This window comes from Parazoarcus communis (assembly GCF_003111645.1).
Classification (GTDB): domain Bacteria; phylum Pseudomonadota; class Gammaproteobacteria; order Burkholderiales; family Rhodocyclaceae; genus Parazoarcus; species Parazoarcus communis_A.
Window position 1 is genome coordinate 4,291,307 of the sequence record NZ_CP022187.1, and the last position, 53,974, is coordinate 4,345,280.

The 53,974-nt window shown below is 64.6% G+C and carries 65 protein-coding genes, 1 tRNA gene, 1 pseudogene and 1 riboswitch (2 of these 68 cut by a window edge); of the genes and pseudogenes, 13 read left to right on the top strand and 54 right to left on the bottom strand.

Annotation, left to right across the window (positions count from 1 at the left end; translation table 11 throughout):
• The 24 genes from CEW83_RS19550 to CEW83_RS19665 all read right to left on the bottom strand — a co-directional run.
• Positions 1-12 carry the beginning of a nitrogen fixation protein NifZ gene (locus CEW83_RS19550; protein ID WP_108950848.1) on the bottom strand. 483 nt of this gene lie to the left of the window's left edge, so only the first 12 of its 495 coding nucleotides appear in the window; it begins with the start codon at positions 10-12; its stop codon lies off the left edge, out of view.
• A 27-nt stretch (positions 13-39) separates the two neighbouring features.
• Positions 40-354: a nitrogenase-stabilizing/protective protein NifW gene (nifW, locus tag CEW83_RS19555; RefSeq protein WP_108950849.1), complete on the bottom strand. Its 315-nt coding sequence runs from the start codon at positions 352-354 to the stop codon at positions 40-42.
• 15 nt (positions 355-369) lie between these two features.
• Positions 370-888, bottom strand: coding sequence for a hypothetical protein (locus tag CEW83_RS19560; RefSeq protein ID WP_108950850.1), 519 nt, complete (start codon positions 886-888; stop codon positions 370-372).
• Complete coding sequence (gene cysE, locus CEW83_RS19565) at positions 888-1,733, bottom strand: serine O-acetyltransferase (protein ID WP_108950851.1); 846 nt, start codon at positions 1,731-1,733, stop codon at positions 888-890. The genes CEW83_RS19560 and cysE overlap by 1 nt, the downstream gene beginning before the upstream one ends.
• 5 nt (positions 1,734-1,738) lie before the next feature.
• Positions 1,739-2,932, bottom strand: coding sequence for a homocitrate synthase (nifV, locus tag CEW83_RS19570; RefSeq protein WP_108950852.1), 1,194 nt, complete (start codon positions 2,930-2,932; stop codon positions 1,739-1,741).
• Positions 2,933-2,960: 28 nt separating this feature from the next.
• On the bottom strand, positions 2,961-4,184 hold the full coding sequence (gene nifS, locus CEW83_RS19575; protein ID WP_108950853.1) for a cysteine desulfurase NifS: 1,224 nt from the start codon (positions 4,182-4,184) through the stop codon (positions 2,961-2,963).
• A gap of 59 nt (positions 4,185-4,243) precedes the next feature.
• A complete protein-coding gene (nifU, locus tag CEW83_RS19580) occupies positions 4,244-5,134 on the bottom strand; it encodes a Fe-S cluster assembly protein NifU (protein WP_108950854.1) in 891 nt (296 codons plus the stop codon).
• Between the two features lie 15 nt (positions 5,135-5,149).
• Complete coding sequence (locus tag CEW83_RS19585; protein ID WP_108950855.1) at positions 5,150-5,473, bottom strand: HesB/IscA family protein; 324 nt, start codon at positions 5,471-5,473, stop codon at positions 5,150-5,152.
• Between the two features lie 221 nt (positions 5,474-5,694).
• Positions 5,695-6,084, bottom strand: coding sequence for a hypothetical protein (locus CEW83_RS19590; protein ID WP_108950856.1), 390 nt, complete (start codon positions 6,082-6,084; stop codon positions 5,695-5,697).
• Positions 6,085-6,104: 20 nt separating this feature from the next.
• On the bottom strand, positions 6,105-6,392 hold the full coding sequence (fdxB, locus tag CEW83_RS19595; protein WP_108950857.1) for a ferredoxin III, nif-specific: 288 nt from the start codon (positions 6,390-6,392) through the stop codon (positions 6,105-6,107).
• A gap of 66 nt (positions 6,393-6,458) precedes the next feature.
• The gene (locus CEW83_RS19600) at positions 6,459-6,674 is read right to left on the bottom strand and encodes a CCE_0567 family metalloprotein (RefSeq protein ID WP_108950858.1); all 216 of its coding nucleotides are present in this window, start codon (positions 6,672-6,674) and stop codon (positions 6,459-6,461) included.
• Between the two features lie 60 nt (positions 6,675-6,734).
• Entirely contained in the window at positions 6,735-7,220 is a 486-nt protein-coding gene (locus CEW83_RS19605; protein ID WP_108950859.1) for a NifX-associated nitrogen fixation protein, read from the bottom strand.
• Complete coding sequence (locus tag CEW83_RS19610) at positions 7,217-7,660, bottom strand: SoxR reducing system RseC family protein (RefSeq protein ID WP_108950860.1); 444 nt, start codon at positions 7,658-7,660, stop codon at positions 7,217-7,219. Before CEW83_RS19610 ends, CEW83_RS19605 begins: the two co-directional genes overlap by 4 nt.
• Positions 7,657-8,085: a NifB/NifX family molybdenum-iron cluster-binding protein gene (locus tag CEW83_RS19615; RefSeq protein ID WP_234418917.1), complete on the bottom strand. Its 429-nt coding sequence runs from the start codon at positions 8,083-8,085 to the stop codon at positions 7,657-7,659. Before CEW83_RS19615 ends, CEW83_RS19610 begins: the two co-directional genes overlap by 4 nt.
• Positions 8,086-8,101: 16 nt before the next feature.
• Entirely contained in the window at positions 8,102-9,493 is a 1,392-nt protein-coding gene (nifN, locus tag CEW83_RS19620; RefSeq protein ID WP_108950862.1) for a nitrogenase iron-molybdenum cofactor biosynthesis protein NifN, read from the bottom strand.
• A gap of 11 nt (positions 9,494-9,504) precedes the next feature.
• Positions 9,505-10,992 (bottom strand): nitrogenase iron-molybdenum cofactor biosynthesis protein NifE, encoded by a 1,488-nt coding sequence (nifE, locus tag CEW83_RS19625; RefSeq protein WP_108951538.1) that lies wholly within the window; start codon positions 10,990-10,992, stop codon positions 9,505-9,507.
• 165 nt (positions 10,993-11,157) lie between these two features.
• On the bottom strand, positions 11,158-12,132 hold the full coding sequence (locus tag CEW83_RS19630; protein ID WP_108950863.1) for a hypothetical protein: 975 nt from the start codon (positions 12,130-12,132) through the stop codon (positions 11,158-11,160).
• A 45-nt stretch (positions 12,133-12,177) separates the two neighbouring features.
• Positions 12,178-12,960 carry a 4Fe4S-binding leucine-rich repeat protein gene (locus tag CEW83_RS19635; RefSeq protein WP_108951539.1) on the bottom strand — a complete coding sequence of 261 codons (783 nt, stop codon included), beginning with the start codon at positions 12,958-12,960 and terminating at the stop codon, positions 12,178-12,180.
• Positions 12,961-13,250: 290 nt separating this feature from the next.
• Positions 13,251-13,514: a nitrogen fixation protein NifZ gene (locus CEW83_RS19640; protein WP_108951540.1), complete on the bottom strand. Its 264-nt coding sequence runs from the start codon at positions 13,512-13,514 to the stop codon at positions 13,251-13,253.
• A 5-nt stretch (positions 13,515-13,519) separates the two neighbouring features.
• Positions 13,520-13,843 carry a (2Fe-2S) ferredoxin domain-containing protein gene (locus CEW83_RS19645; RefSeq protein WP_108950864.1) on the bottom strand — a complete coding sequence of 108 codons (324 nt, stop codon included), beginning with the start codon at positions 13,841-13,843 and terminating at the stop codon, positions 13,520-13,522.
• Positions 13,844-13,911: 68 nt separating this feature from the next.
• Positions 13,912-14,454, bottom strand: coding sequence for a flavodoxin (locus tag CEW83_RS19650; RefSeq protein WP_108950865.1), 543 nt, complete (start codon positions 14,452-14,454; stop codon positions 13,912-13,914).
• A gap of 63 nt (positions 14,455-14,517) precedes the next feature.
• Entirely contained in the window at positions 14,518-14,841 is a 324-nt protein-coding gene (locus tag CEW83_RS19655) for a hypothetical protein (RefSeq protein ID WP_159099510.1), read from the bottom strand.
• A gap of 8 nt (positions 14,842-14,849) precedes the next feature.
• A complete protein-coding gene (locus CEW83_RS19660) occupies positions 14,850-15,695 on the bottom strand; it encodes an ankyrin repeat domain-containing protein (protein WP_234418918.1) in 846 nt (281 codons plus the stop codon).
• Complete coding sequence (locus CEW83_RS19665; RefSeq protein ID WP_199915162.1) at positions 15,692-17,395, bottom strand: nitroreductase family protein; 1,704 nt, start codon at positions 17,393-17,395, stop codon at positions 15,692-15,694. Before CEW83_RS19665 ends, CEW83_RS19660 begins: the two co-directional genes overlap by 4 nt.
• 224 nt (positions 17,396-17,619) lie before the next feature.
• On the opposite strand from CEW83_RS19665, the gene CEW83_RS19670 reads away from it, so the two are divergent.
• Positions 17,620-17,958, top strand: coding sequence for a hypothetical protein (locus tag CEW83_RS19670; protein ID WP_108950867.1), 339 nt, complete (start codon positions 17,620-17,622; stop codon positions 17,956-17,958).
• Positions 17,959-17,983: 25 nt separating this feature from the next.
• Here CEW83_RS19670 and CEW83_RS19675 read toward each other — a convergent pair whose 3' ends face one another.
• From CEW83_RS19675 to CEW83_RS19700, 6 genes are all read right to left on the bottom strand, one after another.
• Entirely contained in the window at positions 17,984-19,777 is a 1,794-nt protein-coding gene (locus tag CEW83_RS19675; RefSeq protein WP_108950868.1) for a monovalent cation:proton antiporter-2 (CPA2) family protein, read from the bottom strand.
• A gap of 410 nt (positions 19,778-20,187) precedes the next feature.
• Positions 20,188-20,263 (bottom strand) — tRNA-Lys (locus tag CEW83_RS19680).
• A 100-nt stretch (positions 20,264-20,363) separates the two neighbouring features.
• Positions 20,364-20,933, bottom strand: a complete 570-nt coding sequence (ruvC, locus tag CEW83_RS19685; protein ID WP_108950869.1) for a crossover junction endodeoxyribonuclease RuvC — start codon at positions 20,931-20,933, stop codon at positions 20,364-20,366.
• A complete protein-coding gene (locus CEW83_RS19690) occupies positions 20,930-21,247 on the bottom strand; it encodes a heavy metal-binding domain-containing protein (RefSeq protein ID WP_108950870.1) in 318 nt (105 codons plus the stop codon). Before CEW83_RS19690 ends, ruvC begins: the two co-directional genes overlap by 4 nt.
• Positions 21,248-21,283: 36 nt before the next feature.
• Complete coding sequence (locus tag CEW83_RS19695) at positions 21,284-22,165, bottom strand: DMT family transporter (protein WP_108950871.1); 882 nt, start codon at positions 22,163-22,165, stop codon at positions 21,284-21,286.
• 130 nt (positions 22,166-22,295) lie between these two features.
• Positions 22,296-23,021: a YebC/PmpR family DNA-binding transcriptional regulator gene (locus CEW83_RS19700; RefSeq protein ID WP_108950872.1), complete on the bottom strand. Its 726-nt coding sequence runs from the start codon at positions 23,019-23,021 to the stop codon at positions 22,296-22,298.
• Between the two features lie 139 nt (positions 23,022-23,160).
• Here CEW83_RS19700 and CEW83_RS19705 point away from each other — a divergent pair, with 139 nt between their 5' ends.
• The 4 genes and pseudogenes from CEW83_RS19705 to CEW83_RS21800 all read left to right on the top strand — a co-directional run bounded on the left by CEW83_RS19705 (position 23,161) and on the right by CEW83_RS21800 (position 26,867).
• Entirely contained in the window at positions 23,161-24,651 is a 1,491-nt protein-coding gene (locus CEW83_RS19705) for a helicase HerA-like C-terminal domain-containing protein (RefSeq protein WP_108950873.1), read from the top strand.
• A 126-nt stretch (positions 24,652-24,777) separates the two neighbouring features.
• Entirely contained in the window at positions 24,778-25,677 is a 900-nt protein-coding gene (locus tag CEW83_RS19710) for a DMT family transporter (RefSeq protein ID WP_108950874.1), read from the top strand.
• 497 nt (positions 25,678-26,174) lie between these two features.
• Positions 26,175-26,453: pseudogene (locus tag CEW83_RS21795) on the top strand (methyl-accepting chemotaxis protein); the annotation flags it as partial.
• 39 nt (positions 26,454-26,492) lie between these two features.
• Positions 26,493-26,867 carry a CZB domain-containing protein gene (locus CEW83_RS21800; RefSeq protein WP_234419104.1) on the top strand — a complete coding sequence of 125 codons (375 nt, stop codon included), beginning with the start codon at positions 26,493-26,495 and terminating at the stop codon, positions 26,865-26,867.
• Positions 26,868-26,911: 44 nt separating this feature from the next.
• Here CEW83_RS21800 and metF read toward each other — a convergent pair whose 3' ends face one another.
• The 7 genes from metF to metK form a co-directional block, all read right to left on the bottom strand.
• The gene (gene metF, locus CEW83_RS19720) at positions 26,912-27,745 is read right to left on the bottom strand and encodes a methylenetetrahydrofolate reductase [NAD(P)H] (protein WP_108950875.1); all 834 of its coding nucleotides are present in this window, start codon (positions 27,743-27,745) and stop codon (positions 26,912-26,914) included.
• Positions 27,732-28,568 (bottom strand): TlyA family RNA methyltransferase, encoded by an 837-nt coding sequence (locus CEW83_RS19725; RefSeq protein ID WP_234418919.1) that lies wholly within the window; start codon positions 28,566-28,568, stop codon positions 27,732-27,734. The genes metF and CEW83_RS19725 overlap by 14 nt, the downstream gene beginning before the upstream one ends.
• An 18-nt stretch (positions 28,569-28,586) precedes the next feature.
• Positions 28,587-29,462 (bottom strand): carbon-nitrogen hydrolase family protein, encoded by an 876-nt coding sequence (locus CEW83_RS19730; protein WP_108950876.1) that lies wholly within the window; start codon positions 29,460-29,462, stop codon positions 28,587-28,589.
• The gene (locus tag CEW83_RS19735) at positions 29,459-30,115 is read right to left on the bottom strand and encodes a GNAT family N-acetyltransferase (RefSeq protein WP_108950877.1); all 657 of its coding nucleotides are present in this window, start codon (positions 30,113-30,115) and stop codon (positions 29,459-29,461) included. The genes CEW83_RS19730 and CEW83_RS19735 overlap by 4 nt, the downstream gene beginning before the upstream one ends.
• A 78-nt stretch (positions 30,116-30,193) precedes the next feature.
• Positions 30,194-31,603 (bottom strand): adenosylhomocysteinase, encoded by a 1,410-nt coding sequence (gene ahcY, locus CEW83_RS19740; RefSeq protein WP_108951545.1) that lies wholly within the window; start codon positions 31,601-31,603, stop codon positions 30,194-30,196.
• A gap of 88 nt (positions 31,604-31,691) precedes the next feature.
• A riboswitch (S-adenosyl-L-homocysteine riboswitch) is annotated at positions 31,692-31,794 on the bottom strand.
• A 41-nt stretch (positions 31,795-31,835) separates the two neighbouring features.
• Complete coding sequence (locus CEW83_RS19745) at positions 31,836-32,918, bottom strand: calcium/sodium antiporter (RefSeq protein ID WP_108950878.1); 1,083 nt, start codon at positions 32,916-32,918, stop codon at positions 31,836-31,838.
• Between the two features lie 120 nt (positions 32,919-33,038).
• A complete protein-coding gene (gene metK / locus CEW83_RS19750; RefSeq protein WP_108950879.1) occupies positions 33,039-34,205 on the bottom strand; it encodes a methionine adenosyltransferase in 1,167 nt (388 codons plus the stop codon).
• A gap of 220 nt (positions 34,206-34,425) precedes the next feature.
• Here metK and CEW83_RS19755 point away from each other — a divergent pair, with 220 nt between their 5' ends.
• A complete protein-coding gene (locus tag CEW83_RS19755; RefSeq protein WP_108950880.1) occupies positions 34,426-35,292 on the top strand; it encodes a lysophospholipid acyltransferase family protein in 867 nt (288 codons plus the stop codon).
• Positions 35,292-36,167: a lysophospholipid acyltransferase family protein gene (locus CEW83_RS19760; protein WP_108950881.1), complete on the top strand. Its 876-nt coding sequence runs from the start codon at positions 35,292-35,294 to the stop codon at positions 36,165-36,167. Before CEW83_RS19755 ends, CEW83_RS19760 begins: the two co-directional genes overlap by 1 nt.
• Here the strand turns inward: CEW83_RS19760 and CEW83_RS19765 are convergent.
• A complete protein-coding gene (locus tag CEW83_RS19765; protein ID WP_108950882.1) occupies positions 36,161-36,415 on the bottom strand; it encodes a hypothetical protein in 255 nt (84 codons plus the stop codon). The two genes, CEW83_RS19760 and CEW83_RS19765, sit on opposite strands and share 7 nt — an antisense overlap.
• A 91-nt stretch (positions 36,416-36,506) precedes the next feature.
• Here CEW83_RS19765 and dapF point away from each other — a divergent pair, with 91 nt between their 5' ends.
• The 5 genes from dapF (at position 36,507) to CEW83_RS19790 (ending at position 40,860) form a co-directional block, all read left to right on the top strand.
• Positions 36,507-37,340 carry a diaminopimelate epimerase gene (dapF, locus tag CEW83_RS19770; RefSeq protein WP_108950883.1) on the top strand — a complete coding sequence of 278 codons (834 nt, stop codon included), beginning with the start codon at positions 36,507-36,509 and terminating at the stop codon, positions 37,338-37,340.
• A 49-nt stretch (positions 37,341-37,389) separates the two neighbouring features.
• Positions 37,390-38,043, top strand: a complete 654-nt coding sequence (locus tag CEW83_RS19775; RefSeq protein ID WP_108950884.1) for a DUF484 family protein — start codon at positions 37,390-37,392, stop codon at positions 38,041-38,043.
• A 4-nt stretch (positions 38,044-38,047) separates the two neighbouring features.
• Positions 38,048-38,959, top strand: a complete 912-nt coding sequence (locus CEW83_RS19780) for a tyrosine recombinase XerC (RefSeq protein WP_108950885.1) — start codon at positions 38,048-38,050, stop codon at positions 38,957-38,959.
• A gap of 173 nt (positions 38,960-39,132) precedes the next feature.
• Positions 39,133-39,591 (top strand): helix-turn-helix domain-containing protein, encoded by a 459-nt coding sequence (locus CEW83_RS19785; RefSeq protein WP_108950886.1) that lies wholly within the window; start codon positions 39,133-39,135, stop codon positions 39,589-39,591.
• 78 nt (positions 39,592-39,669) lie between these two features.
• Positions 39,670-40,860 (top strand): class I SAM-dependent rRNA methyltransferase, encoded by a 1,191-nt coding sequence (locus CEW83_RS19790; protein WP_108950887.1) that lies wholly within the window; start codon positions 39,670-39,672, stop codon positions 40,858-40,860.
• Between the two features lie 39 nt (positions 40,861-40,899).
• Here CEW83_RS19790 and CEW83_RS19795 read toward each other — a convergent pair whose 3' ends face one another.
• From CEW83_RS19795 to CEW83_RS19870, 16 genes are all read right to left on the bottom strand, one after another.
• Positions 40,900-41,253: a hypothetical protein gene (locus CEW83_RS19795; protein WP_108950888.1), complete on the bottom strand. Its 354-nt coding sequence runs from the start codon at positions 41,251-41,253 to the stop codon at positions 40,900-40,902.
• Positions 41,254-41,461: 208 nt separating this feature from the next.
• Complete coding sequence (ruvB, locus tag CEW83_RS19800) at positions 41,462-42,520, bottom strand: Holliday junction branch migration DNA helicase RuvB (protein WP_108950889.1); 1,059 nt, start codon at positions 42,518-42,520, stop codon at positions 41,462-41,464.
• Between the two features lie 44 nt (positions 42,521-42,564).
• On the bottom strand, positions 42,565-43,164 hold the full coding sequence (gene ruvA, locus CEW83_RS19805) for a Holliday junction branch migration protein RuvA (protein WP_108950890.1): 600 nt from the start codon (positions 43,162-43,164) through the stop codon (positions 42,565-42,567).
• A gap of 60 nt (positions 43,165-43,224) precedes the next feature.
• Positions 43,225-43,893: an HAD family hydrolase gene (locus CEW83_RS19810; protein WP_108950891.1), complete on the bottom strand. Its 669-nt coding sequence runs from the start codon at positions 43,891-43,893 to the stop codon at positions 43,225-43,227.
• The gene (locus CEW83_RS19815) at positions 43,890-44,846 is read right to left on the bottom strand and encodes a prenyltransferase (protein ID WP_199915164.1); all 957 of its coding nucleotides are present in this window, start codon (positions 44,844-44,846) and stop codon (positions 43,890-43,892) included. The genes CEW83_RS19810 and CEW83_RS19815 overlap by 4 nt, the downstream gene beginning before the upstream one ends.
• Positions 44,843-46,297, bottom strand: coding sequence for a ribonuclease G (gene rng, locus CEW83_RS19820; protein WP_108950893.1), 1,455 nt, complete (start codon positions 46,295-46,297; stop codon positions 44,843-44,845). The genes CEW83_RS19815 and rng overlap by 4 nt, the downstream gene beginning before the upstream one ends.
• Before the next feature lie 136 nt (positions 46,298-46,433).
• Entirely contained in the window at positions 46,434-47,054 is a 621-nt protein-coding gene (locus CEW83_RS19825; RefSeq protein WP_108950894.1) for a Maf family protein, read from the bottom strand.
• A gap of 22 nt (positions 47,055-47,076) precedes the next feature.
• A complete protein-coding gene (gene rlmH / locus CEW83_RS19830; protein ID WP_108950895.1) occupies positions 47,077-47,547 on the bottom strand; it encodes a 23S rRNA (pseudouridine(1915)-N(3))-methyltransferase RlmH in 471 nt (156 codons plus the stop codon).
• Complete coding sequence (rsfS, locus tag CEW83_RS19835) at positions 47,548-47,916, bottom strand: ribosome silencing factor (protein ID WP_108950896.1); 369 nt, start codon at positions 47,914-47,916, stop codon at positions 47,548-47,550. It lies immediately after the preceding gene.
• Positions 47,913-48,599, bottom strand: coding sequence for a nicotinate-nucleotide adenylyltransferase (gene nadD / locus CEW83_RS19840; RefSeq protein WP_234418920.1), 687 nt, complete (start codon positions 48,597-48,599; stop codon positions 47,913-47,915). Before nadD ends, rsfS begins: the two co-directional genes overlap by 4 nt.
• The gene (locus tag CEW83_RS19845) at positions 48,589-49,359 is read right to left on the bottom strand and encodes a BPSS1780 family membrane protein (RefSeq protein WP_199915165.1); all 771 of its coding nucleotides are present in this window, start codon (positions 49,357-49,359) and stop codon (positions 48,589-48,591) included. The genes nadD and CEW83_RS19845 overlap by 11 nt, the downstream gene beginning before the upstream one ends.
• A gap of 5 nt (positions 49,360-49,364) precedes the next feature.
• The gene (locus CEW83_RS19850; protein WP_108950899.1) at positions 49,365-50,138 is read right to left on the bottom strand and encodes a BPSS1780 family membrane protein; all 774 of its coding nucleotides are present in this window, start codon (positions 50,136-50,138) and stop codon (positions 49,365-49,367) included.
• A gap of 68 nt (positions 50,139-50,206) precedes the next feature.
• The gene (locus CEW83_RS19855; RefSeq protein ID WP_108950900.1) at positions 50,207-51,151 is read right to left on the bottom strand and encodes a homoserine kinase; all 945 of its coding nucleotides are present in this window, start codon (positions 51,149-51,151) and stop codon (positions 50,207-50,209) included.
• 26 nt (positions 51,152-51,177) lie between these two features.
• Complete coding sequence (locus CEW83_RS19860) at positions 51,178-51,717, bottom strand: DNA-deoxyinosine glycosylase (RefSeq protein WP_108950901.1); 540 nt, start codon at positions 51,715-51,717, stop codon at positions 51,178-51,180.
• The gene (locus tag CEW83_RS19865; RefSeq protein ID WP_108951546.1) at positions 51,714-52,034 is read right to left on the bottom strand and encodes a DUF2782 domain-containing protein; all 321 of its coding nucleotides are present in this window, start codon (positions 52,032-52,034) and stop codon (positions 51,714-51,716) included. Before CEW83_RS19865 ends, CEW83_RS19860 begins: the two co-directional genes overlap by 4 nt.
• 84 nt (positions 52,035-52,118) lie before the next feature.
• Positions 52,119-52,844 carry a TIGR00730 family Rossman fold protein gene (locus CEW83_RS19870; RefSeq protein WP_108950902.1) on the bottom strand — a complete coding sequence of 242 codons (726 nt, stop codon included), beginning with the start codon at positions 52,842-52,844 and terminating at the stop codon, positions 52,119-52,121.
• Positions 52,845-52,936: 92 nt separating this feature from the next.
• On the opposite strand from CEW83_RS19870, the gene polA reads away from it, so the two are divergent.
• Positions 52,937-53,974, top strand: partial view of a DNA polymerase I gene (polA, locus tag CEW83_RS19875; RefSeq protein WP_108950903.1) — the 5' portion only. The gene runs 1,713 nt beyond the window's last position; only the first 1,038 of its 2,751 coding nucleotides appear in the window; it begins with the start codon at positions 52,937-52,939; its stop codon lies off the right edge, out of view.

The window sequence follows — 53,974 nt, forward strand, 5'->3', positions numbered from 1 at the left end:
TTCAGGGCGCATGAGTTTGGCCTCGCTGGTTTGGACGGGTCAGCGCTGGACGGCGCCGAGGGGAACAAAGGCCGTGCCACTGGCCTTCTTGAATACCGAGAACACCTTTTCGGTGACCGCGTCGGAAAGCGTGAAGTCGCGGTAAGCCATCTCGAGAAAGTTGCGATGGTGGGTGTAGCGAACCTGATCGTCGCCTTCGACCGGATTGTTGGAGAGGTAGTCGTGGAAGCGCTGCAGGATGTGCAGACGGTTCACGTGCACGACCTGAGGCTCGTAACTGACGCCGAAGTACTCCAGAAAGTCCTCCGCGGCGGACAGTTCTTCCATTGCTTCGTCAAGAGTGAGTTCGTCCATGATCAGGCTCCGTATTCAGATGGCGATTGGGGTTTGGGAGGCTTCTTCTGCTGCGCGTGCAACGTCAAGCAGAACCTTGCTGCCGAGGCGGTCGGCATCGTCGATCTGCACCAGGGGCTGAAGGATCTGGATGGCACCACTGATGTCGCCCTCGCGCAGCCGGATGTAGGCTGCGGCCTTCAGCGCAGAGAGATAGAAGCGGGTCAGCGTCATTGACCGGTGTGCTGCGGTGGCGACCTCGTCAGCGTCGATACCGCCGCCGTCCGCGGGTAGTCCAACCCGTGCGCCACTGACGTCGATCGCATGCCACACGACCCGCTGTGCTTCCGCCATCTGGTGACGGTAGAAGTGATAGCGGTAACGCGCGACGAGGACCAGCAGGTGATCCGGCGCCTTGAGGCCCGCTTCGGCAAGCGCCTGTTCGGCTTCGGGCGCGCCGTAGTGTTCGCCCGCGCGTTCGATCAGTTCGAGCACACCGTCCGGGAGCGGATCTTCGAAGTACAGGGGTTCGGGATCAAAGTGCAGCAGGTCCATCAACGTGTCTCCGACGTGAGTTGGTTTTCAGGCTGGCAGGCACATTCGGGACAGGCCTGGTCGGTATTGGCCTCGCAGTCGATGTTGCTGACCGCGACCACTGGAATTGTCGTGCGGGGCTTCTTCGGTGGAGGCGCTTCCGCGTTGGCCTGCAGGCCCGAAATCTGCGACTCGAGTGACTTGATGCGGTCGAGCAGGCAGTTGAGCGTATGGCCCACCGGGTCGGGCATCAGGTGGTGATCGAGGTTGAGTTCGTCCGTGGGGCTCAGGATCGGACCTTCCCTGCGCACGACCTTTGCAGGAATGCCAACCACAGTGCGGTCCGAAGGTACGTTCTTGACCACCACGGAGTTGGCGCCTACCCGGACCCGGCTGCCGATGGTGATGGCACCAAGAATCTTCGCGCCGGCGCCGACCACGACGTGGTCGCCGAGTGTGGGGTGACGTTTTCCCGGATTCCAGGTGGTGCCACCCAGGGTGACCCCGTGGTAAAGCGTGACGTCATTGCCGATCTCGGCGGTCTCGCCGACGACGACGCCTGCGCCGTGATCGATGAAGAAACGGCGGCCGATGCGGGCGCCCGGGTGAATATCGACATTGGTCAGAACCCGGCCGATGAAGCTCGCCAGGCGTGCGAGGTAGCGCCAGTTGCGCAGCCACAAGGCGTGGGCAATGCGATACGTGATCAGGGCGTGAACGCCGGGGTAGGTGGTGAGCACTTCCCAGGTCGTGCGGGCAGCAGGGTCGCGGCCGAACACGCAGCGAATGTCCTCCCGCAGAAGACTTGGCAGGCTTGGGGTGGGCACGAGGTTTTCTGCGGTCATGGTTGCGCTTTCTGTGGCCATGGTGATCAGGCTCCGGCAGGGATGGCGGGGGCGGTCATGAACGGTTGCGGAAACCAGTCTGCCTGGCTGGCCTGCAGCGAATCCCAGAACGCGACCAGGTCGGCACGTTCGGGCGTGCGCTTGGTCCGGCCGGTAAATTCACGTACGCGCGCGAGCAACCACAGCAACTGGTTTTCATCCGGCATGATGCCGAGGCCTGCATAGGCTGCTGCCACGCCACGGCTGCCGGAGTGCTTGCCCAGCAGCAGTCGGTGGCTGCGTCCGAGCAATGCCGGGTCGATGTTCTGGTAGTTTGCGGGGTCCTTCAGCAGGCCATCGACGTGAATGCCCGCCTCGTGAGTAAAGACGCCTTCACCGACCACACTCTTGCTCCATCCCACGGGCCGGCCCGAGGCCTGTGCGACCGCGGTTGATGCGTCGAGGAGGCGGCGGAAGTCGATCAGCTCACCCAGGCCGTGGAACTGACGCAGGCCGAGTGCGACCTCTTCCAGTGCAGCATTGCCGGCGCGCTCGCCAAGGCCATTGACCGTGGTGTTGACATGGCTGGCACCGGCCCGCACCGCTGCCAGCGTGTTCGCGGTGGCGAGTCCGAGGTCGTCATGCGCATGCATCTCGATCTCCAGCGCGCTGGCCGCGCGCAGGCGGGCAATGGCGTCGAAGGTGGCAAAGGGGTCGAGTACGCCAAGGGTGTCGGCGAAACGGAAGCGCCGGGCGCCTGCCGCTTCGGCAGCGGCAAGTACTTCTTCAAGAAAGGCAGTGTCGGCCCGCGATGCGTCCTCGCCGCCGAGGCCCACTTCAAACCCGGCTTCCCGTGCCACCGGCACCCAGCGTGCGATGCGCTGCAGAACCTCGTCGCGATTGGAGCCGAGCTTGTGCCGGATCTGCTGGTCGGATACCGGCACGGAGAGCTCCAGCATGTGCACCGGAAGACTGCGGCAGGCATCGATATCCGTGCCGGTCAGCCGGCCCCAGACGATCAGCTTCGTGTCGTGCGCCGTATCGCTCAGGGTGTGTGCAATTGCGCGGATGTCATCGCACTCATCGACGCCCATGGCCGGGATGCCGATCTCCAGTTCCGGAACACCGATCGACGCGAGAATGGCGGCGATGCCGCACTTCTCGCTGCGGGTGAATGCCACCCCGGCGGACTGTTCTCCGTCGCGCAGGGTGGTGTCGTCGATGATGATCGGGGTCGACATGGCGTTCTCGTCCGGAAGTGGTGTGAACTCAGGCGTAGGTCGGTGCAAAGGCCTTTTCAGGGTCGGTGACCGGCCCGTTCTCGCCCCAGTAGGGCGACAGCTTGCGCAGCTGGGCAATGATCGACGGCACGGCTGCGATCACCCGGTCCATCTCGGCCTCGGTGTTCTCGTGTGAAAGCGAGAAGCGGATGGTGCCGTGGGCTGCGGTGTAGGGAATGCCCATTGCACGCATCACGTGCGAGGGCTCCAGCGAACCTGAGGTGCAGGCTGAGCCGCTCGATGCGGCGATGCCCTGCTTGTTGAGCAGCATCAGGATGGCTTCGCCTTCGACGTACTCGAATGCAACGTTGAGGGTGTTGGGCAGGCGATCGTCCGGGTTGCCGGTGACGAATGCGTGCGGCACGGCGGCCAGAATGCCGGCCTGCAGCTTGTCGCGCAGCGCACGGACATAGGTGTTTTCGATCTCGAGGTGCTCGAGTGCGAGCTGGGCAGCGACACCCATGCCGATGATCGCGGGTACGTTTTCGGTACCGGCGCGACGGCCGCGCTCCTGACCGCCGCCGCGCAGCAGGGGGCGGAAGCGCGCGCCACGACGCAGGTAAAGTGCGCCGATGCCCTTCGGCCCATGCAGCTTGTGGCCTGACAGCGACAGCATGTCGATGGCGGTGTCCTTGAGCTTGAGCGGGATCTTGCCAACGGCCTGCACGGCGTCGGTGTGGAACAGCACCCCGGCGGCATTGGCCATCTCAGCCATCTTCACGACCGGAAAGAAGGTGCCGGTTTCGTTGTTGGCCCACATCACGGATACCACCGCGACCTTGTCGCTGAGCAGCTTGGCGTATTCGTTCAGGTCGAGCCGGCCCTTGCCGTCCACCTTGAGCTTGTGGATGGTGTAACCCTCTTTCTCGAGCTGGTCGCACAGATGGAGCACGGCGTGGTGCTCGACCGTGGTGGTGATGATTTCCTTGCGCTCCGGATTGGCCTTGAGGGCCGACAGGATGGCGGTGTTGTCTGCTTCGGTGCCACCGGCTGTGTAGATGATCTCGGAGTCGAACTCGGCGCCCAGCAGCTTCTGCAGCGACGTGCGAGCCGCCTTGACCGCGTGGCCGACCTTGGCGCCGAAGCTGTGCATCGAGGACGGGTTGCCGAACTGTTCGGTGAAGTAGGGCAGCATCGCCGTTACCGCCTCGGGGGCGCAACGGGTGGTGGCGTTGTTGTCGAGATAGATCGGGGTCAGGTTGGGGATGCTCATCGTTCTCTCCGCGGGGCTACCGTGTATGGATGCTCCCCACCGGGGTGGGGAGGGGGGCGTCAGGCGGGAAGCGAGTTCGGCGCCAGCTTGGCAGTGGCCTTGACCGGGATGACCTTCACGATCTCGCCCAGGGCTTCGATCATCTGGGCCTGCACGCCGCCAAGCGTGACCGCTTCCATCTGGCAACCGGAGCAGGCGCCTTTCATTGATACGTAGATGGTCTTGCCATCGACATCGACGAGTTCGATATCGCCGTGGTCGCGCTGCAGGTTCGGGCGTGCCTTCTCGATGACCTGCTCGATCTTGCGGATACGCTCAAGGGTGGTGAGCTTGCCCGGCTGCTTTTTCTCCGGCGGCGGTGCGGCGGTGAAGGATTCGCCGCGCTCGGCCAGCACCTTGGCAAGGATTTCCTCGATGCCTTCGTGGCACGACGAACAGCCGCCACCGGCCTTGGTGTAGTTGGTGACCTGTTCGACGCTGCACAGGTTGTTGGCGCGGATGGTGTCTTCGATCATCACCGCATCGACGGCGAAGCATTTGCAGATCAGTGCGCCCTCTTCGTGATCGTCGCTCCAGACTTCACCGCGGTAGTTGGCGACGGCCGACTGCAGGGCTTCACGGCCCATGACCGAGCAGTGCATCTTTTCCGGGGGCAGGCCGCCGAGGAAGTCGGCGATGTCCTGGTTGCTGACTTCCAGTGCCTGGTCGAGCGTCTTGCCCTTGATGATCTCGGTCAGCGCCGAACTTGAGGCGATGGCCGAGCCGCAGCCGAAGGTCTGGAAGCTGGCATCGGTGATGGTCTCGTTGCTCGGGTCCACCTTCAGCATCAGGCGCAGCGCATCGCCACAGGAGATCGAGCCGACTTCGCCAATTGCATTGGCATCAGGCAGGGCGCCGGCATTGCGCGGGTTGTAGAAGTGTTCCTTGACGGTTTCGGAGTAATCCCACATGGCGGTCTCCCGGGCTCAGGCTGAGAAGGACTGGCCGCAAGCACAGCCGGCCGAGGCGTTGGGGTTTTCAAACTTGAAGCCGGAGCCGCTCAGCGACTCGACGAAATCGACGGTGACGCCGGCCAGCATGGGGGCGGAGTAGGGATCGACGAAAAGCGTGACACCGTCGAATTCGACAATGGTGTCGTCCTCGGCCTTTTCGGCTTCAAGCTTCATTCCGTACTGCAGGCCGGAGCAGCCGCCGCCTTGCACGTGGATCCGCAGTCCGGCGACCGGGTCGGCGGAGGTGGAGATGAAACGGCTGACGGCTTTCAGTGCGGTGGGGGTAAGCGTGATCATGTTCGGGTCTCCGGTTGGAAAGGGCTCTGGGAGACCTATCGCAAACCGCGTGCCACTCGGGTGCGATGCGTAAAGTACTGATTATTAACGGTCTGTTTGAGGCTTGTTGTGTCGCGAAGGGGACGGCTGGGGGGCTTTGTCGCATTTCCTACAGTGCTGGCACGACAATGGAAAACAGCGGCATTGCGCCGCTGTCTGGGTGAGGGTGGCCGCAGCGCAGTTCAGCCGATCACGTGTTCGTACACCAGGCGCAGCACGTCGCGCTCGGTGTCGGGAATGCCCCTCATCTCGGTGATGCTGACGAAGCGTCCGTCGGCGCTGGCCACCGCATCGAACGGCGGGTCGATGTCGGTGAAATGGGCCAGGCGCACGGTCAGCGTGCCATCGGGCGAGAGGATGTCGGCTTCGAACTCGGTGTCGATCTGCAGGGCGCCGGCCGGGAGGCCCAACCGGTCAGTTGCTCTGGCGGTCAGGGTTCCGGGGTGCGGAAGCACGCCATCGCCTGCGGGCGCGGCGAGGCGTGCCGCCACGATGGAGTCGCCGAAGCGTGCAAAACGCAGACGGGCGCTGGTGGACTGCTTGTGATAGAGGACAAGGGCGAGGTCGTTCATGGACACGTCGGCCCGGCGGTTTAGGCCATGACCGGCGATGCGCCGTGCGTGTGACAGTCCTTGGGGCAGACGCGGCTACAGGCGCCACAGCCGATGCAGTCGAGCGCATTGGCAAGCGTCATCACCATCATGTTGTCGTCGTCGAGATCGTCGTCCATGTCGTCGTCACGTTCGACGAGGTCGAAAACGTCGCGCGGGCAGACCTTGTAGCAGCGGCCGCAGCCGATGCACTTCTTGCCGTCCAGTTCGAGAACGAACTCCGGGGTCCAGGCAGTGCCGCCGCGAGTGAGACCGGTGATCGGATCCATGGTGTGTTCCTCTGTTTCGTTGTGCAGTTGATAGCGTGTTTGCTGCTGCGGGCTGACGGCGGGTGATCAGCTTGCGGTTTCGGTTGCGGCCATCAGGCGCGCGTTGGCGTCAGCCCATGCCTTGCATGCGTCGTATGCAGACTGGGACATCGTGGGCAGTTCCTCGTAGCCGGCCGGGAGACGGTCTTCAACCAGGTCATGCAGCTGCGAGGCCCATTCCTGCGATTTGCGCTTGAGTTTGCGGACTTCCTTCTCGAGGTTCTTGAGTTCTTCATCGGTCATGTCGATCTCCTTGGCGTATGCCCGCGCCCTGCTGCCGGCGCGGGCGATGGGGGGCGTTGCTCAGAGTCCGGCGACTTCCGGGTACTTGCCGATGATCTCCAGTGCAACGGACAGGTGCTTGTCGGCCTCGTCCTTCATCTTGGAGAAAGACTCGAAGCCGAAGCGATGCACGTCGCGCAGGGTGCGGTCGAGTACGACGAGCTTGCCGACGGTGATCATTCCGCGGCCGAAGCCTTCGTGGGTGATGTTGATCACCGGTACGGCCATCAGTCCGCACTCCTTTTCAATCAGGGCCGCGATCGCGTTATGGAATGCCTTGACGCGGGAAATGGTGACGTCGTCGGGGTCGCCGATCACCGGAATCTGGCGCCGCTGTTCCTTGGTCAGCACATAGGGGGCGAGGACGCGATCGACCGGCCAGCCGTCATAGGTGCCGTAGCTGTCGAGTGCGCGCGCCTGGCGGTTCATCTCCTTGATGAAGTCGGTGTCGGCGAGTTCGGGGCTGAGGACGGCGGCGGGGGCGGTGCTGGTGTCGATGCTGATCATGTGTCTGACTCCTGGTGCAGGCTTGCACGCGTTGGGTTGAGTGGATCGGAGGTGATTCGGGGGGCGGGCTGCAGTGCAGGGTGGCGTGCGACCCGCCGCGAGGCGATGAGCCCGAGGCCGAGGCCGGCGAAACTGAGGCCGGCGATACCTGCATCGGTGAGCTGGATCAGGCTGGCGAAGCCCATGCCGGCGAGCAGGCCGAGGACCGGCAGCAAGTGGGTGACGAACAGGGCCCGCAATGCCATGCCGCCATCGATCTCGACCATGACCTCGTCGCCGGCACGCGACGCGCAGCCCGCGGCGCTGAGGACGAGATCGGTCGTGTTCGAAGTGCCGCAGACTTTCTCCGCGCGACAGCCTCCGCAGGCTGCAGCGCGTTCGAAACGAACGGTCACGCCGTCGTCGGAAATGCTGATGACCTTGCCGTTACGTTGCATCATTCCTGCCAACCCTCGGCTTCCATCTCGTCGAAGCGGCTGCTGTCGGCCGGCTGCCTGTCCTTGATGGCTTTCGCCAGCCAGCCCGCGGGGCCGCTGGCCAGTTCGGCCTGAAGCTCTTCGACCAGGCTGTCGATGGCACGACCTTCCTCTACCCGGATCGGCTGCACACCGGCCGCCAGCAACTGCTTTACGGCCGACGCGCCGACGGCGAGGCAGTACACCGCAGCGCAGCCCGCAAGCGTGGCGATCTTCGCCGGCAGCTTGTTTTCGTTGCCGTCCTGCGAGGTATCGATGAATTCAGTGACCTCCACCAGCTGGCAGGTGTCTGCACCGATCTCAAAAATGGCAAAGGCCTCGGTGGAGCCGAAGTGCTGGTTCACCGTGCTGCGGTCGGTGCTGGCAAAGGCAATGCGTACGCCATTCATGAGCGGTCTCGCCTGTTCAGTGCCCACCAGCCGCAGCTGTCTGCGGCGCGGAGGGGGCGGGCTGCTTGTAGCGGGAGTGGTGAGGTGTGATGGAGTCATGATGTTGCAGTACCAGGTTGGCCAGATCGAACAGGACTTGCCGGGTACCCCGGTAGCCCACCCAGGTCTTGCAGAAGCCGCCTACCAGGTCGTATTGCGGCATGCCTGCGCGCAGCAGCGGTACGCCGAGCCGCGCAGCAGTTGCCGCGGCATGCGAGTTGGACACCAGCAGTTCGGCGTGGGCGCTGCGGGCGAGGTTTTCGAGGTCTTCCAGGTCACCGACATGCACCTGCCCGGCGGCCACGCCGGCGAGGCTTGCGGCCTTGATCGGCGACACCGCGCTGACGATTTCGCTGCCCATGCCGGCAAAGAGCTCGGAAAGCTGCAGCAGGAGGTCGGGGTCGGCCGCGATCGCGACCCGGCGCAGACCGGTCATGAAGTGGGTGTCGACCATTGCGTCCTGCAACTGCGCACGATGACGCTCGAGCTTTTCGGGCACCGCAATGCCGGCGATCTCTGCCAGTGTGGCGGTGAAACGATCACAGGCGTCCAGCCCGATGAGCCCATCGAAGCGGTGGTCGGGTACGCCGGTGCGCTCCGCCAGCAGGTCGGCCGCACCTTTGAGTGAGCGCCCGACGACGATCGTTGCGACCGCCTCGCCCAGGGTGGCGAGCTCGGAGATGGTGGTGCCGCCAAGCGTGACCGGGACAAAGTCTTCCGCAATCAGGTGACCGTCAAGCGAGTCGGCAAGATCGGGCACCGCCAGCGGGCGCAGGCCGAAGAGTTCGACCCATTCCTTGATCGCTTCGACGTCGCCCGGGGTGAGGTGGGCGCCGAGCAGCAGGTTGACCTGTTTCTTGCGCTTGCCGACAAGGCCGCTGCCTGCCGTGTCGGGCACCGTGGCCTCGATGATGCCCTTCACCGCGCTCGCATAGCCGGTCTCGAGACAGCCTGCGAAGTCCGGCGTATTCACTGCTGCGACCGGGATGTGATCGAATTGGGGGTGCTTGGCCCGGAACTCATGCACGAGCCGCCGGATGTCGGTGCCCTGGGTTTCTGCCAGCGCGGTGGTGGCGAGGCCGACCAGGGCCGGCTTGCTCTTGCCGCATACCGTGGCAAGCGCCTGTACGACGTTGCCGTCGGCGTTCATCACCGTGGCGACCTGGTCCATGGCCGTGGTCTGCAGCGGCACGGGTTCGCGGAAGTGGCGCACGAAGAAGACCTTGGCGAAGGCCGTGCATCCTTGCGAGCCATGAAAGATCGGCATCGACCGGTTGATGCCGAGAAAGGCCAGCGCGGCGCCGGCCGGTGCCGACGACTTCAGCGGATTGACCGCGAGTGCCTTGGGGTGACGGATGATTTCGGCCATGGCGGGCGTCCTCAGGCAGCGGCGCCGGTGGGCGCGGCGTGGTCATGGTCGTGGGCGTGCGCGTCGGACTCGTCGCCACCGTCCGGGCTGTCCCCCATCTCGGGGCCGGCGATCACCATCGCTTTCTGCGACCACGGGGCGGGCTTGCGGACGGCGGCCCACACCGGCGATTCGAGGGTGAGCGCGAGCTGGCGCACCAGCTCTTTCATGCCGTCGTAGCCGGCGTAGCCGAATTCGCGCTCCTGGTTGATGTCGAGGAAGGGCAGGCGGGCCTTGAGCGCGGTGTAGAGGTTTCGTCCGCCGGCAATCAGGATGTCGGCCTTCAGTTCGTACACCGCATTGAGCAGATCGCGCGCGCCCTCGGTGTTGAGCATGATGGTGTTGTCACCCATCAGTTCGAGGATGCGGGCCTTGTCCTCCTCGGTCGATTTCTTGGTGCCGCTGGCGACGACGATCATGCCCAGATCCTGCAGCGCCGACACCACCGACCATGATTTGACACCGCCGGTGAAGAGCAGGACGCGCTTGCCTTCGAGGCGCGGGCGCCAGGCGTCGAGTTCGGCACGGACCCGCTTTTCCTCGCGTTCGATCAGCGCTTCTGTGCGCTGGACCAGATCGGGGTCGCCGATCAGGCGGGCGATCTCGCGCAGCGCGGCCGAGGTGTCGGTGATGCCGTAGAAGCTGCCCTCGAACCAGGGGATGCCGTAGCGCTCTTCCATCTTGCGTGCGACGTTGATCATGGCCTTGGCGCAGACCAGCATGCTGACTTCCGCGCGGTGCATTGTCTGGACTTCATGGAAGCGGGCATCGCCCGACAGGGTGCACAGGATGCGGATGCCGAGTTCGTCGAACAGCGGGGTCAGGTACCAGAGCTCGCCGGCGATGTTGTACTCGCCAATGAGGTTGATGCTGTGGATGGTGATGCCCGGTGGAATCCGTTCTGCCGCGACCGGTTCCGGTTCGCGGGTGCCGATCACGTGCTTCACCATGGCTTCGCCGGCGATCCGGTTGCCGAGGTTCTTCGTGCCGTAGAAGCCGGCGCAGTCGATCGGCACCACAGGCACGTTCCAGCGCTCGCTGGCGGCCTTGCAGACCGACTCGATGTCGTCCCCGATCAGTGCCGGCACGCAGGTGTTGTAGACGAAGACGGCCGCGGGGGCATGGGTGTCGATGGCCTGCTTGATGCCGTGGAACAGGCGCTTCTCGCCGCGACCCATGATCACGTCCTGTTCCGACAGATCGGTTGTCATGCCGATCTTGTACAGGGTGGGGCCGGACGAGGCGGTGCCGCGGTTGTCCCAGGAGTTGCCGCTGCAGGCGATCGGGCCATGAACCACGTGGGCCACGTCGGCAATCGGAAGCAAGGCGATCTGCGCGCCGTCAAAGGCGCAGCCACCGGCCGAGGCGCCGGGGGTGGGGCGCGAACAACCGGATTTCTCCTTCTTGTTGTGCGTGCAGGCAGGTTCGTTCAGCAGTTCGGCAATGTCGGCGGCTTTCACGGTCAGGCTCCGTGTCCATGAGTGTGCATTCTTCTGCAAGCTCCGTGCCGCACTGAATTCTGCTGACAAGTGACTGAAAGAAAAGGGAAGAGGGCTTTGTTCGTGTTGTCGCGAAACCGACAATGTGCAGGCCGTGACACGACAGCGCACGGCCTGCATGTGCGCTCAGAGGGCGTATGGGTCGTGCATCCAGGCGTGGATCAGACTGGCGTCGCGCTCGGGCAGGTATGCCATGTCGTCCTGCAGGTCATTGAACACTTCGCGGGTGACGCTGCGCGGTACCCGGTGCGCACTGACCATGTGGAAATACCATGCAAATCCGTAGCCGGCGTCGCGGTCGTAGTCGTGCAGTTGCTGTGCCAGGGCTGTGCCGCGCGCACCTGGGGCATGTGGCCACTGCGGGGCGTGTGCGGCAACCGGAATGGCAGAGGCGCGGGTCTGACGGTAGCGGTCGAGGTGCTCCGACAGCGCAAGGATCCAGTGATCGCTGAAATGCCCTTGTCGTCCCGAGCTGCTCTCCGACCACTCGCGCAGGAAGCGCAACACCGGAGCCGGTTTGCCTGTCTTTATCTCGATGCGGGTGACAAAGGCGCGGATGTCGGTGAGGCGGCGGAAGCGGTAGCGTGGCGCGCCCAGCACCTGCGGTGGCGGGCTTCCTGCAGGGCGGTCGAGCAGCGCTTCGACGGCATCCGCCGGGGTGTGGCGTGGCCCCACCTCGTGACTGATGACTTCCTGCAGTTCCTCGAGTTCAAGCTGGTGATAGTCCGAGGGTTCGCTGCCGCAAGGACAGACGAAGTAGTGGCTCACACCCTGATCCAGCGTGAGCCGCAAGCCGCTGTCGCCGAACTCGTCGGCAAATGCCGCGCCATCCTCGCCGCACGCTGCCCAGTGCTGCTCCAGCCAGGCGAGCGCATCCTCGGCGACAGTGTCGCCCTGAGCGTCGATGATGCGGCCGGGCCGGAACCAGCCTCCGCGCGAAAGGCGCAGGCTGAAGTCGGGCCCGCCGGTGTGACGCAGGGCGTCCAGCAAGGGGGCGTGTCCAGGCAAGGGGGTGAGGGTGGCGCACAGGTAGCGCAAGGTGTCGTCGAGGGCGAGGTCCGGCCTGGTCTTGGGCGGGGGCGCGAGCGGGACGTAGTTCATGTGGCTTCCTTGATGGGCTCTGGAGTGATCGGCGGTGTGGCGGTGTTACTGATCGGGTGCGGACTGCGGGGTTTTCGCTGCATCGGTCAGGCGATCGGCCACGAGCAGACGGATGGTTTCCTCCGGGTCGTCGGAGACGGCAGCCAGCGCCTCGAGCGGCGCCTGCTGAACGGCCGCGGCGCGCACCAGCCAGTGCGGGTCGGCGAGCATGGTGGCGGCATCGTTCGGCAGCATGCGTCCTGCCGCAAGGGCGCGGACTTCCGGGTCGGCGTCGCGGGCGAGGCGGCTGAGTGCGAAGGCTGGCAGGCGGCGGGCGATCTCCTTGCGCACGACAGGATCGGGATCGTCGGTCATCTGCGGCAGACTGCCGTGCGGCAGACGACGAGCCACCTGCAGGCGCACGGCATAGTCGGGGTCGCGCATCAGGCGCCCGAGTTCGGACGGAGGCAGGCGGGTGGCGACGGTCACCCGTACTTCACGATCCTCGTCGCGGGCAAGGTGAAGCAGGGCTTCGCCTTCGGCGCGGACCGCCACCGCGCGCCGGACGGTTTCGTCAGGGTCGTCGATCAGCCGGCCTGCGGCCTCGGCGGGCGCGTAGCGGACCGCGATTGCGCGGCGCTCCCAGAAATCGTCGCTGAGACAGCCTTCGGCAAAGGCCGGGTTGCGCGCCAGGAAGCGGTCGATCTGGCGTCCGCTGTGGACGAACAGACAGGCGTCGCCGGGCGCGCAGCGGCCTTCGGCGAGCAGGCTGTTGCGCAGCGCACATCGTGGGCAGGGGTTCTCCGGCGGCGTGTAGTCACCGGTCTCGGGTTTGTGCGGATGGTTCATGGCCTGAGTCGGACGGCGTGCGCGCGCCGACACCTCCTGAGCTGGGGCGATGGACTCCTTGCGCAAGCAGCGTGCCAGGCGTCCGGATACGGGAATTGGCCTGTCCGGCTGCGCGGGGGCCGGACAAGTGCGCCGATTGCGACATCCCGGCGCGTGCCGATTGTCGGAAACCCGACAGGGAACGGGACGGAGGCCGGGCTGGGGATGCGGCGCAGGCGCTGCGGTGATCCATGGAGTGTGACCTGGGGACGGTCACACTCCATGGCTTGCAAGCAGGCAGTGACCGCAGCCTAGTTGGTGAGGACGGGCTCCAGCCGCAACTCTTCGACCAGGCATCCGACCGGGGGGCCGAGCACATCGTCCTCGCCCTCGAAGCGCACCAGGATGATGTCGATGTCAGGGGCGGCCTCGACATGACCGGTCTTCACCACTACGCCACGGGTTCCGGCCGCAGCGAGCAGCGCGCCCGCGTCGATATCGGGAATGCTGCCGTCGTTGTGGATGGCGTCGAGTGCGAATACGACGTCGCCGGGTGAGCAGAATGCGGCGCTCATGGCGGTCACCACACGCTGGCCGGCGCCAGCAGGCGCTCGACCGGCTTGTCGCTGATGAGATGCTCGTCGATGATGCTGCCGACATCGGCAGCACTGACGCCTGAGTACATCACGCCTTCCGGATACACCAGCACGCTCGGGCCATTGGAGCAGGGACCGATGCAGCCGGTATTGGTCACGGCGTAGTCCGCCCACAGGTTACGGGCCTGAAAGGCTTCCATGAAGCCCTGATAGACCTCGTTGCAGCCCTTCTGCTGACAGGATCCGCGGGGGTGGCCGGCGGGGCGGCCCTGGACACAGACGAGAACGTGTTTCTTGGGTTTTGCCATGATCGGCTCCGTTACGATGGGGGTGTTCCGGGGTGCCCGCGCATGGTGCGGGCGTGGACAGGGGGCGGTCAGCCAGCGGCAGCCATCAGTGCCGGCGTGATCCCTGCCAGCCAGGCATCGACACGCTCGTCGGTGAGCGTGGGCTGGTTGTCCTGGTCGAGTGCGAGACCGACAAAACTGCCGTCGATCACGGCCTGGGAGCTCTTGAAGGTGTAGCCGTCGACCGGCCAGGTGCCGATCACGTTTGCACCGCAGGTGGTGACGCAGTCGTAGAGATCGGCCATCGCATCGCAGAATTCGTTGCCGTATTTCTCCTGGTCGCCGAGTCCAAAGATGGCAACGACCTTGCCGCTCATGTCGGCACCGTCGAGCTGAGGCAGGAATTCGGCCCAGCTTGCGGTCTGGGCGCCGCACTCGAGGCCGGGCAGTTCGCCGTCGCCCAGCGTCGGGGTGCCGATGATGAGGGCGTCGTAGGCGAGGAAATCGTCGGCCGTCGCCTTGTTGACGTTGAGCGGGTCGGCGGCTGCAGCGCCGAGTTTCTTCGCGATCGATTTGGCGATGCGTCGGGTGCGGCCGGTGTCGGTGCCGAAGAAGATGCCGATGTTTGCCATGCTGTGCTCCTGGTCTTGATCAGTGAGATTGGCTGGGGTTGCTGGCGCCTGGCCTGGGGCTGCTCAGGCGGCTTCCGGCAGCCCGAAATGGGTGCGCAGAACGCCGAGCAGGCGCGCCAGGCTGAGCTCCTCCCGCACCAGCGGCTCGGCGGGCGGCGGGCTGCCCGGGTCGGGGAATGAGAGTTCGACCCCATAGCGTCCGGGCGGCTGGCCGTAGGTGAACACGAAGGCTGCAAGCGCTGCGTCTCCCGGCAGCAGCAGACCGACGGCTTCCTCGTTGTCGCGCCAGCGTTCATCGAGTTCGATCAGGCCATCTTCGAGCGCGTGTTCCAGGGTGTTCAGCAAATGGGAGAGGGCGCGGTACTTGGGGGGCATCGAGCTGGTCATGGCGGCAGTCATCCGATCGTGTGGCGAAGAAGTTGGAGGCAGCTGCGGGTGGCGGCGAGGTCCACTGCGCGGGCGTCGTCGAAATTGAGCACCTGCGGGTCGGCGCCGCACTCGAGCAGGAGTGCGACCATCTCGGCCTTGCCGGCCGAGGCGGCGTACATCAGGCAGGTCGCACCCATGTCGTTGCGGTTGTCGATGTCGATGCCTGCCTGCACGAGCCTGCGCACGATCGCGGCATTACCCGATACGCAGGCCAGCCAGAGGGCGTTGTTGCCGTCCATGTTGCGGCGGGAGATGTCTGCACCGCAGGCGAGGAGGGCGTCGACCACGCCCTCATGCCCCGCGAGGGCCGCACGCATCAGCGCTGTCAGGCCGTGCTGGCGCGGCGCGTTGAGGTCGAAAGGGTCGAACCCGTGTGTCTGCAGGAACGCGAGGAGGTCGGCGCGGGCGTCCATGCCTGCGACCGGCGTGCCTTGCTGGCCGGCGCGGCGTGTAGCGAGTGCGTCGGAGAAGGCCGGGTAGCCGCCATCCACGCTATACACCTCGGGGACGCGGAAGTCCGCGAACCACTGCGCCCAGGTGCGACTGGCATTGCCGTGATAGCAGTAGATCAGAACCGGCGTGGCGCGGTTCAGCCCCCGGATCTGCTGCGGAAAAGTGGCCTCGGCGAGGCGGACCGCTGCGTCGATATGCGCCGCGTGATAGCTGTTTTCGTCGCGCACATCGAACACCGCAAGGGCGGGCAGCACGCCGTCCATGTGACGCAGGAGCATGTCGGCCGCATCCGCGGCGGAGATGCGGTGAGCCTGGCGGCTGCTTGGTTCGGAGGCGGTCAGGGTTTCGGTGTTCATCATGTTGGCGTCCGGTTGGCGGGCTGATGCAGGGCGCGGTCGGCGGGATAGGCCGGGGCGGATTCGATTCTTGCGTCGTCAATCGGCAGACCGATGGTGAAGTGGTACAGGGGCTGATGACTGCTGCCGGAGAGGCCCAGCGCTTCGTGGACCGGATCGTCGAAAAAGCATCCGATGCCAGTGCCGCGAAGTCCGAGGAGTTCGGCGAGAAGGTAGAGGGCCTGTCCCGTCTGTCCGGCCAGCCGGAACAGATCGCGGTAGGCCGCAGGGTTGGCAGCGATGACGCCAAAGGGCGCGATCAGGCCGAGCGCCAGACAGGCGGTGGACGCGATGTCCTGATGACAGTGCAGGCTGCGCGCGAGACGATGGAGCTCGACCTGCTCAAGCTTGCGATGCAGACGCAGTGTCAGGCCGTCCCCGATGGTTTCCACGTGCTCACCGGAGGTGGCGAAAGCGCCTGCATCATCACAGCCGTCGGCCGTCAGCAGGTACAGCCCGGGCGCGCAGGCGTCGACCCGGTGCACGAACAGCGCGGCCACCATTCCCGAGGCATGGGGCCAGAGGCTGCTTGGACGCATGCTGTCGCCAAGGACATGGAGCACGCTGTGAAAGGCTGCCCGGCTCATCCGGTGCGAGGCGTCGAAACGCTGCGCGCTGCGCCTGCTCAACATGGTCCGGGCCGCACTGCTGTCGAAGCCGGCCAGCTGCGCCGAGGGCTGCCAGGGGGGCGCAACCGCCGCAGTGGCGGGGGCTGTGCCCTCTGCCCGGTGCCGGGTTGCTGCGGCGACGTCGTCGATCAGGGGCCAGCGGTAGCGTGGCAGCGGGTCCAGCAGCGAAGCGCGTCCGAACCATCGCGTGTCGTCCGCCGGCGGCTGCAGGGCTTGTGTGGCGGAAGCCGGTCCGTGCCCGTCAAGTCCGACGGCGAGCAGGAGTTCGGCCTCTTCACGCTCGACCTGCGGGTGACGGCTGCCTGGAAAGTCTGCATCGCGGTCGAGACCGAGCCGATGCGCGAGGCATGCAGTGGGCACTGGCTGCTCGGCCAGCGACCAGCCCAGCAGTGCCGCAGCGTGCGCGAGGGCGCTGGCAGCGTGGCCGACGTCGAGCTGGCAGTAGCGGAATCCGCGCTCACCGTATTTCCACGCCTCGCGCCACATCGCGGTGCTGAGTGCGAGGCCGAGCCGCGGCGTGTCCGATCCGGCTGTCCTGTCCAGCGCACGGCACTCCAGTACGTGGTCTTCGGGCCGGTAGTGATACACCCCGTCGGCAAGCCCCGGAATGTCCCGTGCGATCAGCCAGGCTTCCACCGGATGCAGGTTGCCGCTGGAGGGGTTGGCGCGCACCGCCCAGCGGTCCGGTCCCATGACCTTCCATGCGGTGATGCCGAGCGACAGGTGCAAGAGCGTGCCGATGCTCTCCAGGCCCGGCCTCTGCGGCAAGTGCGGGGCACCTGCACAGGGAAAGGGCAGGTCCTGCACTGCCCGCAGCGGTGCGCTTGCGCCAGGCGCTCCGAGCAATGGCAGTGCCACGGTGGGGGCGCCATCATAGTGGCGGAAGGGGGCGGGCTGCGCATCCCAGTCGAGCATCGCCGGTCCGGCTGCATAGGCCTCGAAGCGGTGTTTGCTGCGGGCGTGATACAGCCGGACTACGTCGCTGTCCGATAGCGTCGGGGGGGAAGCCGGGATGGCGGAGTCGGTGCGCTTCATGCACCGCACCTTGCAAATCCGATACCAGTTCGGCCGCGCGCGCGCAGATCGCGTGAACGCTGGGCTCAGCGCTGATCAGCAGGGGTGGGGATGTGTGGAAACTGTCGTGTGAGCAGTTGGTTTGTCGGCTTTGCGACAGGGCGGCGCTGTGCGCACGGGGCTTGCAGCCTGGCGCCCAAATTGCTGGGGAACGCCGGTAACGCCATTTTCCGGAGCTGAAACGCATGAGTGCAGCGCAGATACGTACCGATATGCTTGTTCGGGTCGAGGAGGCCGCGACCGACATCCTGACCCTGGTCGAAGGCCTCAGTGCCGACGATTTTTCCCGTAGCCACCTGACGCGAGCAGCGACGCTGGCGTGTCTGCGTGAAATCACCGACGCCGCGTCGGCATTGCCTGCCGAAGGCCGCGCGGCGATGCCCGAGGTGGATTGGGCCGGCTGGCTGGACCTGGGGGACGCACTCGCAAACGGCGTTTCGTGTGCCGAGCGCGAATGGCAGGCCGCATCCGAAGGTGCCGCCGTGATCCTGCAATGGATGCGTGTCTACAGGCAGGCGGCCTGAGCCAGGCCTGCGCGGCAGACCTGGCTCAGGCCTTCGGGCTTTCTGGTTCCGCTTCCGGCGGCCCGGCTGCAGCGAGCTCCTGCTCCAGCAGCGCCACCAGTTCCATGTGCGCATCCTTGGTGGATTGAATCAGCTGGCTCTCGTCGTGGTACAGCGCCTGTTGCCGCTTGAGCAGTTCCTGGTCGTTGCGGGCGAACAGGTCGATGATCTGGCTGGCGACCTCGGGGGGCTTGCCGAGGGCTTCGAAGGTCATGCAGGCCAGGGCGAGGCTGGACTTGAAGGTTTCACGCATCTGCAGGGTGACGCCGAGGTCCATCAGGCGGTAGGCATGGAAGCGGTCGCGCGCGCGGGCGACGATCTGCACGTGGGGGAAATGCTTGCGCACGAGTTCGGCGCAGCGCAGCGAGGTTTCGATGTCGTCGATGGCCAGCACGAATACCTTGGCTTCGCCGACGCGGGCGGCGTCCAGCACTTCCAGGTGGGCCGCATTTCCGTAGTAGGCCTGGGCACCGAAGCGGCGCACGACGTCGACTTCGTCGCGGTCCTTGTCCAGGGCGGTGAAGGGCACGCCGCGCAGGCGCAGGATGCGGCCGATGATCTGGCCGACGCGACCGAAGCCGGCGATCACGACGGGGTTGGGTTCGTCGGGCATGTCGTCGGCAGGCTGTTCCGGCTGGTTCGCTGCTTCCCTGGCGTTGATGCGGTCGCCGATAATGAACAGCAGCGGGGCGATGGCCATTGACAGCGCGACCGACAGCGTCAGCTGTTCGACGACATCGACCGGCAGCAGCGAATTTGCCCGCGCGGCCCCGAACAGCACGAAGGCGAACTCGCCGCACTGCGCGAGCGCCAGGGCTTGCATGCGCGACACTTTGGCTGCACCGCCAACCATCCTGCGCAGGCCGTACAGGCCGAAGCCCTTGATTGCGAGCAGGCCGAAGGTGAAGGCGATGACGTTGATCGGGTGCTGCACGATCATGCCGAGGTTGATGCTCATCCCCACCGCGATGAAGAAGAAACCCATCAGCAGGCCCTGGAAGGGCGCGATCGAGCCTTCGAGTTCGTGGCGGAAGTCCGAGTCGGACAGCAGCACGCCGGCGACGAAGGCGCCGAGCGACATCGACAGGCCGCTGGCCTCCATCAGCAGGGCAAGACCGAGCGCGGTGGCGAGCGCCGCGGCGGTAAACATCTCGCGGCTGTCGATGCGGCTGACGTGGCGGAAGATGCGGTCGAGCACCGGTCGCCCGATGGCGATGACGATGCCCAGCACCACCAGTCCCACGACGGGCGACACGCCGCCTTCCGGCTTGTCGGCACCGAGCAGGGGCAGCAGCGCCAGCAAGGGGATGACCATCAGATCCTGGAACAGCAGGATGGCGAAGGTTTCGCGGCCGTAGCGGCTATGCAGCTCATTGCGTTCGGCCAGTGTCGGCAGCACGAATGCCGTCGACGACAGGGCCAGCGCCAGGCCGGCCAGAACGGACTCGGACCAGCTCAGCCCCAGCAGCCTGGCAACACCGATGAGCAGCGCGCCCACACCGAAGAACTGCAGCGCGCCGAGCCCGAACACCGGCTTGCGCAATGCCCACAGGCGGCTGGGCTGAAGCTCAAGGCCGATGATGAACAGCAGCAGCACGACGCCGAGCTCTGCGGTATGCAGCAGGTTCTCGGGGTCGTGCACCACGCTCGCACCCCAGGGGCCGATCAGCACCCCCGCGACGAGGTAGCCCAGCACTGTGCCGAGCCCCGCGCGCTTGAAGAAAGGAACGAGAAAAACAGCAACGGCGAGCAGTGCAGCGAAGGTGGCGACTGATTGCATTGAGATCGATTCGGGTGTGTATGGAGTCCGAAGTCTCCGGCCCTTTGCGGGGTGGCTGCCGAGCGCCGGTCGCTGCCGGCGATCAGGAACAGAGGGTTTCGATTATGCAGCGATTTTGGCGAGACGTTGCCATCAATAGGCCGCCACGACTGCCCGCCTGTGAAGGAGACTGAACTGCGGGCTCTACCTCACCATCGGCTCCAGGGTCTTCAGATGCCCGATGAGCGCGCTTGCCGGGGGGGCAACCCAGCTCGTCTTGGCGTGTCCTGCTGTGATGTGCAACGCCATGTTGTAGCGCCAAACGGGCATTGCAGCGGCTGGCTTGCCCGGAGTTGGCTGCACCGTAGCTGTAATGCGGCACAAAACAAAAAGGCCAATCCTTGTGGATTGGCCTAAGTGCTTGAATTCCTTGGTGGGGGCACTAGGATTCGAACCTAGGACCTACTGATTAAGAGTCAGCTGCTCTACCAACTGAGCTATACCCCCATTGCCGTTTTTACTGGCGTCGCCGGATGTTGTTCCGTCGAGAGGCGCGCATAATAGCCAATAGCCTTTGCATATGCAAGCTTTTCGGCGAAAAAATTGCTCAGGATGCCTGTATGCGGCCGCCGCGGCGACGTGTGCCGATACCGGCGATGGCACCCATGCCCTGGCTGCCGTGGGCATGACAGATGGCGCAGGCGAGGGCGTCGGCGGCGTCGGGGCTCGGCGATGCGTCCAGGGCGAGCAGACGCTGGACCATGTGCTGAACCTGCTCCTTCGCGGCCTTGCCGTGGCCCACGACTGATTGCTTGACCTGGAGTGCGGTGTATTCCGCCACCGGCAGATCGCATGACACCGCGCCGCAGATCACCGCACCGCGGGCCTGCCCGAGAAGCAGGGTGGACTGCGGATTGACGTTCACGAACACCTTTTCCACCGCGACCATGTCCGGCTCATAGGTGGCGATGACTTCGCGCACACCGTCGAGCAGCGTCTTGAGGCGCCCCGGCAGTTCGCCGTCACGGGTCTTGATGCAGCCGCTGGCGACATAGCGCAACTGGCTGCCGAGGACGTCGATGACGCCGAAGCCGGTGATGCGCAGCCCGGGGTCGAGGCCGAGGATTCGGGTGGCAACCGTGCGTGATGCCGTGCCGCCCGGGCTGAGCTGGCTCAAACCACCACCGCAGTGCCGCTGACGCACACCATCAGCATGCCGTTGTCCTGGCCGAGCACTTCGTAGTCGATGTCGATGCCGACGACGGCGTTGGCGCCGAGCTTGGCAGCCTGTTCTGCCATTTCTTCCATCGCCATTTCACGCGCATCGGCCAGTGAACGCTCGTACGCGCCCGCGCGGCCGCCGACGATGTTGCGGATGGAGGCGAACAAGTCCTTGAAGATGTTGGCGCCGATGATGGCTTCGCCCGCGACCACGCCGAGATAGCGCTGGATGGTGTGGCCTTCGAGGGTGGGGGTGGTTGACAGTTGCATGGCCGGTCTCCGTGGATGCATTCCCGCCGAATGCTATCAGGCCTTGCGGGCGAGCCATACTCCGGCGACGGCCACGATCATGCCGGCAAGCGCAAGTCCGCTGAGGGTTTCGCCGAACATCGCCCACGCAATCAGCGCGGTGGTGGGGGGCGTCAGGTAGAACAGGCTGGCAACGTTGACGGCGCTGCCGCTGCGGATGAGCAAGTTGAGCAGGCTGATGGCGCCCAGCGACAGCACCACGACCAGCCACAGCAGCGCAAACACGAACTCGCCGCTCCAGGTGATCTCCATGCTCTCGGTCTGGTTGGCAATCAGTGCGGTGAGGATCAGCGTGGGGACGAACTGCACGATGGAGCCGGTGCGCAGGTCGAAGCGCGGGCAGAAGCGTTTCTGGTACAGGGTCCCTACGGTGATGCCGATCAGCGCGAGCAGCGCCGGGGCGAGCATCGTGCCGAGTTCGTCCGGCGCCATGCCGTCGACCGCGATCTTGTTGCTGACGACCAGTGATACGCCGAAGAAACCGAGCGCGAGCCCGCCCCACTGGCGGATGCTGACGCGTTCGCCGAGCAGGAAGCCGGCGCCGAGTGCGGTGAGCAAGGGCTGCATGCCAACGACCAGCGCGGTGACGCCAGCCGGCAGTCCGCGATCGATGGCAACGAATACGCCACCCAGGTAGAGGGCCTGAACCAGAACGCCGGTGATGCCGATATGCATGGCTTCGCGTGGCGACTTCGGCCATGGGGCACGCATCGCCAGCGCCAGCACGACCATCAGCACGATGACGAGCACGTAGCGCGTGGACAGGAAGGTGAGCGGCCCCGCATAGGGCAGACCGAACTTGGCGCCAACGAAGCCAGTGCTCCAGAGCAGCACGAAGAGCAGCGGCATCACGCGTTGTGCAAGGGTGGGCGTGGTCATGATCGGGGCCGAGTCTGCAGAATAAAAAAGGCGACGCATCGCGCCGCCTCATGAGTGCCGCGAGTAGCCGGGCTTACTCGTCGAGTGCTGCCGAAGTGTAAACGTCCTGCACGTCGTCGAGTAGCCGGGCTTACTCGTCGAGTGCTGCCGAAGTGTAAACGTCCTGCACGTCGTCGAGTGCGTCGAGCGCATCCAGCAGCTTCTGCATGCGCACCGCATCGTCACCCGAAAGCTCGGTTTCGTTCTGCGGCTTCATCGTGACTTCGCCGAATTCGGCGGTAAAGCCGGCGGCTTCGAGCGCTTCCTTCACCGAGGTGAATTCCCACGGTCCGGTGATCACTTCGAGGGAGCCATCGTCGTTGGCGACCACGTCTTCCGCGCCGGCTTCGAGGGCGGCTTCCATCAGCGCGTCCTCGTCGGTGCCGGGGGCAAACATCAGCTGCCCACAATGGGTGAACTGGAACGCGACACAGCCGTCGGTGCCCATGTTGCCACCGTACTTGGAGAAGGCGTGGCGGACGTCGGCAACGGTACGGACCTTGTTGTCGGTGAGGCAGTCGACGATGACCGCTGCGCCGCCGATGCCGTAGCCTTCGTAGCGCGCTTCCTCGTAGGTCACGCCTTCAAGCTGGCCGGTGCCGCGCTTGATCGCGTTGTCGATGTTGTCCTTGGGCATCGATTCGCCCTTCGCCTTGTCGATGGCGAGGCGAAGACGCGGGTTTGAGCCGATATCGCCCCCGCCCATGCGGGCAGCGACGGTGATTTCCTTGATCAGCTTGGAGAAGACCTTGCCCCGCTTGGCGTCCTGACGACCCTTGCGGTGCTGAATATTGGCCCATTTTGAGTGACCAGCCATACGAACCTCTGGAGCAGCGTGTGCGGTTGAAAAGTCGCTGCATTATACAGATCCCCGGCCGCAGGCTGGTGCCCGGGCGGGATGCTCGGGTTAAGATTGAGCGTATTCGCCGTTCAGAACTAACTTGCCGGAGGGGCACATGGTCGAGCCGCTACTGATTGCCAGAACAAAAGACAAGGACATCGTCCTGCTGCCGCGCCTGGCCAATCGCCATGGGCTGATTACCGGCGCGACCGGGACGGGCAAGACGGTCACCCTGCAGAAAATGGCCGAGGCATTCTCCAGCGTCGGCGTACCGGTGTTCATGGCCGACGTCAAAGGGGATCTGTCCGGCATCGGCGCTGCCGGCACCGCCTCCGACAAGCTCATGCAGCGCCTGGCGGCGCTCGGCATTACCGAGTTCAACCCGCGTGCCAACACCACCGTGTTCTGGGATGTGTTCGGTGAACAGGGCCATCCGGTGCGGGCCACGATCTCCGACATGGGGCCGCTGCTGCTGTCGCGCCTGCTCAACCTCAACGATACTCAGTCGGGGGTGCTGCAGCTCGTGTTCAAGCTCGCCGACGACAACGGCATGCTCTTGCTCGATCTCAAGGATCTGCGCGCGATGGTGCAGTACGTGGGGGAGAACGCGAAGACCTTCACCACCGAATACGGAAACATCTCCACGGCGTCGATCGGTGCGATCCAGCGCAATCTGCTGGGGCTGGAAGAGCAGGGCGGCGACATCTTCTTCGGCGAGCCGATGCTGGACATCAACGACCTGATGCAGACCGATGGCGAGGGCCGTGGCGTGATCAACGTGCTGGCGGCCGACCGGCTGTACAACTCGCCCAAGCTGTACTCCACCTTCCTGCTGTGGATGCTGTCGGAGCTGTTCGAGCAGCTGCCCGAAGTCGGTGACCCCGAAAAGCCCAAGATGGTGTTCTTCTTCGATGAGGCTCACCTGCTGTTCAACGATGCGCCCAAGGCATTGATCGAGAAGATCGAGCAGGTCGTGCGCCTGATCCGCTCCAAGGGCGTTGGCGTGTATTTCGTGACCCAGAACCCGCTCGATGTCCCCGAGACGGTGCTCGGGCAGCTCGGCAACCGGGTTCAGCATGCCTTGCGTGCCTTCACCCCGCGCGACCAGAAGGCGGTCAAGACCGCAGCCGACACCATGCGTCCGAACCCGGCGTTCAACGCGGCTGACGCGATCACCGAGCTCGGGGTTGGCGAGGCGCTGATCTCCTTCCTCGACGAGAAGGGACGGCCGACCATCGTCGAGCGTGCGTTCGTCATTGCCCCTGACTCGCGCCTTGGGCCGATGGTCGATGCCGAGCGCAAGGCGGCGATCACCGGCTCGGTCATCTACGGTCACTACGAGAAGGCCGTGGATCGACAGTCCGCGTACGAAATGCTGCGTTCGCAGGCCGCGGCCCGCGAGGCGGAAGCCCCCGCCAAGGCAAGCACTGGCGGATCGGGTGGCGGGCTCAACGACATGCTTTTCGGCTCCACCGGGCCACGCGGAGGTCAGCGCGACGGGCTGCTGCAGATCGCCGCCAAGACCGTGACCCGCACCATCGGCAGCAGCATCGGACGCCAGATCGTGCGCGGTCTGCTGGGTTCCTTGCTCGGCAGCAAACGCTGAACCTGCGCTGAAAGGCCGGCGGCCGGTGCGCGGGACGGTCGCCGCCGTTCCGGCGTCAGTGCATCGGCATTGTGCGATCGTGTTTGAGGTGGCTTAATCCCGACTCGCCAAACGGGAGTGCGGGACATGGGGCAGACGTCGACCGGCGTCGGATTGTTGTTTGCGGTTGCAGGAGCGGTCGGTTTCTCGTTCAAGGCGATCCTGGTGAAGCTGGCCTATCGATACGGGGTCGATGCTGAAACCCTGCTCGCCTTGCGCATGGCCTTTTCGCTGCCTTTCTTCCTCCTGCTTGGGGTGCTGGGCAGTCGCAGAGCCGCGTCGCCGCTGTCGCGCGCCGACTGGGTGTGGATGGCCGGCCTGGGCGTTTTCGGCTATTACCTCGCAAGCTACCTGGATTTCCTCGGGCTCGCCTACATCACGGCGGCACTCGAACGCCTGATCCTGTTTCTGTATCCCACCATCGTGCTCGTGGTCTCCGCCCTGTTTCTGGGCAAGCCCATCACCCGGCGCATGGCTGGCGCGCTCGCATTGTGCTATCTCGGGATCGGGCTGGCGGTCGGGCACGACCTCACGCTCGCCGGCGAGGCTGGCGACGTGGTGCTGGGCTGCGTACTGGTGTTTGGCAGTGCGGTCAGCTATGCGCTCTACCTCATGGGGAACGGGCACGTGGTCGGGCGTCTGGGCTCGGCGCGGGTGACAGCCTACGCCTCGTCCTTTGCCTGTGTGTTCAGTCTGGCGCAGTTCGGTCTGATGCGTCCGATCGAGGCCTTGGCGCAGCCGTGGGAGGTCTATGGGCTGTCGCTGGCGATGGCCGCATTCAGCACGGTCGGGCCGGTCTGGCTCGTGTCCGAGGCGATTCGCCGGCTTGGCGCCGGGCCGGTATCGCTGACCGGCACCCTTGGTCCGGTGGTTACCCTGTTCTTCGGATGGCTGCTGCTTGGCGAGCGCATCGGGCTGGCGCAGATGGCGGGCATGACGATGGTGATAGCAGGCGTGGTGACGATGGCGCGCGCCCCGAAGCGCTGAATCGCTCAAGAATCGGTGCGAGCGGTCGATATGACGTGATATACAGTCCGTCGGACTTGCACATGATCGAACGAAGGGAGAGCAGCATGGGGTGGCTGGGAAAGAGTGCCGAGCTTGCAGCCTTGCGGGTTGAACTCGATGTCGCACGAAGTGCACTCGAGTTCGAGCGCGAGCGGTCTGCCACGCTTGAGGCCAGGATCGCCGAGCAGGAGCTGGCGTGTGCCGAAGCCAAACGCCGGGAGGCGCTGTTCGATGCGCTGTTCGGCCAGTTGCGCAACTACGGTCAGACCCTGGTTTCGGTACAGGGCACTTTTGGAGACCTTGCCCAACGCCTTGGCGCACAGGAAAGGGCCGCGACACGCTCGACCGTTGCGGCAGACGAAAGTGTCGCAGCCATCGGCAGTGTGTCGGGAAGCCTGGCGCAACTTGCGACCGATACCGGCGAGACCGCTGGCTCGGTCGCACAACTGGCCGAGCGTGCAGCCCAGATCGGCGGCATTGTCCGACTGATTCGGGAGATTGCCGACCAGACCAATCTGCTCGCACTGAACGCGGCGATCGAAGCGGCGCGTGCGGGCGAACAGGGGCGTGGTTTCGCGGTCGTGGCTGACGAGGTGCGCAAGCTGGCTGAACGTACGGCCGGGGCAACGAATGAAATCTCCGGGCTGGTGACCGCCATCCAGGGCGAGACGGGGCAGGTGCGGGGCGTGATCGGCTCTCTGTCGGACAAGGCGACCAGTGCGGCCGAGGATGGACGTCGGGCGCAGGGCAGCATGGACGAATTGAGCGATATCGCCCGCCAGCTCGCGGGCACCATGCAGGACGCGTCAGTGCGCAGTTTTGCCGAACTGGCGAAGCTCGATCATCTGATCTTCAAGCTCGACGTGTATCAGGCGGTTTCGGGGCACTCCGGGCGCACAGCCGCCGACTTCTCAAGTCACCACGAGTGCCGGCTCGGGAAATGGTATTTCGAGGGCGATGGAAAGCGTTTCGCCAATCTGCCCGCCTATCGCAATCTTGATGCGCCACATGCGCTGGTGCACGCCGCCGGCAAGCGGGCGCTCGAATCGTGCGGTGCCGGGCGTCTTGACGATGCGCTCTCGGGCATTCAGGACATGGAGCAGGCCAGCGTCCGCGTGCTTTCCGAGCTGCAGGCAATCTCGGATTCGTCGGTCCAGTCCAGACGCTGAACCCGAAACGGCGTACTGCAAGCCGTTTCGGGCGGTCGGCGCGTTCAGGCGAGCTTGAGGCGCTGGCAGATCTCGGTGGTGAGGGCTGACTGGTTCATGCTGTAGAAATGCAGGCCAGGCGCGCCGCTGGCGATCAGTTTTTCGCACATCGCGGTGACGACATCGAGGCCGAAGGCACGAATCGATTCCGAATCGTCGCCGAAGGCTTCGAACTTCTTGCGCATCCAGCGCGGGATCTCGGTGCCGCACGCGTCCGAGAAACGGGCCAGCTTGGAGAAGCTGGCGATGGGCATGATGCCGGGGATGATCGGGATGTCGACGCCCATGCCACGTACCGCATCGACGAAATGCAGATACGCGTCGATGTTGTAGAAGTACTGCGTGATCGCGGAGTCGGCGCCGGCTTCGGCCTTGCGCTTGAAGGCGAGCAGGTCGTCCTTTGGGCTGCGGGCTTGCGGATGCCATTCAGGGTAGGCCGCAATCTCGATGCGGAAACGCTGCCCCGTTTCGGCGCGAATGAACGCCACCAGCTCGTTGGCATAGCGAAATTCGCCTGCATCGCCAACGCCGGAGGGCAGGTCGCCACGCAGGGCGACGATACGCTTGATGCCGGCTTCGGCGTACTCCGCCAGGATGGCGCGGATGCTGTCGCGGGTCGAGCCGATGCACGACAGGTGGGGGGCTGCTTCGGAGCCGCTCGCTGCAATCTCCTTGACCGTGGCGAAAGTGCGCTCGCGGGTGGAGCCGCCTGCGCCATAGGTCACCGAGAAGAAGCTGGGCCGGAGCTCGGCCAGTCGGGCGCGCACGGCACGCAGCTTTTCCGCACCCTCTTCGGTTTGGGGCGGAAAGAATTCGATCGAAAGTTCAGTGTCGTTCATGTTGCATCCAGATGAAGAATTCGCGGTTGCCGTCGGTGCCGGTAATGGGGGAGTCGTACCAGCCCTTTACGCTCAGACCGCAACTGCGTGCACTATCCCGAAGTCGTGATTCGACGTCGGCATACAAGTTGGTATCGCGGACAATGCCGCCTTTGGACAAGCCCTTGGGGCCGACCTCGAACTGTGGCTTGACCAGCGCCAGGATGCTGCCCCCGGTTGCCAGCAGCGCAGGCCACTGCGGCATCAGCAGTGTCAGCGAAATGAAGCTTGCATCGCAGACGATCAGCCCGAAGCCGTCCGGAGGGAAGTGGGGACCCAGATCCGCAGCGAGCAGGTGACGCGCATTGATACCCTCCAGGGTGACGCAGCGCGCGTCCGCCGCCAGTTTCGTGTGGATCTGGCCGTGTCCGACCTCGACGCCGACAACCTGCTTCGCGCCCGCCTGCAGCAGGCAGTCGGTAAAGCCGCCGGTCGATTGCCCCACGTCGAGGCAAGTCAGGCCGGTGACGGACAGCTTGCTGGCTGCCAGCGCGCCTGCAAGCTTGAGCCCGCCGCGCGAGACGAAGCGGTCGTTCTCGTCCTGCCGGACTTCCAGTACAACCTCGCCCGACAGCGTCTGGGCCGATTTCGTCACCGGACCACCTTCCCAGCTGACCCGGCCGGCCTCGATCAGCACCTGCGCCGAAGTTCGGGAGGGCGCGAGCCCTTGAGCCACCAGCAGACTGTCAGCACGCATCAGGCCGCCACGCTCGGCGGGTGCCTGCACATGGGGCGTGGCAGGCGCGGTTGCCGGGCGCGCCGTGCGCCGATGAAATGATTTCAAGCGAGCAATCCCGAACGCTCAGGAAACCTTCACCACTTCGACCGGGTGCTCGTACACATCCTTACGCTTGTCGTAGAGGGGAATGGTGGTGCCGTGTGTGCGGCCGCTTTCGAGGTCCTTGAGGTCCACGTCGGCCACGACGATCTGTTCGATGTTCGGTGTGCCTTCGGCGGCAATGCCGTCGCGTGCGAAAGCGAAGTCCGACGGCGTGATGATGCTGGCCTGACCATAGTGCAGACCCAGGCCCTCGACCGGCAGGTTGCCCACGGTGCTGGTCATGGCGACAAACACCTGGTTTTCGATGGCCCGGGCGTGGCAGCAATAGCGCACGCGCAGGAAGCCCTGGCGGTCATCGGTACACGAGGGCACGAAAAGAATGTCGGCGCCGGCTTCGCACACCATGCGTGCGAGTTCCGGGAACTCGATGTCGTAGCAGATCAGGATCGCGATCTTGCCGAAGGGGGTCTCGAACAGGCGCAGCTGGTCACCGGCGTCGGTGTTCCATTTTTCGCGCTCCCAGCGCGTGCGGTGGATCTTGTCCTGCTCGTGGATTTCACCGCTCGGGGTGAAATAGTAGGCGGTGTTGAGCAAGCGCCCTTCTTCGGTGACCTGTGGGGTGGTGCCGCCGATGAGGTGCACGTCCCATTGCGCTGCAAGCTCCTGCATCAGGTCCTTGTAGCGCTTGGTGTAGTCGTTCATGTTGCGCACGGCAGCGCGCACGTCGCTGGTGTCCATGAAGGACAGCAGTTGTGTGGTGAAGATCTCGGGCAGCAGCACGAACTGGGGTTTGTAGTCCCCGGCGGCCTTCATGATGAAACGCACCTGATTCTCGAAACCCGACCAGTCGTGGATCGGGCGCAGCAGGTACTGCACGGCAGCAATTCGAACGATCATAGTGCGATGTCCTCAGGGATGGTGGTGGGTTTTGACGGATCGTAATCCGGGCTGAGCCATACGATCAGCGAGGCATAGCCGCGCGATTCGGTATCCTCGGGGATGTAGTTCTCGATGACGCCGCAATAGCTGAAGCCTTCCTTGATCTGGAAGCTCAGTACGGGGTCGATCAGATCGCCCCAGACCACCTTTTGCGCATAGAACTCTGCGCTCATTTCGTCAGCGTAGCGGTCGTAACCCGGCAGGCGTCCGCAGGCAATGATGCGCTTCAGGTTCATGGCCCGGCACAGCGATCGACGGCCTTCGTATAGCAGGTGTCCCACCCCTTTGCCCTGCAGCCTCGGGTCGACAAAGACCTCTGCGCCATAAAGCGTCTTGCCGTCCGGATTGTGATTGTCGAACGTGCCGGCCCCGGTGATCTCCTTCCAGCTGTGCGACTCCGCCCAATCGTCCCACAGCACGATGAGTGAGCTCGCACATCCGACCAGGCCATCTTCGGTCTCGGCCACGATCTGTCCCTGTGGAAAAACGTCGAGCTGCTCGGCGAGCTTGCGCTTGCTCCATGCAGGGATGTCCGGATAGACCTCGGATTGAAGGGCGATCAGTGCGGGAATGTCTTCCGGGCGAGTCTGACGCACGCTGACAGAGTTCATTCGGTGTCTCCAATTCCTATTGTTCGTAAGGGCCACCGCGCCCTGGAGGAGGCGGTGGCCCGTCCGCAGCCGGGCCGATCAGTAGCGGTAATGATCAGCCTTGTACGGGCCTTCAACCGGTACGCCAATGTAGGCGGCCTGGTCGGGGCGCAGCACGCTGAGCTGTGCATTGAGTTTCTTCAGTTGCAGGCGTGCGACCTTTTCGTCCAGATGCTTGGGCAGAGTGTACACGCCGACAGGGTAGTCACCCGTACGAGTATAAAGTTCGATCTGGGCGATGGTCTGGTTGGCGAAGCTGGACGACATCACATAGCTCGGGTGGCCCGTGCCGCAGCCGAGGTTAACCAGGCGACCCTTGGCGAGCAGGATGATGCGCTTGCCGTCGGGGAAGATCACGTGATCGACCTGGGGCTTGATCTCTTCCCATTCGTACTGCTCGAGCGAGGCAACATCGATTTCGTTGTCGAAGTGTCCGATGTTGCACACAATGGCCTGGTCCCTCATCGCAGCCATGTGTTCATGGGTGATGACGTTGAAGTTGCCCGTGGTCGTCACGAAGATGTCTGCCTTGTCCGCAGCGTACTCCATGGTGACGACGCGGTAGCCTTCCATCGCAGCCTGCAGGGCGCAGATCGGGTCGATTTCGGTGATCCACACCTGAGCCGACAGTGCGCGCAGCGCCTGTGCCGAGCCCTTGCCCACATCACCGTAGCCGGCCACCAGGGCAACCTTGCCCGCAATCATCACGTCGGTCGCACGCTTGATGCCATCCACCAGCGACTCGCGGCAGCCGTAAAGGTTGTCGAACTTGGACTTGGTGACCGAGTCATTGACGTTGATCGCCGGGAACTTGAGTTCGCCGCGCTGATGCATCTGATACAGGCGATGAACGCCGGTGGTGGTTTCTTCGGTGACGCCCTTGATCTGTGCAAGACGGGTGGAGTACCACGTCGGATCGGTGGCGAGCTTGGCCTTGATCGAAGCGAAGAGGATGGTTTCCTCTTCCGACGTCGGCTTGGCGATGACCGAAATGTCCTTCTCGGCACGTGCGCCCAGATGCAGCAGCAGGGTGGCATCGCCGCCATCGTCTAGGATCATGTTCGAGTAGCCGCCGTCGGCCCATTCGAAGATGCGGTGGGTGTAATCCCAGTAATCGCTCAGCGACTCGCCCTTGACCGCGAACACCGGAATGTTCTGTGCGGCGATGGCTGCAGCGGCGTGGTCCTGGGTCGAGAAGATGTTGCACGAGGCCCAGCGCACTTCGGCGCCGAGCGCGGTCAGGGTCTCGATCAGCACCGCGGTCTGGATGGTCATGTGCAGCGAACCGGTGATGCGTGCGCCCTTCAGGGGCTGGGCGGCAGCGTATTCGTCGCGGATCGCCATCAGACCGGGCATTTCGGTCTCGGCGATACGGATTTCCTTGCGGCCCCAGTCGGCCAGCGTCAGGTCGGCAATAACGTAATCGTTGAATTCAGCCACAGCGTTCATGTGAAGCTCCATGCTATGGCCGGGAGGGAAAGAGGACGGCGTTTAGCTCACCCATCATCCCGAACCCGGCAGGGTTTGAGAGAAAAGACCAGGGTGAGCGCCGTTTCACACGCCCGCCCGGGGAGGGCGGGTTCCGAGCCTGGGGCTGTCGCAATGAATGCGGACAGTGCCTTGCAGCGCTCCTCGGAATTCTTCGAATTATAGCGATCCCGCACAGTTTGCGGAATGCCTGCTACCGATCTGATGCAGCTTTCCCGTTGTGACGGACGATGCTGACGACCAGTGTGATCACCGTCAGCGGCATCACATAGCCAAGCATGACGCCGGAAAAGGCCTGCAATCCGGCGTGATGCTGTGCGGCGAGGATCAGCCACGCGGTATAGGCCGCGTAATAGCCGAGAAACAGGATGCCTTCCCAGCGCGCAATCTCCCGCCCGGTGATCAGGATCGGCAGGCACGCAAAGGCTACGGCGAGCATGACCCAAAGATCGAAATGACGGGCAGCCTCGGAAACGGGAAGCCCTGCGGGTGCCACGAGTCCGGTGACGCCCAGCACGGCACAGATGTTGAAAACGTTGCTGCCCACCACGTTGCCGACCGCAATGTCACGCTGGCCGCGCAGTGCAGCGACGATGGAAGTGGCGATCTCGGGCATCGAGGTGCCGACGGCAACCACGGTGAGGCCGATCACCAGATCGCTGACACCGAAGGCGCGTGCAAAGACGACCGCTGAGTCGACCAGCCAGCCGGCGCCGAGCACCAGCATGACAAGGCCGGCGACCACCAGCGCAGTCTGCACAGTCCAGTGGCTGTCCCATTGCGAGGTCGGAATGTCGTCGGCGAAATCCTCGCTCATCGCGGCCGACCCCTTGCGCGACTGCCGCACCAGAAACACCGTGTAGGCGATCACCAGACCGAACAGCGTCGCCGCTTCGATGCGGTTGATGGAGCCGTCGAGCGCCATGACCAGCAGAAGCACCGAGGCGCCGATCATGATCGGAATCTCCTGCCGGATGATCTGCTCAGCCACCAGCAGTGGCGCGATGACCGCGGCGATGCCGAGGATCAGCAGGACGTTCGCAATGTTGCTGCCCACCACGTTGCCGATGGCAATGTCAGGGTTGCCGTTGAGCGCCGAGCCGACCGAAACCGCCATCTCCGGCGCGCTGGTGCCGAAGGCGACAACGGTCAGGCCGACGACGAGCGGCGAGATGCCAAAGGAAACCGCCAGTCGCGACGCTCCGCGCACAAGGAGTTCGGCACCGATGACGAGGGTGATCAGACCAAGGAGGAACAGCAGGGCTTGCTCGAGCATTGAGGGCTTGATGAATGTTGAACTGTTTCAGAGTGCATCCGTTCGGCACGGTTCCCGCATCGTGCGGAACCCGTGCCGAACGCATCGCTGGCGCCAGCCTGTGACCGGCGCCGTGGTACATCAGAGGCCGGCGTCGGCGCGCAGCGCGGCGGCCTTGTCGGTCTGCTCCCAGGTGAACTCGGGTTCGTCGCGGCCAAAGTGACCGTAAGCCGCTGTCTTGGCGTAGATCGGACGCAGCAGGTCGAGAGTCTGGATGATGGCCTTCGGACGCAGGTCGAAGTGAGCACGGATCAGTTCAACGATCTTTGCATCGCTGATCTTGCCGGTGCCGAAGGTGTTGACCATGAGCGAAACCGGCTTGGCGACGCCGATGGCGTAGGCGACCTGAACTTCGCACTTGTCGGCGAGGCCGGCAGCGACGACGTTCTTGGCCACGTAACGACCTGCATAGGCGGCCGAGCGGTCGACCTTGGACGGGTCCTTGCCCGAAAACGCACCGCCACCGTGGTGAGCAGCGCCGCCGTAGGTGTCGACGATGATCTTGCGACCGGTCAGGCCGCAGTCGCCGTGCGGGCCGCCGATGACGAAACGGCCGGTCGGGTTGATGAGATAGCGCACTTCGCCCTGCAGCAACTCCTTGGGCAGCACCGGCTTGATGACTTCCTCGATGATGGCCTCGGAAATCTGAGCGTGCGACACCTCGGGGCTGTGCTGGGTCGATACCACGACGGTGTCGATGCCGACCGGCTTGCCGTCGACATACTTGACCGTGAGCTGGCTCTTGGCGTCGGGGCGCAGCCACGGCAGGCGGCCATCCTTACGCACTTCGGCCTGACGCTGCATGATACGGTGCGCGTAGTAGATCGGCAGCGGCATCAGGCTGGCGGTTTCGTTGCACGCATAGCCGAACATCAGGCCCTGGTCGCCCGCGCCCTGGTCGAGGTCGATTCCTTCGCCTTCATTCACGCCCTGCGCGATGTCGGAGGACTGGCGGTTGATGGCGGTGAGGATGGCGCACGACTTGTAGTCGAAACCGATGTCGGAGCTGTCGTAGCCGATGCGACGCACCACATCCTGTGCGATTTCGCGATAATTGGGATGGGCGGTGGTGGTGATTTCGCCCGAAATGACGACCAGGCCGGTGGAGACCAGCGTCTCGCAGGCAACGCGGGCGTGCGGGTCTTCGGTGAGGATGGCGTCGAGCACGCCATCCGAGATCTGATCCGCAACCTTGTCGGGATGACCTTCGGAAACCGATTCCGAGGTGAAGAGGAATTCTGCTGCCATGACTGCTCCTGAAAAACAAAAATCCCCGTTTCCTGGCGTTACGGCCAGCTCCGGGGATTTCATCGAGCAGCCGACGCTTTAGCAGAATTTTTGGGTCACGCGATTGTTGCGGTGACGGCCGCCCTGCAAGTTGTCGAGTTAACTCGGCGGCTGAGGCACAATTATAGACTGTGTTTGTCTCAGGTCAATCTGTCACCGGATCGGAACCGCGAAAACTACCGTGATTGTCAATCTCCTTTTTCGCGTGCTTGCGCGCTTCCCGCTGTCCCTGCTGCACCTCATCGGAGGTTGGGCGGGCTGGATTGCCTACGCCGCGTCGCCGTCCTATCGCCGCCGCCTGCGACGCCATCTGGCTCAGGCCGTCGGTGATGTCGATCCTGCGGTGCTGCATTCCGCGATCGCCGAGGCGGGCAGGCAGGCGTTCGAGCTGCCGTGGCTGTGGCTGCGTCCGGCCGAGGAAGTGGTGGCCAAGGTGAAGCGGGTGGAGGGCTGGGAGCTCGTTGATGCGGCCCACCGCGAGGGCGCGGGCATCGTGTTCATGACGCCGCATCTGGGCTGTTTCGAAGTCACCGCGCAGTACATCGCCTCGCTGACGCCAATTACCGTGCTTTACCGCCCGCCGCGCAATGCTGCGCTCGAGCCCCTGATGCAGGCCGGACGCGTACGCGGTCAGATGAAGACAGCCCCGGCAGATCTGTCGGGGGTGCGCCGGCTGGTGAAAACCCTGCGCAGTCACGAAGCGATCGGCATGCTGCCAGACCAGGTGCCGGGAGCCGGCGAAGGTGCGTGGGCGGATTTCTTTGGCCGACCCGCGTGGACGATGACGCTGGCGGCGCGCCTGGCAGAGGTCAAGGGCGTGCATGTGATCTATTGCTGGGCCGAGCGTTTGCCGCACGGCGAGGGCTATGTGTTCAGGCTGTCGGCGCCTGTCGAGCCACTCGAAGGGGATCTGCCCGCACGTGTGGCAACCATGAACCGGGAGATCGAACGCGTCATCCTGAAGTGCCCCGGCCAGTACATGTGGGGCTACAACCGCTACAAGAAGCCGCGTGCAGCGCGTGAAGCGGCAGCAGGGTCCGAGGCGTGATGAGCCGTCTCGGCGTGGCGGTATTCTGGCTGCTGCACTGGCTGCCGCTTGCGGTGCTGGCGCGACTGGGCGAGGCGCTGGGGTTGCTGCTTCATGTGTTTGCCTTGCCGCGCCGGCATGTGGTGGATACCAATCTGAAATTGTGCTTTCCCGAACTCGATGCGCGGCAGCGGCGTCAGCTCGCGCGTCGTCATTTTCGTACTGTGGGGCGCAGCCTGCTCGAGCGCGGCCTGTTGTGGTGGGGAAGTCGCGAGCGTCTCGAGCGCCTCGTCAGAATCGAGGGCGGCGACCGTGTGCGGGCACTGCAGGCCGCGGGGACGCCGGTCATCCTGCTTGCCCCCCATTTCGTCGGACTCGACATGGGCGGGACGCGGGTGACGATGGACTTCGATATCGTCAGTGTCTATGCGCGGCAGAAGAAGAATCCGGTGCTCGATCGCTGGCTTTATCATGGCCGCAGCCGGTTTGGCGATCAGCTGCTGCTCGCGCGGCAGGACGGCGTGCGCAGTTCGGTGAAGGCGATGAAGGCCGGGCGCCCGTTCTACTACCTGCCGGACATGGATTACGGTCGGCGCGATGCGATCTTCGTCCCCTTTTTTGGCGTGCCGGCGGCTACCATCACCGGACTGCCGCGGCTTGCCCGCGTGGCCGGCGCAGCGGTGCTGCCCTGTGTCACGAAGATGTTGCCTGGCGGCGCCGGCTACGTCGTCGAGATCGGTGAGGCATGGTCCGACTTTCCGAGCGCGGATGTCGAGGCCGACACGCTGCGCATGAACGAGTGGATCGAGTCGGTCGTGCGCACGATGCCGGAGCAGTACTACTGGGTGCACAGGCGTTTCAAGACGCGCCCCGTGGGCGAGGCCAAGCTCTACTGATCTGCTGCGGGCGCGTCGGCGTCCGCGAGATGGCGCAGGACCACGGGAAAGGCGGCGCTGCCGAGCAGGGCAATCGCAGAGACGATGAGCGCAATTGCGGTGCCGCTTTCGGCAAGCACCGGATGCACATCGCTGAAGTCTCCCGCCAGCAGCACCAGGCCGGCAAGCAGGCAGGCAAGGCCGGGAAGGCCGAGCAACCATGCGGAAATCGGGAGGGCTGAGCGGCGCGGCGCTGGCGTATTGGTCATGTCCCGAATTCTCTCACGATGACGCGTGCTGGACGATACCCGGGTGCAGGAGGAGAATCCGGGCACGCTTTCCGCATTGACCAGAACTCCCATGAAACTGCGCTTTACCAAGATGCATGGCCTCGGCAACGACTTTGTCGTGATCGACGCAACCCGTGAACCGGTTGAACTCACTCCCGAGCGCGTCCGGGCGATCGCCGATCGCCATTTCGGCGTCGGTTGCGACCAGCTGCTGGTGGTCGAGCCGCCGAGCCGGCCGGCTGTCGATTTCCGCTATCGCATTTTCAATGCTGACGGCGGCGAAGTCGAGCAGTGCGGCAATGGCGCACGCTGCTTCGTGCGCTTCGTGTACGACAAGAAGCTGACCGACAGGGCCGACATCAGCGTCGAGACCCGCTCCGGCATCATTTCGCCGCGTTTGCGCGAGGATGGGCTGGTCACGGTCGATATGGGTGTGCCCGTCCTCTCTGCTGCCGAGGTCCCCTTCGTCTCCGACTCCGACGCGATCGTGCAGCCACTCGAGGTGGGCGGCGACATGCTTGCGATCACGGCCGTATCGATGGGAAACCCGCACGCCGTTCAGGTCGTGGCCAACGTCGATGCCGCCCCGGTCGAAACCCAGGGGCCGCTGATCGAGCACCACCCGCGTTTTCCCGCGCGGGTGAATGCAGGCTTCGTGCAGGTGGTCGACGCGCACCGTATCCGCTTGCGCGTGTTCGAGCGCGGATCCGGGGAAACCCTGGCCTGTGGCACCGGGGCATGTGCCGCGGTGGTGGCGTCGATACTGCGCGAACTGGTTGTTTCGCCGGTACGGGTGGAAACCCGTGGTGGTGAGCTTGAGATCGCCTGGGCAGGTCCGGGCACGCCGGTGCTGATGACTGGCCCGGCAGTAACGGTTTTCGAGGGCGAGATGAATCTCGTCTGATGTCTGGAGACATGCAACAGGGCGTGATGCCCGACAGGAGCTATTGCCGATGAATGCCGATGAAGTCGCACGCTATCTGCGCGACAACCCTGATTTTCTGTCCGACCATGGCGAACTGTTCACCGAACTGACCGTGCCGCACCCGCAGCACGAAGGCCAGGCGATCTCGCTTGCGGAACGGCAGCTTCACGCCCTGCGCGACAAGATCCGCCTGCTGGAGGTCAAGCTTGCCGAGCTGATTCGCTTTGGCGAGGAAAACGACGAGATCAGCGAAAAAGTGCATCGGCTGACCCTGTTGCTGCTCGAGGCGCACGGCTACGAAGGCGTCCGCCACGAACTTTTTTCCAGCATGCAGCAGGACTTCGCCATTCCTCATGTCGCGCTGCGAATCTGGAACAGCGTGCTGGCACGCAGCGACGAGGACTTTGCGCCCGTTGGCGAAGGCGTGCGCCTGTTTGCGGGCGACCTCCGTCACCCGTATTGCGGTGCGCCGAGCAACATCGAAGTGCTGAGCTGGTTTGGCGAGTCGGCTCCGCATGTGCGTTCTGTCGCCCTCATGCCGCTGCGTCGGCAGACTCAGGTGGTCGGTCTTCTGGCCCTGGGCAGTGAAGAGCCCGAGCGTTTCTACCCCGAGATGGGCACCCTGTATCTCGGCCGGATTGGTGAGCTTGCCGCCGCCGCGCTGCTCGGGGAGATCGGCTGAACGCATGCCTGAGCCACTTGCCGCAGCGCTTGCGCCGGTCTGGGTCGAGGGCTATCTGGGGTGGCTTGCGACCCAGCGTCGTGCCGCCGCGCTGACGCTGGAGAACTACCGTCGGGATCTGCTGCGCTTGCACCGCCTTGCACAGGGGCGCGACCCCGGTGCCCTGAGCGCGGCCGAGATCCTCCGCTTCGTGGGGCGCATGCATGCAGAAGGCCTGGGCGGGCGCTCGATTGCGCGCTGTCTGTCGGCCTGGCGCGGCCTGTATCGGTGGCTGATCCGCCACCATGGGCTGAACCACAACCCGGTGGACGGTATTCGGGCACCAAAATCCCCGGCGACCCTGCCGCGCGTGCTGTCTCCCGATCAGGCAAAGGCCTTGCTCGACGCTCCGGCCGACAGCCTGCTCGAGATTCGCGATCTGGCGATGTTCGAGCTGTTCTACTCGTCAGGGTTGCGCCTGTCCGAGCTCGCCGGGCTTGGGCTCGATGATGCCAGCGATCTTGAGGGCGGCATGGTGACGGTGCGCGGCAAGCGCGGCAAGACGCGCAGCGTGCCTGTCGGCAACCAGGCGGTCGAGGCAGTGAAGCAGTGGCTTGAGGTGCGCGGGCAGGTGCCGGTCGGCAGTCCGACCCTGTTCGTGACGCGCACCGGCGGACGAATGAGCCCGGGGGCGATTCGCAGCAGGCTCACCCTGAGAGCCGGTACGGTGGGCCTGGGCGTGCATGTCCATCCGCACATGCTGCGCCACAGTTTCGCCAGCCACGTACTGCAGTCGAGCGGGGACCTGCGTGCGGTTCAGGAACTGCTCGGCCACGCCAGCATCCGGACCACCCAGGTCTATACACACCTTGATTTTCAGCACCTCGCCAGGATCTATGATGCCGCTCATCCGCGGGCACGGAAGACGAAGGAGTAGGTTGCAGTGCTCCCCATTTTGGGTATCGACAAATGCTGATACTCATTCGCGATCGGCTATGCTGTCGTGCATCAATCAACAATAAATAATAAGCGGCGATGTGCGCACATGGCGCTGAGCCGCAAGCTAGGATGCATATGACATCTGAATCCTTTGCCCCCGATGAGGCTTCCATGGATGCTGGAATCGAAGCTCCGCCCGCAGAGAAAATAAAAAAGCAGCGCATGCTCAGGGATGTTGCCCTGCTGCTTGCAAAGCATGAAGTCCGGAACATGAAGCGCTGGTTCGAAGAGTTCGATCGCGACATCATGCTGCCCATCCTGCTCGGCGAAATTGCATTGCACAATATCGGCACGCCGAGTGCAGGCGCCGTCGGCGGTGACGGCTTGCCGGAGTGCACGCTCAAACCCTGTAATGCCTATTCGATTGCGGCGGCCACCGGCCTCCCGCGTGAGACCGTTCGCCGCAAGGTGGCACGGCTTGTCGAGCTGGGCTGGGTGTCCCGGCGCAAGAATGGCCACCTCTATGTGTCCTCGGGCGCTTTGCATCACTTTGGTCATCTGATGAGCTCACGCGAGCTTCCGGATCTGATCGATACCGCGGATCGCGCCCGGCGCCTGCTCGGCGACTGACCGTGGGTGCTGGCAGGGCGGTGGCACAAGGTGGCCGGTAAAGGCTAAACTTGGCGCCCTTTTGCTGGATCATCATCCATGGCTCGCCTTCATCTACGTCCCGGCAGGGAACGCACCGTCCTTCGTCGTCATCCCTGGATTTTCGCCGGCTCTGTCGATCATCTCGAAGGCCGCGCCCGTCCGGGCGACACGGTCGATGTGGTCGCTGCCGACGGCAAGGTGGTGGCGCGTGCAGCATGGTCGCCCGAGTCACAGATCCGTGCCCGGGTGTGGTCACTGGATGCCGAAGTGGCAATCGATCACGCCTTTTTCAAGCGCAGGGTCGCTGAATCCGTCGCCCGGCGCGAGACGCATCCCATGTTGCGCGGGCAGGATGGTCAGCGGCTGATCCACGGCGAGTCCGATGGATTGCCGGGCGTGATCGCGGATCGCTACGGTTCCGTGGTTGTGCTGCAGCTGACCAGTGCCGGCTCCGACAAGTGGCGCGATGCCATCGTGGCCGGTCTGGTACAGGCGACGGGCTGCGCCGCCGTCTATGAACGCTCGGATTCCGACGTGCGCAGGCTGGAAGGCCTGGAGCCGCGCGCCGGAATTGCCTTCGGCGAACTGCCTGCCGGAGGGCTGCAGATCGTCGAGAATGGCGTGCGTATGGAAGTCGATGTGGTCGGTGGCCACAAGACCGGGTTTTATCTGGATCAGCGCGACAACCGCAAGCTCACCGGCGATCTTGCCCATGGGCGGCGGGTGCTGAACTGCTTTTGCTACACCGGCGGCTTCTCCCTGCAGGCGCTGGCGGGTGGGGCGAGCAGCGTGCTGTCGATCGATTCGTCCGGCCCCGCACTTGCCACCGCCGCACGCAATCTGGCGCTCAACCCGCAACTCGATGCCACGCGTGCTGAATGGAGCGAGGATGACGTGTTCGAGGCACTGCGCGGTTTGCGTGCCGAAGAGCGCAGTTTTGACCTGATCATCCTCGATCCGCCCAAGTTTGCACCTTCCGCGGCTCACGCCGAACGTGCCTCGCGCGCATACAAGGACATCAACCTGTTCGGCTTCCGCCTGCTGGCGCCGGGGGGCATCCTGATGACCTATTCCTGCTCCGGCGGCATCGGGCTCGAGATGTTCCAGAAGATCGTCGCCAGTGCGGCAAGTGATGCCGGCGTCGACGCACGCATCCTGCATCGACTGGCCGCTGCACCCGACCATCCGGTCGGTCTGGCGGTACCCGAAGGCGAGTACCTCAAGGGACTTGCGATTCAGATCGGCTGATTGCCCACACGGGCGGGGGCCGCGGAGGCGCGCTTCCGCTCAGCGCTGGATGCTGGCCGACGGGGCGCGATCAGGGTTCGGCACCAGGTCGGCGAGGTTGAAAGCCAGCGTGATCAGGCCGAGTGCCATGAGCACGAGGCCGAAGTAGATCTTCTGCATGGTGGCGCCGGGCAGGCGTCGCACCTCGGCGTAGAAATGGTGGCGCAGGAAGATCAGCGCCATCGCCGCCATCGCCAGCAGACCGCCGCCCAGCACTCTCGAGGCGGTGGCGTCGAACTGGCGACCGAAGGCCGGGTCCCATCTGTCGGGCAGAAAGAACACCGGTGCCTGCAGCAGCAGGTGCAGGCCGCCAACCAGACAGAGCGTGAGCATCAGTACCTGGAAGGTCCGCATCAGTCGCCTCCGTCGCAGCCATCACTGCTGCAGGCACTGTCCGTGTCCCGCGCCGCATGCGCAGAAGCGCTGTTCGCAGCCTTTTCAGTCAGACGGCTCCCGCGAGCATGTTTCCTGCGGTCCTTCGGTTTGCGTGATGGGCGAGCCATAAGAAGCAGGATCCCGATCGCGGATACGATTACAAGCAGGCCCGCTGCCATTTCGGCGCTTATTGTCCGAACAGGTCGCTGCCCGGCAGGCGCGGGGCGTTGAGGCCGAAATGCTGCCAGATCGAATGCGTCGCCATGCGACCGCGCGGGGTACGCTGCAGGTAGCCCTGCTGGATCAGGTAGGGCTCGATGACGTCTTCGATGGTGTCCGAGGATTCGCCGATCGCCGCGGCGATGTTGTCGAGGCCGACCGGGCCGCCACCGAACTTTTCCAGCATTGCCAGCAGCAACTTGCGGTCCATCAGATCGAGTCCGAGCACGTCGACGTCGAGCATCACCAGCGCCGCGTCTGCGACCGCACTGGTGATGTCGCCGCCGGACTTCACCTCGGCATAGTCGCGCACCCGGCGCAGCAGGCGGTTGGCGATGCGGGGCGTGCCGCGCGCGCGCCGGGCGATCTCGAGCGCACCGGCGTCGTCGATGCTGACGTTGAGCAGCCGTGCGGAGCGACTGACGATGTAGGCAAGTTCGTCCGGCGTATAGAACTCGAGCCTGGAGACGATGCCGAAGCGGTCGCGCAGGGGGTTGGTGAGCATGCCCGCGCGGGTGGTTGCGCCCACCAGCGTGAACGGCGGCAGGTCGAGCTTGACCGAGCGTGCGGCCGGGCCTTCGCCGATCATGATGTCGATCTGGAAATCTTCCAGCGCGGGATAGAGGATTTCCTCGACCACTGGCGACAGGCGGTGAATCTCGTCGATGAAGAGGACGTCGTGCGGCTCGAGGTTGGTGAGCAGGGCGGCGAGGTCACCCGCGCGCTCCAGCACGGGCCCGGAGGTCTGCCGCATATTGACGCCCATCTCGGCAGCGACGATGTGGGCCAGTGTGGTCTTGCCCAGACCCGGCGGGCCAAACAGCAGGACGTGGTCGAGCGCCTCCTTGCGGTTGCGCGCAGCTTCGATGAAGATCTCCAGCTGCTCGCGGATCTTCGCCTGTCCGACGTAATCGGCCAGTCGCTTGGGGCGCAGGGCACGCTCGATGGCGTCTTCCTTGCGGTCGGTGGGCTCCGCGGAGATCAGCCTTTCGGGTGCGGCCGAGCGCAGCTTGTCAGTTTCGATCATGGCGAGAGTTTAGCGACTTGGCGACAGGCTGTGCGGGGCAATGCTCATGCCTTCGACAGCAGCTTGAGTGCGGCACGGATGCCGTCCGACACGCCGGTGTCCTCGCCGAGCCCCTTCATGGCGCCAAGGGCCTCGCGTTCGTTGTAGCCCAGTGCCAGCAGCGCGTTGAGAATATCGCTCTTCGCGTCCGGTGCGGCGTCGACGCCCGCGGCGAGGCGAATGCCGCCCGCGTTGGGCAGGGCCTTGCCGAGCTTGTCGCGCAACTCGAGCAGCAGGCGTTCGGCGGTCTTCTTGCCGATGCCGGGAATCTTCACCAGGCGGCCTGCTTCCTGCAGCGCGATCGCCTGGGCGAGATCGCTGACCGACAGACCGGACAGCACCGCCAGCGCCATGCGTGCGCCAATGCCGGAGATCTTCAGCAGCTGGCGGAAGGCGGTGCGCTCTTCGTCGGTGGCAAAGCCGTACAGGAAGTGACCGTCCTCGCGCACCGCGAGGTGGGTGTGCAGGCTGACCCGCTCGCCGGTCGCCGGCAGGTTGTAGAAGGTGCTCATGGGTACGTCGACTTCATAGCCGACGCCGTTGGCATCAACCAGAATCTGGGGTGGGTTCTTTTCCAGCAGCGTGCCGGTGATGCGTCCGATCATCAGTAGGGCTCCGGGTGCCGCTGCCTGTCTGTTGAACGGCTGCGGCGGGTTTCGGGTGGGTCAGTCGGCCAGACGGCGGGCGACTTCGTGGAGGTCGTTCATCACCGTGATGCCACGCGCCAGCACATCCTCTGCGGGGGACAGAAGGTCGGGCACCATCACCACCTGGGCGCCTGAAGCCAGCCCGCCGCGCACGCCGGTGTTTGAGTCCTCGAGGACCAGGCAGTGCGCTATCGGCGTCTCAAGCAGGGCCGCCGCGGCGAGATAGATGTCGGGTGCCGGTTTGCCGTTACGCACTTCATCGCCGCCGATCACGCCCTTCAGCCGGTGCAGGATGCCGACGCCTTCGAGCTTGGGCAGTGCGCGGCTGCGCCGGGTGGACGTGGCGACCGCGCCCGGCAGTCCGCGCAGCGCGAGCTGGTCTAGGAGTTCGGGGACGCCCGGCTTGAGCGGGAAGCGGCCGTCGACGATGGCTTGCTCGTAACGGCGGCCAAACTCGGCCTGGTGCGCGTCGATCGGGAAGCTCGGGCCGAAGGCGTCCTGCAGCAGGCGGTAGCCGTCGCGCGAATTCATGCCGATCATGCGCATCGCAACTTCATGATCCCAGGGCAATCCGAGGTGCTCGCTTGCTTCACGGCCGATTGCGTAGGCGATGCGCTCGGAGTCGAGCAGGAGTCCGTCCATGTCGAAGATGATGGCGCGGACGGCGCAGGGGGCGAAGGCGGTCATGCGGAAATTCCGGATTGGGCGAAGGCGAGCGTGGCAGCAAGCAGCAGGCCATGCACGTTGGTCGCAAGGATGGTGCGCTTGATCGGGGCGGCAAGCTCGTCGGGCGCGCTCGCATCGGCAATGAGCTCGCGTGCTGCGGTGAATGAGAGGATCAGCGTCATCGCTGCGGCAGCCGCGTATTGCGGCAGCGCATGAATCGTCACCATTGCCACCAGCCAGGTGTAGGAAAGGATTGCGATCAGCAGGTAGCCCCACTTGGCGATCTGCGGGCCGAGGCGGACGACGAGGGTAAGTTTGCCCGCGGCGGCATCGCCGTCGTGATCGGGGAACTGGTTGATGAACAGGAGGTTTGCCACCAGCAGGGCATAGGACACGCCCGCTGCAAACGGGAGCACGCTGAAGCTGCCGCGCTGCACGTAATCGGTGCCGACCACCACCGCGAGCCAGCCCAGCGCGATCGCCAGTTCGCCCAGGCCCCGACTCATCAGTTTCAGTGGCGGCGCGGAGTAGGCCCAGCCGACGAAGAGCCCCGCGATGCCGATGACGATCAGCCCCGCGCCGGCTTGCCAGGCCAGCCACAGGCCGGCTGGCACGACTGCAGCCAGCAGGGCATAGCCGAAGAGGCCGGTTTCGGCCGCGCTCAGCACGCCGTTCTGGATGAAGCGGCTGCCGCCGGTGAAGGGAAACAGCCGCTTGGTGTTCGCCGCGTCTGCACCACTCTCGGCATCGTGATAATCGTTGATGACATTGACCCCCGCATGCGCGACGAGGGCGAAGAGCAGGGTGAAGACTGCGGTCGTCCAGTCGATGGAAGCGCCGCTCCGGTGCGCGCAGGCCAGCCCGATCAGGCATGCGACCAGGGTGACCGACAGAAACGCCGGGCGGGTGGCAAGAAAGAGCAGCACCGCGCGGTTCGGAAACGCGCCCGGTGCGGGTTCGGCGGGGTGGCTCACAGCAGCACGATGTCGAATTGTTCCTGGGTGTAGCTCGCCTCGGGGTGGAGCGAGACCTTCTTGCCGATGAAGTCGGACAGCATCGCCAGCGACTGGCTCTCTTCGTCGAGGAACAGGTCGATCACATTGGGTGCGGCAAGGACGCGGAATTCCTTCGCGTTGAACTGGCGTGCCTCGCGCAGCAGTTCGCGCAGGATCTCGTAGCAGGCCGTGCGCGCGGTCTTCACTTCACCGCGGCCGCCACAGGTCGGGCAGGACTCGCACAGCAGGTGTGCGAGTGACTCGCGGGTGCGCTTGCGCGTCATCTCGACCAGACCGAGCGCGGTAAAGCCGTTGATGCTCATCTTGGTGTGGTCGCGGGCGAGCGCCTTGCGGAACTCGTCGAGCACCATCTCGCGGTGTTCGACGTTCTCCATGTCGATGAAGTCGATGATGATGATGCCGCCGAGGTTGCGCAGCCTGAGCTGGCGCGCAATGGTCTGCGTGGCTTCAAGGTTGGTCTTGAAGATGGTGTCGTCGAAGTTGCGCGCACCGACGAAGCCGCCGGTGTTCACGTCGACCGTGGTCATCGCCTCGGTCTGGTCGATGATGAGGTAGCCGCCCGACTTGAGGTCGACCCGGCGCGCAAGCGCCTTCTGGATTTCCTCTTCGACATTGAAGATGTCGAACAGCGGTCGCTCGCCGGTGTAGTGCTCAAGCAGCGGCAGCACCTTGGGCGAATACTCTGCGGCAAAGGCGGTGAGCTTCTGGAAGTTCTCCCGCGAGTCGACACGGATACGCGTGGTCTCTTCGTTGACCAGGTCGCGCAGCACCCGCTGTCCGAGGCCGAGGTCTTCATGCAGCAGTCGCGGCGGGAAGGCGCCGACGGTCGTGTTGCGGATCTCGCTCCACAGCTTGCGCAGGTAAGCGATGTCGGCGGCAAGCTCTTCGTCGCTGGCGGATTCCGCCATGGTGCGCACGATGAAACCGCCGGGCTCGTCGTCGGGGACGAGGCGGGTCAGGCGTTCACGCAACTGTTCGCGCTCGGATTCGTCCTCGATCCGCTGCGAGATGCCGATATGCTTTTCCTGCGGCAGATACACGAGCAGGCGCCCGGCCAGGCTCACCTGAGTCGAAAGGCGTGCGCCCTTGGTGCCGATCGGATCTTTCAGGACCTGGACCAGCAGGCTCTGACCCTCGTTCAGGATCTTCTCGATCGGCTTGGCCGCTTCGCCATGCTGGCGCTCGCTCCAGATGTCGGCAACGTGGAGGAAGGCGGTGCGCTCGAGGCCGATCTCGATGAAGGCGGACTGCATGCCCGGCAGCACGCGTACCACCTTGCCCAGGTAGACGTTACCGACGATGCCGCGGCTGGCCGTACGCTCGACGTGTAACTCCTGGACCACGCCCTGCTCGACGATTGCGACCCGCGTCTCCTGAGGGGTGAAGTTGATCAGGAATTCGATGCTCATGATGGATTGAACCCAATGGGAAATACGCAATGGCAGTCGGGCTGTCTGCCATTGCGCATGGCTCATCGGATCACGCCGGGTCCCGCCTGCGGCCGGGCAGGCCGGCTGACAGGGGGCCTGCAGCAAGCGGGAAAGCTTACAGAGGGTAACCGAAGACTTCCAGCAGCTCGGCAGTTTCGAACAGCGGCAGCCCCATGATGCCGGAGTAGCTGCCGTGGATCTCGCGGATGAACATCGCTGCCCGGCCCTGGATGCCGTATGCGCCGGCCTTGTCCATGGGCTCCCCGCTCGCCACGTAATGACGGATGTCGGCTTCGGAGAGTTCCCGGAAGCTCACCTCGCTGCTGGAGATGCGGCTGCGTGTGCGCACGCCGTCGGTGACGGCAATCGCGGTGAGCACGCGGTGGGTGCGCCCGGACAGGCGCTGGAGGATGGCGCGGGCGTCTTCCGCGCTCTCCGGCTTGCCGATGATCTCGCCGTCGAGTTCAAGCGTGGTGTCGGCGGCGAGCACCGGATGTCGCGTCATCTTGCGCCACATCACCCGACGCATGCCGGCCTCTGCCTTGGTCAGCGCCAGGCGTTCGACGTAGCGTTCGACATCTTCGTCAGGGAGCGGTGTCTCGTCGACGTCGGCGTCCTCGCCGCGCTCGCCACCGCGAAAGGTCATGACGTCGAACTGCACGCCGATCTGTCGCAACAGTTCGCGACGGCGCGGACTTTTCGACGCGAGGTAGATGCGGGGCGGGATGGCGGACATGGGACGGTTCCTGGTGGTTCGCTCATTCGCGATGATAAGGATGATTCCGGGTGATGCTCCAGGCCCGGTAAAGGGCTTCAGCCAGAAGGGGGCGCACCAGCGCGTGGGGCAGGGTGAGACTGGACAGGCGCACGGATTCGGCTGCGGTCGCCTTGAAGGCCGGAGACAGGCCGTCCGGCCCGCCCACAATCAGCGCCACGTCCTGGCCTTCGCCCTGCCAGTCTTCCAGCCGACGGGCCAGCGCCAGGCTGCTGAGGTCTGCACCGCGTTCGTCGAGGATGACCCTGCGGCAGCGCGCGGGCAGTGCGGCCTCAAGCCGTGTCGCTTCGGCGGCCATCATGGCCTCGACCGTCTTGCCCGACGTGCGCGGTTCTGCCTTGATTTCGACCAGTTGCAGCGGCAGTTCGCGCGGCATGCGGCGCGCGAACTCGTCGAAACCGGCCTCCACCCAAGAGGGCATGCGGTGGCCGACGGCAACGACGAGCAACTTCATTTATTCCCCGCTGCGTGCGGCCTCGGCGGCCTTGCGTCTTGCAGCGGGCGTGGTGGCCCACAGTTCTTCGATGTTGTAGTGGCTGCGAATGGCGGGCTGCATGATGTGGACGACAACGTCGCCCAGATCGACCAGCACCCATTCGCCAGTTTCCTCGCCCTCGACGCCGATGACTTCGCCGCCCGCTTCCTTGACCTTGTTCTGCACGTTGCGTGCGAGCGCGCGCGTCTGGCGGTTTGATTCGCCGCTGGCCACGACGATGCGTTCGAACTGGGCAGTGAGCTTGGCGGTATTGATGACTTCGATGTTCTGCGCCTTGATGTCTTCGAGCGCGGCAACGACGAGCTTTTCCAGCTGGGATGTGTTCATTCGTGATTATCGTAAAGGTGATGCAGCCCAATATAGTCGAGAACGGAATCGGGCAGCAAATAGCGCGGACTGGTACCGGTACGGACCAGGTCGCGGATGAGTGAAGCAGAAATGGCCAGGGGCGTCATGTCGAACGGGATCACGTAACCGCAACTGCGCTCGCGCAGGCGCGCGGGATCGGTGATCTGGCGCTGCCGGCAGGCCTCGTCGAGTTCGGGTGACAGGGCGCCCGGCCAGCGTCGGCCGTGGGGTGCGTAGCCCGGGCGGTTGGCAACGGCGATGTGGGTGAGCTCGAACAGCTCAGTCCAGCGGTGCCATGTCGGAAGGCCCTGGAAGGCATCGGCGCCAAGTATCAGCACCAGCGGCTGCTCGGGGCCCACTTCTGCACGCAAGCGTTCCAGGGTGAGCACCGTGTAGCTTTTTCGAGGCGAACGGACCTCGCCGTCGTCGACCTCCAGGCGGGGGTTTCCGCTCACCGCAAGGCGTGCCATGTGCAGGCGGTCGTCGGGTGTCGAGCCCGGTTCGCCGCGGTGCGGTGGCTGACCTGCGGGGATCAGCCTGACCTTGTCCAGTGCGAGCGCTTCGCACGCCTCTTCGGCGAGCCGAAGGTGGGCCAGATGGATGGGGTCGAAAGTCCCTCCCAGCAGACCGAGCGGGCCAGGTCGGGCGCTACTACTTGGCAATGATGACCTCGTCAGGCAGGCCAAACACATCGCGCGCCGAGGTGAAGAAGCTGGCAAAAACGACTGGAATCAGAATCAGCGGCAAGGGCACGGTGAGGATGGTTGCGAGCGTCGGAGACAGCAGCCCGATCACCCCGATCACGATGCCGGGTATGAACGCGCCGAAGATCATCAGGCCGATGGCATAGGCGAGAAACGGGCGCCAGTTGCGCAGGCAGGCATGGAAGCTGAAGAACATCGCCTTGGGCGCGGTGATGTTCCACCAGCCTGCCAGCACAGGCGCAAACCAGTAGGCCATGACCACCGGTGTGGACAGGGCGACGGCAAGCAGCATGGCGAGCGGCAGTGATGAGTCGGTGATGGCTGCGTCATCCACGTTTCCCCCTGTCATCACGGCGAACAGGCCGCCGCCATCGGCCAGCGCAGTCAGCGCCAGCACCAGTACGCTGGCGATGAGATAGATGCCGCCGATGGTGACCAGGCTCTGCACGTTGCTCTTGAAGCCTGAGAACAGGACGTCCGGGCCGACCTTGCGCCCGGCCGCGACGGCGCGGTACCCGTTGAGCACGCCGAGTGACAGGATCGGCATCAGCAGCGAAGCGGCGGGCTGGCCGATGAGCGGAAAAATGCTGATCACCAGCAGCACCAGCAGATAGCCGAATGCGAGAAAGCTCAGCAGGGCAGGGCTGCGAAGCCAGAGCGTCAGGCCGTCGCGCAGCCAGCCCCAGCCGCGCTGCATGGGAAGTTGATTCGCTTGCATGATTTCTATTCTGTGAGATGCGCTGCGGGTGGCAGCGCCTTCGGGGGCGAGAAGGTATCACGCCAGGCGGCCTGGAGTGCTCCGGCCAGCACCGGGATGAGAACGAAGACGCCAAGTCCTGCAGGCAACATGGCGATCCAGCCGAGGATATACAGCATGACGGCGAGGACGACGAAGGTGAGCAGATTCTGGAAGCAGGCCTGTGCGGAGAGCTTCATGGCGTCGAGTGGTGCAACGTCGTGCAGCATGACCAGTGCGGGGGCAAACCACAAGGCCATCATCAACAGCCCCCACAGCACGGAAAACACCAGCACGCCCAGCATCATGCCGCCCGCGGCCACGCCCATGCCGCCAAACGCGCCCATCATCGAGCCGGTGAACATTGCGCTCCCGCCGATCGCGGCAGCAATCAGGGCTGCGATGAGTGCGCCGAGCAGATGAAAGCCGCCCACCAGCAGCAGATTGCCTGCGTGAAGGCGCAGGCCGTCGAACAGATGGTCGACCCGCAGCGCTTCCCCTCTGGCGAGCGCATCCGCTCCGGCGACGAGTCCGGCCACCAGCACCGGAAGTGCGACGGGTGCCGCAGCCCAGCCGATGAGTGGCACGAAGCCCAGCGCGGCAATGACGAGAATGAAGATCAGTGTTTGCACCATCCATACGCCGGGCTTGCGCAGGAACAGGCGCCAGCCGGTAGCCACCCACTGCAGGGCGTGGGCTGGCGTAACCGTGCCGGGCTGCGGCAAGGGATGGTAGTGGCGCGAAGGCGGCGTTGCAGGCATTCAGTGGGTCCGGAAGTCGCTGCGGTGCAGCGACGCGTGGTCGATGCTAGCCGATTGGGTGGGTGAGTTCAAACCGCGGGCAAGGCGGGTGACCAGGCGATGCGTTGCCGCAGAATGTCGCGGTATTCGTCCGGATCCTTTACCAGCACCATTTCGCCCTCGCGCGGCAGGTGGAAATCCTCCGCCCGCGATAGCCAGAAACGCAGAGCAGCGGCCCGCAGCATGGCCGGCCAGGCGGCGCGCTCGGCGTCGGAGAATGGGCGCTCGGCGTGATAGGCGTGCAGAAACGCATCACTGCGAACCGGGTCCAGGCTGCCGTCGTCAAGCGAGCACCAGTCGTTCAGCGTGACTGCGACGTCGAACAGCAGGGTGTCATTGCCGGCGAAGTAAAAGTCGATGACACCACCGATGACTTCGCCGTCCCACAGGATATTGTCACGAAACAGGTCGGCGTGAATGGCTCCTGCCGGGAGTGCATCGGTATCGATGGTGGCCTGGAACGCAATTTCGCGGTCGAGCAGCGCCTGCTCGGCCTCGGGAAGGTAGGCGTGCACCCGCGCTGCGGTCTGGGTGCGCCAGGCCGGGCCGCGGGGATTCGGCTGGCGCCGGCCGTAGGACATGCCGGCCAGATGCAGGCCGGCGAGCATGGCACCGACGCGCGTGCAGTGGTGCTCGTCCGGCGCCATCACCGAGGCGCCGGACAGTCGCATGACCAGCGCCGCGGGCTTGTCCTTGATGGTGCCAAGGTACTCGTTGTCCCGATTGGCAATCGGCGCCGGCACCGGCAACCCGTGACGGGCGAGGTGGGCCATCAGGTGCAGGTAGTACGGCAGTTCTGCCCGGCCAATACCCTCGAACAGCGTCAGTACATAACGGCCAAGCGTGGTGGTGACAAAGAAGTTGCTGTTCTGCACGCCGGCTGAGATGCCCTTGAGCTCGGTAAGACGGCCGATGGCGTAGTTCTTCAGCCACTGTGAAAGCACGGCTTCGGGCACGGGGGTGAAAACAGACATGAAAACTCCGGGATGCGGAAAGCCGCTCAGGCCGCGTGGGCAGCGGTGAGCGTGGCGTTGCGTACAGCCTGCCAGGCGGCAAGCTTGTCACTGAAATTGAGTGCTGCGTGCGCAGGACTGGTCGATGGCAGCCGCAGCACGTGAATGCTGCGCTCCCCGTGCGGAAGATGCACGTGACGGCGAAAGGCCGTTTCAGCTGCGCTGCCGTTGAAGAACACGTGATTCAGTCGCGGGCAGGCGGAGAACAGCCCCGCGAGGTCGTTGGGCTCGATGCTGTCTGCCGCGATGGCGCTGTCGAGACTGCCGCTGCGTCTGCACCGCCCGATCACATCCCACAGCGCGATGCCCGCATCGAGCAGGCGTTCGAGGCGCACGGGGTAGGGCTGCTCCGGTGCGGCTCCGAACAGTGCGCCCATGATTGGCCAGAAGGCGTTGCGGGGGTGGGCGTAATACTCTCCGGCAGCGAGCGAGGCCTCGCCCGGCATGCTGCCGAGGATCAGCACTCGCGCATCGCAGCGACAGACCGGAGCAAAGCTGCAGACCGCCAGGCCGGGGGTGGTGCTCACCAGGACTTGATGACCCACATCGGTACGGACAGCGCAGGTTCGCTGGCGCGAACCATATCGCCATTGCCTTCGCGGTCGACCAGGTAATAGGGCACGCCGTGGGGCGGGGTGACCTTGACCATGTAGAGCTTGCCGCGAATGCGGTACTCGGAGACGGTGTCCTCGCCGCGCTTGACGATGGTGACCTGGGGCTCTTCGATATCGGTCATGCCCGGCGGCGGCGGAGGCGGTTCGGGGAGCGGTTCGAGCTTTGGGGGCTGCTGTGCCAGCACTGGCATGGAAACGGCCAGCAGCAGGGCAATAAGGGTACGGCGCATGGTGTTCTCCTTGAGATGTGCCGATTCTACCATTCGGGCCGGGTGCCGAACGGAGGTGCGGTGACGGCGCGTGCGCAGTTTCGGTTAAAGGTTGAGCATCAGTTCGTGCTCTTCGGGCAGCGGCATGAAACCGCGTGTTTCGTAGTGCTTGAAGATGGCCTCGACGACCTCCTCTGGACTGTCGATGATCTGGATCAGGTCGAGGTCTTCCGCCTTGATCATGCCCTCACTGACCAAGCGGTCGCGGAACCAGTCGATCAGGCCTTTCCAGAAGGCGCCGTGGACCAGGATGATCGGAATGCCCCGGCTCTTGCGCGTCTGGATCAGGGTCATGGCTTCGAGCAGTTCATCGAGCGTGCCGAAGCCACCCGGCAGGACGACGTAGGCGCTGGCAAACTTCACGAACATGAACTTGCGTGCGAAGAAGTGCTGGAAGGTCTGTGAGATGTCCTGATACGGGTTGGCCTTCTGCTCCATCGGCAACTGGATGTTGAGGCCGACCGAAGGGCTCTTGCCAAAATAGGCCCCCTTGTTGGCCGCTTCCATGATGCCCGGGCCGCCGCCCGAGATCACGGCAAAGCCGGCGTCCGACAGCAGGCGGGAAATGCGCTCGGTGAGAACGTAATAGCTGTGATCGGGCGGAATGCGGGCGCTGCCGAAGATCGATACCGCCGGACGAATGGCATTCAGACGCTCGGTGGCTTCGACGAACTCTGCCATAATTCCGAAGATTCGCCAGGACTCGCGCGCATTGAAGCGCGGCGCGGCACTGTCCGGCGCACTGCGGGAGAGTTTCTCTTTTGCGGTCATGATGTCCCTTCTCTTCTTTTTCGTTGGTTCGGTGCGCGCATGCTGGTTTGAGCGTGGCGCAATGCCGATGTTTCCCGCAAGGATGTTCCAGGATGCCCACCCTGCTGCTTGTCGACGGTTCCAGCTATCTTTACCGCGCTTTTCATGCGCTGCCCGATCTGCGCAATTCGAGCGGGGAGCCGACCGGGGCCATCCGGGGGGTGTTGTCGATGCTACGTCGGCTCGAAGGCGACTACAAGGCGGAGTACCGCGCGTGTGTGTTCGATGCCAAGGGCAAGACCTTCCGGGACGAGTGGTATCCCGAGTACAAGTCGCATCGCCCGCCGATGCCTGACGACCTGCGCGCCCAGATCGAACCGCTGCATGAGGCCGTCAAGGCCGAAGGCTGGCCGCTGCTGTCGGTTGAAGGCGTGGAGGCCGACGATGTGATCGGCACGCTGACGCGGATGGCGGTCGAGCGCGGCTGGGAGGTGGTGATCTCGACCGGCGACAAGGATCTGACGCAACTCGTGCAACCTGGCGTGCGCTGGGTGAACACCATGAGCGAGGAGGTGCTGGACGAAGCCGGCGTGACGGCCAAGTTCGGCGTCGCGCCCGAACGCATCATCGATTATCTGGCGCTGGTCGGCGACACCGTGGACAACGTGCCGGGCGTCGAGAAGTGTGGCCCGAAGACGGCGGTAAAGTGGCTGACCGAATACGGCACCCTCGACAACCTGATCAGCAACGCCGACAAGGTGGGCGGCAAGGTCGGCGAGAACCTGCGCAGGCATCTCGACTTTCTGCCGCTGGGCAAGCGCCTGGTGACGGTCGCGACCGATGTCGAGCTGCCGCTGCAGCTCGAGGACCTGCCGGCACGCGCCGACGACAAGGTCGCGCTGAAAGCACTGTACGAGCGCTTCGAGTTCCGCGGATGGCTGAAGGACCTGGGCGAAGGCAATCAAAGCGAGAATCAGATTCAAAGGGGTCAGAGTCGTTTGATCCCCGAATCAAACGACTCTGACCCCTTTGAATCTTCGGCGGAGCCGGACGCGCATCGTGCGGGCTATGTCGGCATCCTCGACTGGGACGCCTTCGACGCGTTGCTGGTCAGACTGAATGCGGCTGAGCTGACGGCCTTCGACACCGAA

Coding starts and splice junctions, on each gene's coding strand:
- nifW (WP_108950849.1), bottom strand. CDS start 354: ATGGACGAACTCACTCTTGACGAAGCAATGGAAGAACTGTCCGCCGCG.
- CEW83_RS19560 (WP_108950850.1), bottom strand. CDS start 888: ATGGACCTGCTGCACTTTGATCCCGAACCCCTGTACTTCGAAGATCCG.
- cysE (WP_108950851.1), bottom strand. CDS start 1,733: ATGGCCACAGAAAGCGCAACCATGACCGCAGAAAACCTCGTGCCCACC.
- nifV (WP_108950852.1), bottom strand. CDS start 2,932: ATGTCGACCCCGATCATCATCGACGACACCACCCTGCGCGACGGAGAA.
- nifS (WP_108950853.1), bottom strand. CDS start 4,184: ATGAGCATCCCCAACCTGACCCCGATCTATCTCGACAACAACGCCACC.
- nifU (WP_108950854.1), bottom strand. CDS start 5,134: ATGTGGGATTACTCCGAAACCGTCAAGGAACACTTCTACAACCCGCGC.
- CEW83_RS19585 (WP_108950855.1), bottom strand. CDS start 5,473: ATGATCACGCTTACCCCCACCGCACTGAAAGCCGTCAGCCGTTTCATC.
- CEW83_RS19590 (WP_108950856.1), bottom strand. CDS start 6,084: ATGAACGACCTCGCCCTTGTCCTCTATCACAAGCAGTCCACCAGCGCC.
- fdxB (WP_108950857.1), bottom strand. CDS start 6,392: ATGGATCCGATCACCGGTCTCACTCGCGGCGGCACTGCCTGGACCCCG.
- CEW83_RS19600 (WP_108950858.1), bottom strand. CDS start 6,674: ATGACCGATGAAGAACTCAAGAACCTCGAGAAGGAAGTCCGCAAACTC.
- CEW83_RS19605 (WP_108950859.1), bottom strand. CDS start 7,220: ATGATCAGCATCGACACCAGCACCGCCCCCGCCGCCGTCCTCAGCCCC.
- CEW83_RS19610 (WP_108950860.1), bottom strand. CDS start 7,660: ATGATGCAACGTAACGGCAAGGTCATCAGCATTTCCGACGACGGCGTG.
- CEW83_RS19615 (WP_234418917.1), bottom strand. CDS start 8,085: ATGAATGGCGTACGCATTGCCTTTGCCAGCACCGACCGCAGCACGGTG.
- nifN (WP_108950862.1), bottom strand. CDS start 9,493: ATGGCCGAAATCATCCGTCACCCCAAGGCACTCGCGGTCAATCCGCTG.
- CEW83_RS19630 (WP_108950863.1), bottom strand. CDS start 12,132: ATGAACTACGTCCCGCTCGCGCCCCCGCCCAAGACCAGGCCGGACCTC.
- CEW83_RS19635 (WP_108951539.1), bottom strand. CDS start 12,960: ATGAACCATCCGCACAAACCCGAGACCGGTGACTACACGCCGCCGGAG.
- CEW83_RS19640 (WP_108951540.1), bottom strand. CDS start 13,514: ATGAGCGCCGCATTCTGCTCACCCGGCGACGTCGTATTCGCACTCGAC.
- CEW83_RS19645 (WP_108950864.1), bottom strand. CDS start 13,843: ATGGCAAAACCCAAGAAACACGTTCTCGTCTGTGTCCAGGGCCGCCCC.
- CEW83_RS19650 (WP_108950865.1), bottom strand. CDS start 14,454: ATGGCAAACATCGGCATCTTCTTCGGCACCGACACCGGCCGCACCCGA.
- CEW83_RS19655 (WP_159099510.1), bottom strand. CDS start 14,841: ATGACCAGCTCGATGCCCCCCAAGTACCGCGCCCTCTCCCATTTGCTG.
- CEW83_RS19660 (WP_234418918.1), bottom strand. CDS start 15,695: ATGATGAACACCGAAACCCTGACCGCCTCCGAACCAAGCAGCCGCCAG.
- CEW83_RS19665 (WP_199915162.1), bottom strand. CDS start 17,395: ATGAAGCGCACCGACTCCGCCATCCCGGCTTCCCCCCCGACGCTATCG.
- CEW83_RS19670 (WP_108950867.1), top strand. CDS start 17,620: ATGAGTGCAGCGCAGATACGTACCGATATGCTTGTTCGGGTCGAGGAG.
- CEW83_RS19675 (WP_108950868.1), bottom strand. CDS start 19,777: ATGCAATCAGTCGCCACCTTCGCTGCACTGCTCGCCGTTGCTGTTTTT.
- CEW83_RS19690 (WP_108950870.1), bottom strand. CDS start 21,247: ATGCAACTGTCAACCACCCCCACCCTCGAAGGCCACACCATCCAGCGC.
- CEW83_RS19695 (WP_108950871.1), bottom strand. CDS start 22,165: ATGACCACGCCCACCCTTGCACAACGCGTGATGCCGCTGCTCTTCGTG.
- CEW83_RS19700 (WP_108950872.1), bottom strand. CDS start 23,021: ATGGCTGGTCACTCAAAATGGGCCAATATTCAGCACCGCAAGGGTCGT.
- CEW83_RS19705 (WP_108950873.1), top strand. CDS start 23,161: ATGGTCGAGCCGCTACTGATTGCCAGAACAAAAGACAAGGACATCGTC.
- CEW83_RS19710 (WP_108950874.1), top strand. CDS start 24,778: ATGGGGCAGACGTCGACCGGCGTCGGATTGTTGTTTGCGGTTGCAGGA.
- CEW83_RS21800 (WP_234419104.1), top strand. CDS start 26,493: ATGCAGGACGCGTCAGTGCGCAGTTTTGCCGAACTGGCGAAGCTCGAT.
- metF (WP_108950875.1), bottom strand. CDS start 27,745: ATGAACGACACTGAACTTTCGATCGAATTCTTTCCGCCCCAAACCGAA.
- CEW83_RS19730 (WP_108950876.1), bottom strand. CDS start 29,462: ATGATCGTTCGAATTGCTGCCGTGCAGTACCTGCTGCGCCCGATCCAC.
- CEW83_RS19735 (WP_108950877.1), bottom strand. CDS start 30,115: ATGAACTCTGTCAGCGTGCGTCAGACTCGCCCGGAAGACATTCCCGCA.
- ahcY (WP_108951545.1), bottom strand. CDS start 31,603: ATGAACGCTGTGGCTGAATTCAACGATTACGTTATTGCCGACCTGACG.
- CEW83_RS19745 (WP_108950878.1), bottom strand. CDS start 32,918: ATGCTCGAGCAAGCCCTGCTGTTCCTCCTTGGTCTGATCACCCTCGTC.
- metK (WP_108950879.1), bottom strand. CDS start 34,205: ATGGCAGCAGAATTCCTCTTCACCTCGGAATCGGTTTCCGAAGGTCAT.
- CEW83_RS19760 (WP_108950881.1), top strand. CDS start 35,292: ATGAGCCGTCTCGGCGTGGCGGTATTCTGGCTGCTGCACTGGCTGCCG.
- CEW83_RS19765 (WP_108950882.1), bottom strand. CDS start 36,415: ATGACCAATACGCCAGCGCCGCGCCGCTCAGCCCTCCCGATTTCCGCA.
- dapF (WP_108950883.1), top strand. CDS start 36,507: ATGAAACTGCGCTTTACCAAGATGCATGGCCTCGGCAACGACTTTGTC.
- CEW83_RS19775 (WP_108950884.1), top strand. CDS start 37,390: ATGAATGCCGATGAAGTCGCACGCTATCTGCGCGACAACCCTGATTTT.
- CEW83_RS19780 (WP_108950885.1), top strand. CDS start 38,048: ATGCCTGAGCCACTTGCCGCAGCGCTTGCGCCGGTCTGGGTCGAGGGC.
- CEW83_RS19785 (WP_108950886.1), top strand. CDS start 39,133: ATGGATGCTGGAATCGAAGCTCCGCCCGCAGAGAAAATAAAAAAGCAG.
- CEW83_RS19790 (WP_108950887.1), top strand. CDS start 39,670: ATGGCTCGCCTTCATCTACGTCCCGGCAGGGAACGCACCGTCCTTCGT.
- CEW83_RS19795 (WP_108950888.1), bottom strand. CDS start 41,253: ATGCGGACCTTCCAGGTACTGATGCTCACGCTCTGTCTGGTTGGCGGC.
- ruvB (WP_108950889.1), bottom strand. CDS start 42,520: ATGATCGAAACTGACAAGCTGCGCTCGGCCGCACCCGAAAGGCTGATC.
- ruvA (WP_108950890.1), bottom strand. CDS start 43,164: ATGATCGGACGCATCACCGGCACGCTGCTGGAAAAGAACCCACCCCAG.
- CEW83_RS19810 (WP_108950891.1), bottom strand. CDS start 43,893: ATGACCGCCTTCGCCCCCTGCGCCGTCCGCGCCATCATCTTCGACATG.
- rng (WP_108950893.1), bottom strand. CDS start 46,297: ATGAGCATCGAATTCCTGATCAACTTCACCCCTCAGGAGACGCGGGTC.
- CEW83_RS19825 (WP_108950894.1), bottom strand. CDS start 47,054: ATGTCCGCCATCCCGCCCCGCATCTACCTCGCGTCGAAAAGTCCGCGC.
- rlmH (WP_108950895.1), bottom strand. CDS start 47,547: ATGAAGTTGCTCGTCGTTGCCGTCGGCCACCGCATGCCCTCTTGGGTG.
- rsfS (WP_108950896.1), bottom strand. CDS start 47,916: ATGAACACATCCCAGCTGGAAAAGCTCGTCGTTGCCGCGCTCGAAGAC.
- CEW83_RS19845 (WP_199915165.1), bottom strand. CDS start 49,359: ATGCAAGCGAATCAACTTCCCATGCAGCGCGGCTGGGGCTGGCTGCGC.
- CEW83_RS19850 (WP_108950899.1), bottom strand. CDS start 50,138: ATGCCTGCAACGCCGCCTTCGCGCCACTACCATCCCTTGCCGCAGCCC.
- CEW83_RS19855 (WP_108950900.1), bottom strand. CDS start 51,151: ATGTCTGTTTTCACCCCCGTGCCCGAAGCCGTGCTTTCACAGTGGCTG.
- CEW83_RS19865 (WP_108951546.1), bottom strand. CDS start 52,034: ATGCGCCGTACCCTTATTGCCCTGCTGCTGGCCGTTTCCATGCCAGTG.
- CEW83_RS19870 (WP_108950902.1), bottom strand. CDS start 52,844: ATGACCGCAAAAGAGAAACTCTCCCGCAGTGCGCCGGACAGTGCCGCG.